Below are 57,671 nucleotides of genomic sequence, written 5' to 3'. Positions count from 1 at the left end.
GCGACCACTGCTGCGAATACATGACCGACGGCATCGTGCTGGTGCTGGGCAAGGTCGGGCTCAACTTCGGTGCCGGCTTCACCGGTGGCCTGGCCTACGTGCTGGATATCGACCGCGATTTCGTGGATCGCTACAACCACGAACTGATCGACATCCACCGCATCTCGGCCGAAGGCTTCGAGAATCATCGTCAGCACCTGCATACACTGATCAGCCGCCACCGCGAACTGACCGGCAGCATCTGGGCGCAGCAGATCCTCGATGAGTTCCGCGATTACGTCGGCAAGTTCTGGCTGGTCAAACCCAAGGCCGCCAGCATCGAATCGCTGACCGACTCACTGCGCCGCGCTGCGTAAGCGCGGAGAAGCGCCGGTATCGACCGGCGCCTCGTGTTCCCACCGCTGTAGTGCCGGCCGCTGGCCGGCAACCTCACCACAGAGCAAGCCATGAGCCGCAAGCAAGCTTTCCAGTTCCTCGATCTGCCCCGGACGATGCCGCAGCGCATCCCGGTCGAACTGCGCACCTCCGGCGACTGGGGCGAGCTGTACGGCAAGTTCGGCAAGGAAGACGCGCAGTTCCAGGCCGGGCGCTGCCTGGATTGCGGCAACCCGTACTGCAGCTGGAAGTGCCCGGTGCACAACGCGATCCCGCAGTGGCTGCAGCTGGTGCAGGAAAACCGCATCCACGAAGCGGCCACGCTGTGCCACTCGACCAACCCGCTGCCGGAAGTGTGCGGCCGGGTGTGCCCGCAGGACCGCCTGTGCGAAGGCAGCTGCACGCTGGAAGAGTTCGGTGCGGTCACCATCGGTGCGGTGGAGAAATACATCGTCGATACCGCGCTGGCCACCGGCTGGCGCCCGGATATGAGTGCGGTGGAAGCCACCGGCAAGCGCGTGGCGGTGATCGGCGCGGGCCCGGCCGGGCTGTCTTGCGCCGACAAGCTGGCGCATGCCGGCATCCAGGCCGTGGTCTATGACCGTTACGAACAGATCGGCGGACTGCTGCAGTTCGGCATCCCCAGCTTCAAACTGGACAAGTCCGTCATCAGCCGCCGCCGCAATGTGCTCGAAGGCATGGGCGTGCAGTTCCGCCTCGGCGTGGAGATCGGCCGCGATGTGAGCATCGATGATCTGCTGGCCGAGTACGACGCGGTGTTCGTCGGCACCGGCGCGTACCGCTATACCGATGGTGGCCTGCTCGGCCAGGACCTCAAGGGCGTGCTGCCGGCGCTGCCGTTCCTGGTACAGAACAGCCGCATCGTCAGTGGCAGCGACGCGCATGGCCGGCCGATCGCGGGCTGGGAAGATCAGATCGCCCTGCCCGATCTGGAAGGCAAGCGCGTGGTGGTGCTCGGCGGTGGCGATACCGGCATGGACTGCGTGCGCAGCGCGATCCGCCTGGGCGCGGCCAAGGTGACCTGCGCCTACCGCCGTGACGAGGCCAACATGCCCGGCTCGGCGCGCGAAGTGGCCAATGCCCGCGAGGAAGGCGTGCGCTTCCTGTTCAACCGCCAGCCGCTGTCGATCGAGGCCGGTGCCGATGACGAAGTGATCGGGGTGATGGTGGTCGAGACGACCCTGTCCGATCCGGACGCCCAGGGCCGCCGCAATGCAGTGCCGATCGAGGGCAGCGAGTCGCTGCTGGAAGCGGACGTGGTGATCATCGCTTTCGGCTTCTCGCCGACGGCGCCGGCCTGGCTGACCGGACAGGGGGTTGAGGCCGGCAACAACGGCCGGATCGTGGCCGGTGGCAGTGGCCGCCTGCCGTTCCAGACCGCCCACCCGCGCCTGTTCGCCGGTGGCGATGCGGTGCGCGGTGCGGACCTGGTGGTGACGGCGGTGGCCGAGGGCCGCGATGCGGCCGGCAGCATCGTGCAACTGCTCTCGGCGTAACGGCGTGCCCTAACGAAGCGCGCCTCTCACGCGGCGCGCGATACCGTCGGTACCGGCGTGTGGCGCACGCCGGCCCGCTCGATCTCCAGCGCCATCAGCAGCTCGATGTTGTCGAGCTGATCGCGGATGCGGCGGTTGCTGACCACATCATCGTGGCCGCGCCCGATATGCGCATCCAGCATGCGCGCCAGCCCGGCCAGCAGGACCTCGGCATCGGCCTGCGGGGCGTCACGGAGCACAGCGGCCAGCGCGCGGATGCGCGTCCCCTGATCCACGGCAGCGGATGGGGAGGATGCGGCAACGGAGGAAAGGGAGAGGGTCATGGCAGGGGTTTCCTGATTGACGGACGACCACCACTGTCGGATATGGCCCCTGCCGACACCATGCAACAAGTACGAAATTGCGTGAAGGCGCGTGAGCCGCATCACGTTTCGCAGCTTGCATCGGTGCAACCTGAACGGCTTACACTGGCGACGACTCCTTCTGGACTGCCCCCATGCGCATCGGCCTGGCCGCGAACCGCCTGCATCACCACGACAAGCACGCCGCGCTGTTCCGCTGGCTGCGCGCCAGCGATACCGGCCTGCGCGAACTGGGCGTCGAGCTGCATGCGGTCGGGCGTACCTTCGATGCGATCCAGCGGCTGGGCTTCCTGCAGGACTTCGCCCCGCTGCGGCGCTACCCGAACGGCCGCGAGGGCGGCCTGATGAAGCTGGTGGCCGAGGTGGTCGGGATGGGCACGCCGGAGCGCACGCTGGATGGCGCGATCTACCTGATGGACCCGGTCGATCCCTCCTCCGTGTTTCCGGAAGCGACCGCGCTCAAGCGCCAGTGTGTGATCCACGGCAAGCCCTTCATCTCCACCGTCGCCACCGCGCGCGACTGGGTCGAGGTGGAGCGCCTGCACGCCGGCCTGGCACCGGACCCGGGTGCCGATGATCTGCATGCCTTCGAGCAGCACACACTGGCGCTGATTGCGCATGACGCGATGAAACCGGCGATGCTGGCCTTCGCCGATGAACACTTCGCGGTGCTGTCGCGCTTCCGCCGCCGGGTTGGCACCGGCACCACTGGCCAGCGCCTCAACGAACTGGCGTGGAGCCGCGGCTGGCCACAGGGCGAGGAATGGGTGACGCGCTACCAGAGCGGCCCGATGGGCGGCGATGCGCAGATTGCCGACCGCGTGCTGGAAGGCCATTGCCAGCGCGCGATCTTCTTCGAGGACCCGCACGTCGCTCGCCAGCACGAGGCTGACATCCAGCTGCTGGAGCGCGCCGTCACCACCGTGACCGATCAGGCCGTGTGCATCACCGCGCCACGGGTGGCCGCGCGCTGGGCGCAGGCGGCGGCGTTGCGCGCGGGGAACTGACGACCACCGCACCTCGCGCGATTGCCGGCCAGCGGCCGGCACTACCGGTGGGTGGCGAGCGTTACGGTGTCGGGGTCAGCAGCTGCCGCAGCGTGGCCTTGAGGCGCCGCCCTTCGAGCTGGAAGTAATCCCGCTCGGCGTGCCACGCCGGAAAGCGTTTCTCCACCTCGGCCCAGAACGCTGGCGAGTGATTGGCCTGGATCAGGTGGCAGAGCTCGTGCACCAGCACGTACTCGAACGCCGAAGGTCGCCCCAGCACCAGGGCCAGATCCAGCGCCATGCTGCCGTCCGGTGCCAGCGAACCCCACTGCGAGGACATCACCTTCAGCCGCAGCCGCGCCGGTGCGCGCGGCAGGCCGGGCAGATAGCGCGGCAGCCACTGGCCGACATCGGCGCGCGTCTGCGCTTCGTAGAACTCGCGCAGGGTGCGGCGCAGCGTGGCATCGGTGCCCCGCGTGGGCCAGTGCAGGCAGGCGCCCTGCTCGTCCACGCGCATGTGCGCGTAGCGGCCGGTTTCCCAGCGCAGCGGCAGCAGCTCACCGCGTAGCGGCAGCACGCCCGCCTCGCCGATCACCAGCGGTGGCGGCAGGTTGGTGGCCTGGTAGCTGCGCAGTTGCTCGGACAACCAACCGCGGTGCTGGTCGAGAAAACGCTCGCCCATCACCAGGCTGGCGCGCGGCGGCAGGGTCAGGCGTACACCGCGCTCATCGACGCTGAGCTTGATCCTTCGCGCGCGCGGATCGCGCACACGCAGGACATCGATCTCGGCATCCTCCAGGCGCAGCCGTACCGTATCGCGCTGCAGCGTGCTGACAGCCGGCGAAATCAGGCGGCGGAGGAATCCGGACATGGGTACAGCATAGCGCCGGCCGTGACCGGCGCATGACTGGGGACTGATCGGAACCGGTCAGTCCGCCTTGCTGAGCTTGAAGGCCTCTTCCAGCAGCAGGAACAGGCGGCGCACTTCGCCGCTCTGCAGGGCGAAGCGGGCGTCCAGTTCGGCACGGCGGCCGTCATCGTCGGCATGCTCGAGCTGGTCCAGCGCGCCATCCAGGAACTTCAGCTTGCGCACGATCAGGTCGTCGCCCAGCACGAAGGACAGGTTGTCCTCGAAGACCAGGGCCAGCTTGGTCACCTGCTTGCCGGCGTCCAGGTGCTTGTCGATCTCGTCGCAGCGCAGTTCCTGGTGCTGGCACTTGACCACTGCACCACCCTCAGCGGGATCCTTCATCTCGCACTCTTCGCCCAGGCTCAGCCCGGTGGGCAGCGGCTCACCGGCGATCCAGCCCGTCAGGATCGAGCGCGGGGCGACTTCGGCGTTCAGCGGCATCGCCGGGAAGCTGCCGAGCAGGCCACGGATGTCGGACATCATGTTCTCGCCCTTCTTGCTGCTCGAACAGTCCACGGCGACGTACCCGTGGGTCAGGTCGATCAGCGCGTCGGTACGCGAGCTCTTCACGAAGGCGCGCGGCATCAGCTCGTGCAGCAGATCGTCCTTCATGCGCTTGCGCTCGCGGCCACCGGGCTTGCGGCCTTCCTTCTCTTCGATTTCCTCGAGCTTGCGCGCGAGCAGATCGTTGACCACCGCGCCCGGCAGGATCTTGTCCTCACCGCCGACGGTCAGCCACAGCGCATCGCCGACGCGGTGCGAGAACACGGCTTTTTCTTCACGGCCGAACGGCGAGATGAAGCCGCGCGAATTCATTTCAAGCGGACCGACCGGCTTGAGCAGCACCTGCGGCAGCAGGGTGTCCACGTCGGAGAAATCGGTGGCGGTCGGGAAGCGGAACAGCGTCAGGTTGCGAAAGAACATGGACGTCCAGAGTAAGAGCGTGAAAGGGAGGGCGGGCGCGCCGGCGTGGCTCAGGCCGGGCCGGGGGCGTCGCCGGGGTCGTGGGCAGTGCCGGCCCAGGCCGGCGGGTCGGGCAGCGGGGCGGCTGCGGCGCGCCCCAGTGCCATGAAATCAAACAGCGCCGGATCGGCCAGCTGCGAGGGATGGATGTTGCCCAGCGCGCGCGCGATCTGGTCGATGCGGCCGGGCTGGTCGCGCTCCCACTGCTGCAGCATCTGCTCCACCTGGCGGCGCTGCAGGGTGTCCTGGCTGCCGCACAGCGTGCAGGGAATGATCGGGAACGCGCGCGCCTGGGCGTAGGCGCTGATGTCCGCTTCGCTCACATACGCCAGCGGGCGGATCACGATGTGCTGGCCGTCGTCGCTGCGCAGCTTGGGCGGCATCGCCGAGAGCTTGGCGTGGTGGAACAGATTGAGGAAGAACGTGGCCACGCTGTCATCGCGGTGGTGGCCCAGCGCGATCCTGGTGAAGCCGTGTTCGGCCGCATGCCGGTAGAGCGCGCCACGGCGCAGGCGCGAGCACAGCGAACACATCGTGCGGCCTTCCGGGATCACCCGGCTGACCACCGAATAGGTGTCCTGCTCGATGATCTGGAACGGCACACCGATCGAGGCCAGGTACGCCGGCAGCACGTGCTCGGGAAAGCCCGGCTGCTTCTGGTCCAGGTTCACCGCGACCAGCTCGAACGGCACCGGCGCTTTTTTCTGCAGCTGCAAGAGGATGTCGAGCAGGGTGTAGCTGTCCTTGCCACCGGACAGGCACACCATCACTTTGTCGCCGGCCTCGATCATGCCGAAGTCGGCGATGGCCTGGCCGACCTGGCGACGCAGCTGCCGCGCCAGCCGGTCCTGCACACCGCCGGGCGCGCGCGGATCGCGGGCGCGCGGGACGGGATCGGGCAGGCGGATGACGGCGGCGCTCATCCCTTCATTCTACCGGCTGGGACGCACCCTCACAGGTGCCGGGAAGTGACTGCGTTCACTCCCGGCGGTCATCCCGGATGTGTATGCTCGGAGCTTGTGGACACCATGACACCCACCGATATCAGCGCCCGCCTTGCCACGCTCCGGCAGGAGCACCGTGCGCTGGATGAGCAGATCCTGCGCATGGCCGCCAACGGCGACGATGAGCTGGAAGCCAAGCGCCTGAAGCGGCGCAAGCTGCAGTTGAAGGACTGCATCGCCAAGCTGGAAGACATGTTGATTCCGGACGAGCCGGCGTAGCGTTGTGCCGCGCTGGCGCGCGGGTACCGACCAACGGTCGGTACCTACGGATTGCTGGCGAACGCACTAAGATCCGGATACGCTCGGATTCGTCCCGATACGTCGGATTGACGACGGGCCGTCGTCAATCCTGGGTGACCGGTTCCTCCGGCTTGGCCGCTTCCGGGCTGACGCGCTCGATGGTATGGCGCAGTTCGCGGCCGAGGATGAATTTCGCATCCTTCGCCCACGCGTCCAGGCGCGCATCGAACAGCAGCTTGCTGTTTTCATCCGGCCACACCAGGCGCAGCTCGCGCAGCTTCTGGATGAAGCCGCGGAACAAGGTGCGGTCGAAGAACTCCGGCGCGGCCGGCGCATAGAGCAGGCTCAGGCGCTGCGCAGCCTGCTGGCACAGGCTTTCCAGCTCGGCCGCACCCAACGTGCCGGGGCCGTTCTTCACCAGCACGGAGATCGCGATGTAATAGCGCTCGAACGCCTGCTGCAGCGAATGACCGATCGCACGCAGGCGGAAGACTTCGTCGGTCTGCCCGGTGTTGCGCGCCAGGATGCCGCCGTCGTCATCGTTGATGTTCTGCAGCAGCCCTTCGCGCACGAACACGTTGATGGTCTGCTCGATGCGCTGGGCGAACTCGTCTTCGGTCCACGGCAGGAACAGCTCGGCCTGCAGGAACGGATACACCGTGCGGCCCAGCTGGACCAGCCCGGTGCGGCTCATGCGGCGGTTGTTCTGGAAGCAGCAGGCCACCCACGACGAGGCGGTGAACAGGTGGATGACGTTGTTGCGGAAGTAGCTCAGCAGCACCGCGGTGTCGCCGCTGACGCTGAGCACGTCGCCCAGCGGGTGCTTGATGCGGGTGAGGACGTTGATCTCCTCGGCGTGGGCGATGATCCGCTCCGGCGAGTGCGGGGTCACCGTCACCCGGTCCGAGTACGGCATCTCCACCAGCAGGGTCTTGCACAGTTCGATCTGCGCGATCAGGTCCGCCTCGCCCATCGCATGCTTGGGCGTGGACAGCAGCGCCAGCGCGAGCAGGTTGATCGGATTGACGTCGGCCGCCCCGTTGATATGCACCTGGATGCGTTCGGCCAGGTGATCCACCGTGCCGGACAGCCACGAGGGCTTCTCGTCTTCGCCGACCGGCTGGCCGTTCCACTCCGGCGCACGCTGGGCGAGCACGTCGTTGAGCGCGATCGGCTCGCCGAAGTTCACCACGACCTGGCCGTAGTTCTGCTTGAGCACCTTGGGGATCGACCACAGCAGCGACCAGATCGATTCCTTTTCTTTCGGCCGGCCGGACAGTTCGTCCAGGTAGCTGCCGCCTTCCATCAGCTTTTCATAGCCGATGTAGACCGGCTGGAACAGCACCGGCTTGCGCGGCTGGCGCAGGAACGCGCGCAGCGTCATCGAGATCATGCCGCCCTTGGGCTGCAGCAGACGCCCGGTGCGCGAGCGGCCGCCTTCGACGAAGTACTCGATCGAGTAACCGCCGGCGACCAGCTGCGCCACGTATTCGCTGAGCACCGCCGAGTACAGCGCGTTGCCGCGGATCGAGCGGCGGATGAAGAACGCACCGCCCTTGCGCAGCAGCGTGCCGACCACCGGCAGGTTCAGATTGATGCCGGCCACGATGTGCGGCGGCACGATGCCGCGGTCGTACAGCAGGTAGGACAGCAGCAGGTAATCCATGTGGCTGCGGTGGCTGGGCACGTAGACCACTTCGTGCCCGGGCGCGGCCGCCTTGAACTTATCCAGGTGGTGGACCAGCACGCCGGCGTAGATGCGGTTCCAGACATGGCTGAGCATGAAGCTGGCCGAGCGCACCACCGGACTGGAGTAATCCGCGGCGATTTCCCACGCGTAGGCGTGGGCTTTCTTCCAGGCATCGGCCGGCTTGGAGTTGTCGCGCTTGGCCTGTGAGGCGATCGCCTCGCGCACCGTGTCCGCGTCGAGCACCTTGTCCACCAGCAGGCGGCGGGTCGACAGATCCGGCCCGATCACCGACTCGCGAATGCGGCGGAAATGGGTGCGCAGCACGCGCTGCAGCTTGCGCACGGTGCGTTCGGGGTCCAGCCCCTCATCGACCGTGGTGCGCAGCGAGATCGGCGGGGCGAAGCGCACGATCGTGCTGCGGCCGTTGAGCAGCACCGCCAGCAGGCGCCGGAAACGGCCCACCAGGGCCCAGTTTTCCGAGAACAGCACCGCGAACCAGCCGCTCTGCTTGTCCGGCGCGCGGCCGACGAAGATCGACACCGGCACCAGGTGCACGTCCAGCTCGCCGCGGGCGCGGTGCGCCTGCAGGACCTTGGCCAGCGAGTCCGAGTGGGTCTTGGCGCCGCGCTGCTCGGGGATCAGCGAGTTGCTGCTGCTCCGGCGCGACAGCGCCAGGTAGGCGCGCCTGCGCCCGGTCGGGTCACCGGCGATCGGCACCAGCGGCGAGGGCAGGCCGGCTTCGCGGCAGGCCTTGTCCAGGATCAGCGCGTTGGACAGACCGTAGTCCTCCAGCACGTAGACCACCGGACGGCCATCGTTGTACTGGCCGGGGTGTTCGGGTTCGATCTTCAGCGACAGCCACGGCTCGACCAGGCGGCCGAGCAGGCGCGCCCACCACGGCGGGCGGCCGGTGGGCGCGCGCGTGCCGGGCACGATCGCCGACGGCACGAAGGCCGCCGGTTCCGCATTGACGGCAACGGCCTCTGCGGTCCCGCCAGCAGCCGGCGGAACCGGGGCGGCAGCACCGTCGGACGGCACGGAATCGGGCGACGAGGACGTAGCGTCCGGCGTCTTGGGCGGCTCTTCGCCGGGGAAAGGCAGGGGATTCTGGTTCGGCATCGGCTTCATTATGGCTTAGCCGGTGCAGAAGCACCGTCCTTGACCGTCGCGGCGGCCTCTGCGTCGGCCGCTTGGCGGGCGTCATGTTCAGCTTGCGCAGCGTCGGCGGCCTGCAGCAGCGCATCGGTGTCTTCCAGCGTGCGGGTCACGTACCAGTGACCGTCGCGCCGTGTCATCCGCACCTGCGCTTCGATCTGCTCGCCGGCCAGCGTGTACTGGATGCGCACGACCGCGTCGTCGCCCAGTTCGGAGGTCAGCTCGCCGCGCAGCTCGGTCAAGGCGCCGTCCAGCGACAGCCCGTAACTGGCCAGGGCCGTCTTGAAGGCTTTGATGAAGGGCCCGAGCCGGCGCAGGCTCGCTTCCATGCCCGCGGCCTGCAGTTCGGCATCCGTGGACAGCCCCGCCGTGCGCGCGGTCGCGGTGAGCAGGGTGATGGTCGTCTTCGCCCGCTGCTTGTCCGTCAGTGGCGCCGCGGCGGCCCAGCGGCTGAGCGCGTTCACCACCTGGGTGTAGTGGGCGCGCTCGCTGTCGCTGTACTCGCTCTGGTTGCGCAGGTACTGCTCGCCGAACAACCCCATCGAGTGGGCCGCCTGACGGACCTGGGTGGCCTGGCCGGCGATCTGGGTATCGAAGGAACGCTGCAGCCGCTGCGGCGCATCCGGCCGCGACAGTGCGGCCAGCATCGGCAACAACTGCCCATCCAGCGGCAGCTCGGTCAGCGGCCAACGGCTGTGGCCCTGGCTCCACGCGCCCTGCAGACGGGCGTACTGGGCCGGCGGCACCGCTGCCTTGGCGTAGCCGACCAGATCATTGTCGGCCACCCGCTGGGCCAGCTGCTGCAGGGCAGCGACCGGCTCGGACGCAGGCGCATCCGGATCGATCTGCTTGCCCTTGCAGGCGCTGAGCAGCACCAACCCGCACAGGGCCAGTGCCAACGCATGCCCCCGGTACCGCCACGGCTTCAACGACATGGACATGAATTCGGACTCCCCGGACCGGTCCGCATCTTGCGGCCTGTTCAGTGACAGCGGCAAGCCGGCAACCCTGCCGACGCTGCGCCATATGCGCAAGCCCTTGAATGTACAGAAAAACCTGTTGCGCCGAAAACGTCGGGGAGACGGGCGCCCCGTCACCGCCTCAACGCGCGGCGAGCGCCTGGGCGATCTCGGCCTGGATGGCGCGCGCAGCGGCCTGCGGATCGCTGGCCAGGCGGATCGGACGGCCGACCACGATCGCATCGGCGCCATCGGCAAAGGCCTGGGCCACGCCTACGGTGCGCTTCTGGTCATCGCCGACCGGGCCGCCGGGGCGGATGCCCGGGCAGACGATCGAGAAGCCAGCGCCGGTGGCGGCGCGGATCGGCCCGGCCTCCTGACCGGAGGCGATCACGCCGTCGATGCCGGCGGCCTGGGCGGCCAGCGCGCGTTCGACCACCACCTCGACCGGCTCGCGGTCGATGCCCATCTGGGCCAGGTCGCTGCGGCCCATCGAGGTCAGCACCGTCACCGCCAGCAGGCGCATGTCGCTGCCGTTGGCGGCCGCGCAGGCCTCCATCATCGCCGGGTGCCAGCCGTGGATGGTGGCGTAGCTCACCGGCCACTGCGACAGCCGCTTGATCACCGCCGCAGCGGTGGCCGGGATGTCGAAGAACTTCAGGTCCACGAACACGCGCTTGTCGCGCGCGGCGAGTGCGTCGAGCACCTCGAAGTACTCGCCGGAGGCCAGCAATTCCATGCCGATCTTGTAGAACGACACGGCATCGCCGAGGCGATCGACCCAGGCCAGCGCGTCAGCGCGGCCCGGCACGTCGAGCGCGAAGATCAGGCGCTCCTCGTCACGCAGCGGCAGCGGGGCGCGGCTCACGGTGCGTAGTCCAGCGCGGCACGCTTGGCATCGTGGCGGGCCTGGCGCGACTGGCTGTAGTCGTTGTTGAACTGCGCCGGCTCGAAGCCGCCGTAGGTCGGGTTGGGCAGCATCCACCAGCGTTCGCCGAACCAGTCGTGGTACTGCTGCAGCAGCGCGTCACGGCCCTCATTGGTGTTGGCGGTGACTTCCACGAAATCGCCCAGCTGGTCACCGAACTGCATCAGCACGCGGTACTGCTGGCCGGCCAGGCGGCGGCGGCAGTTCTTCTCGCTGCCAGCCTGCTCGCAGCCCTCCACCACGGTACCCAGGCCGAGGAACACGCTGTCATCGGCCACCGGCAGGCCCTGCTCGCGCAGGTTGGCCAGGGTGGCGTCCTTGAGGTGCACGGCGCGGTTGGAGATGTACAGCAGGGTCACGCCCTTGGCGTTGGCGGCCTTGGCGAAATCGACCACACCCGGAATCGCCTTGGCCTTCTTTTCGGCCACCCACTGGTCCCAGCTCAGCTCGTCATATTCGGTGCCATCGCGCACCAGGCGCGCCTGGTAGGGCGAGTTGTCCAGCACGGTTTCATCCACGTCCAGCACCACGGCCGGCTTCAGGCCCTTGGCGGCATTGCCGCGTTCTTCGGGCACCAGCGCGTCCCAGTTGGCTTCCTTCAGCGCTTTGTCCAGGTGATCGGCGGCCGCGCGGTAGGTCTGCTCGGTGATCGCCCGGTATTCCTGCGAGCGCTGGATCCACAGCACGGCATTGAGGTTGTCGTTGGCGGCCACGGCGGCATCGCCGGTGGCGGCCGGCGCGCTCGCGGCGGCAGCGGCGGCCGGCGGGACGGCATCGGCCGGGGTTTCAGTGCGCTTGCAGGCACTCAGCGCCATCACGGCGCAGGCAAGCACGGACAGGGAAACAGCACTACGACGCATGGCATTCACCGGCAACAGATTCGCGCCAGTTTACCGGCTTGTCCCGCGGCATTCATGCCGCAGGCGGGGCTCGGCTATGCTGCACGCCCCTGAAACACCCCGGAGCGCCCCATGACCGACGACACCCAGACCCCTGCCCTGCCCGTGCTCAGCGCGGCCCAGGCCCGCGCGTTGGGCTGCCTGATCGAGAAGGAGGCGACCACTCCGGACGCCTACCCGCTGACAGTCAACGCCGCCCAGGTGGCCGCCAACCAGAAAACCGCCCGCGAGCCGGTGATGGCCCTGTCGGCCGGCGATGTGCACCACGCGCTGCGCCAGCTGGAGACCCTGGGCCTGGCGCGCCAGCAGTACTCCTCGCGCGCCGAGCGCTACGAGCACCGCGCCGGTGCCGCGCTGGACCTGACCCGCCAGCAGCTGGCGATCCTGGGCCTGTTGCTGCTGCGCGGCCCGCAGACCCTCAACGAGCTGCTGACCCGCAGCGAGCGCCTGGTCCGCTTCCAGGACGTGGACGAACTGCGCCATCACCTGGAGCGCATGATCCAGCGCGGCATGGCGGTCCAGCTGCCGCGCGCCAGCGGCCAGCGCGAAGACCGCTACATGCACCTGCTGGGTGGCCCGGTGGATGTGCAGGCCTTGGCCGAGCAGTACAGGTCGGCGCCGTCCGGCGCTGGAGCTGGCGGTGCCGCCCATCCGGCGCTGGAGTCGCGTGTGCAGCAGCTGGAAGCCACGGTGGCCGAGCTGCAGGAGCAGCTGGCGGCGTTGCGCGCGCAGTTGGGGGGGTGAGAGCAGCCGACCAACGGTCGGCTCTACCGGCCGGGGATCGAGCGCAGGGCCGCGCTCTACCGGATCAGATGGCCGGCGCACCCGGCGTGGCAAACAGCAGCACCACTGCTTCGTGTGGCGGCGGCAGCAGCAGATCGCCGCGATCCTCCATGCCCAGCTTGCGCAGCAGCGCGGCCGAGCGCACGTTGTCCGGCGAGACGATGCCGTACAGATCGGCATGGCCGAGTACATCGCGTGCGTAGTGCATCACCCCGCGCGCGGCCTCCAAAGCGTAGCCGTGGCCTTCGTACTGCGACAGCAGCGCATAGCCGATATCCGGTGCCGGCAACCCGGCACGACGCACCAGGCCGGCATTGCCCAGCCATGCACCATCGTCGCGACGGATGACGGCGTACATGCCGAAGCCGTTGAGCGTGTAGCTGCCCAGCACGCGCTCGGCGGTGTAGTCACGCGCCTGCGCCAGGGTGCGTACGCCGCGGTCGGCGATGTTGCGGATGAAGCCCGGTTCGTTGAGCAGGGCCAGCATGTCGGCGGCGTCATGGTCGGGGTCGATCAGGCGCAGATGCAGGCGGTCGGTCTGGATCACGGCGGACATGCGGATACCGGTGAAGGGTGATAGGCCGATTGTGCCGTACAGCCACCCATGGGGTGGCGCTACCCGGCGTACGGCAGCCGACCAACGGTCGGCTCTACCAGGGCGTTGGGTCAGTCGAACAACGCCTGGATCGCCGCCAAGCCGGCACTCGCACGCTCTTTCTTGCGCGCCGCATCGGCGACGGGATCGGCACCGTCGCGCTGCATTTCCTCAGCGGGAATCTCGTCGAAGAAACGGCTCGGCTTCAGCCGTACATGCTCGCCGAACTTGCGGGTGAGCTTGCTGTAGCTCATCCACAGCTGCACCTTGGCGCGGGTGATGCCCACATACAGCAGGCGCCGCTCTTCCTGCAGGTTGCCTTCGTCCAGACTGACCTGGTGCGGCAGTACGCCGTCCTCGCAGCCGATGATGAACACGTACGGGAATTCCAGGCCCTTGGAGGCGTGCATGGTCATCATCCGCACCTGGTTGCCGCCATCGTCCTTATCGTTGCGCGACAGCAACGCCAGCTGCGCGGCCAGATCCGCCGTCGATGCACCCCGCGGGCCGCCTTCAAACCATTGCGCCAGTTCCTCCAGATTGCCGAGACGACGCTGGTACACGGACTCTTCCTTGCACGAACTGCGCAGGTCCGAGACCAGCCCGGAGTCCTTCACCAGCTTGCGCACCAGATCGCCGGAGCTGAGCTTGGGCATCTCCGCGCGCAGGTCGCGCAGGATGTCGGTGAAGCGGCTCAGGCCGTTGGCCGCGCGCGGCGGCAACTGCGAGAGCGCGCCGATCGCTTCGGCCGCATGCGCCATCGGCAGATCTTTTTCCGACGCCAGCTCGGCCAGCTTGGCCAGCGTACCGGCGCCCACTTCGCGTTTGGGCGACTGCACCGCGCGCATGAAGGCGGTATCGTCGTCCGGGTTCACCAGCAGGCGCAGCCAGGACAGCGTGTCCTTGACCTCCTGGCGCTCCAGGAACGCGGTACCACCGGTGATGTGATACGGCGCGCGCACCAGCTGCAGCGCTTTTTCCAGCGGCCGCGACTGGAAATTGCCGCGGAACAGGATGCAGAAATCGCTCCACGGAATCTTCTTGGAGGTCGCCAGGAAGGAGATTTCCGCCGCGACCTTTTCCGCTTCGTGCTCGCTGTTGCGGCATTCCCACACCCGGATGCGCTCGCCGTCGGCCTGGTCGCTCCACAGCTTCTTCAGGTGCTCGTGCGGGTTGTTGGCGATCAGCGCGTTGGCCGCGCGCAGCACGCGGTTGGAGCAGCGGTAGTTCTGCTCCAGCTTGATGATTTCCAGCGCGGGATAGTCGCGCGCCATCTGCTGCAGGTTTTCAGGGTTCGCACCGCGCCAGGCGTAAATCGACTGATCGTCATCGCCCACGCAGGTGAAGTTACCTTTGCTGCCGGCCAGCTGCTTGAGCAGCCGGTACTGCGCATCGTTGGTGTCCTGGCATTCGTCGACCAGCAGGTAGCCGATCCGTTCACGCCACGCCAGGGCGATCTCCGGATTTTCTTCCAGCACCTGCACCGGCAGGCGGATCAGATCATCGAAATCCACTGCATTGAAGGCCGTCAGGCGCAGCTGGTAGCGCTCATAGACGCTGGCCGCTTCCTTCTCGCGGGTACTGCGCGCCGCGGCCATCGCCTGCTCGGGCGAGAGCCCGGCATTCTTGGCACGCGAGATCAGGTTCTTCACGTCCTCGATGTCGTCCGGCTTGGCCCCGTACATCAGGTCCTTGACCTGCGCGGTCGAATCGTCGGCATCGAAGATCGAAAAGCCGCGCTTGAGCCCGACGGCCGCATGCTCAATCTGCAGGAACTTCAGCCCCAGGGCGTGGAACGTGCAGATCGTCACTTCATCGGCATCGTCGCCGCGCAGGCGCTTGGCCACGCGCTCGCGCATTTCCTTGGCCGACTTGTTGGTGAAGGTGATCGCCGCGATCCGCCGCGCCGGGTAGCGCTTGCTGGCGATCAGCTGACCGATCTTCTCCACGATCACGCGCGTCTTGCCGCTGCCCGCGCCCGCAAGCACCAGCAGAGGACCTTCGCAGTGCATCACTGCCGCGTGTTGGGGAGGATTGAGACCGTGCATGCCATCTCCAGGGGAGGGGCATTGTAGCGGGCCGTCCAGCCGGGGCGTGCAAATCTCCCTCACCGGACAAAAGCGTCCGGCCTCCGCATCTAACGGCCCCGGGACGGGCCTGGGCGTCTAGAATTGGCCGATGGCCAAGCTCTATTTCTACTATTCGGCGATGAACGCCGGCAAGACCACGACGCTGCTGCAGTCGGCACACAACTACCGCGAGCGGGGCATGCGCGTGGCCATCCTGACACCACGGCTGGACGATCGCGCCGGGCGCGGCGTGGTGGCCTCACGGATCGGCCTGAAGGCTGATGGGATCGCGTTCCAGCAGGACACCGACCTGCAGCAGCTGATCGCCGATGACATCGACACGCACGGTCCATTGGGCTGCGTGCTGGTCGATGAAGCGCAGTTCCTGACCCGCAGCCAGGTCTGGCAGCTCAGCGAGGTGGTCGATCAGATGCGCATCCCGGTGCTCTGCTACGGCCTGCGCACGGATTTCCGCGGCGAGCTGTTCGAAGGCAGCCAGTACCTGCTGGCCTGGGCCGACGAGATGCAGGAGATCAAGACGATCTGCCACAGCGGCAAGAAGGCCACGATGACCGTGCGCGTGGACGAACACGGTCACGCGGTGCAGGACGGCCCGCAGGTGGAGATCGGAGGCAACGAGCGCTACGTGTCGGTGAGCCGCGCGGAGTTCAAGAAGATCACGCGCGGTGAGGGCCGCATCGACCCGATGCAGGCGCGTCTGCCGCTATAAACCCATGGCTTTCGACAGATGTACAGTCGGCGCTATGCAGCCTACGCTGCATCAACCAACGGATGAAGATGGATTTTCCATGAAGCGCGCTGCGGCCCCGCTCACCCTGCTGTTGCTGTTTTGTCCGCTCCCTCTGTTTGCGCAGAGTGGCTCCTCTTCGCTCGATATGGGCTCCACCGTGGTCGGCGCAGGCTTCATGGACAGCCATCCGGACATGATGTATCGCCAATGGGGTGTTGCCTCGCTGCATCGGGGAGATCCCAAGGGAGCGATGGAGAACTTTCGGCTCTCGGCGCGTTATGCCGACAAGCCTTCTCAAGGATACCTGGGTGAAATGTACTGGTTCGGCGTCGAAATGCCCTCCGATCCTGTGATGGCTTTCGCTTGGATGGACGTCGCAGCAGAGCGTGGATACCCGCTGTTTGTCGACCTTCGTAACCAGTACTGGGCGTCCCTACCGCTGGAGCAGCACGCCGTGGCGCGCGCTAAGGCCAGCGAGTTGCGTGCTGAGTACGGCGATGAGGTTGCCAAGCCTCGCATCGCGGCAGTGCTCAATCGCGGGCGGCGGGCCATGACCGGCAGCCGTACTGGCTCGATGTCCAACAACGTGGATATCGTCTACAGCGAGGGAGGCGTCACCAAAACCATCAAGGCCGATCGGCTGTACGACCCCAAGTACTGGGACCCGGATAAATACCAGCGCTGGCAAGACGAAACGTGGTCGAAGATCCGGCGCGGGACCGTGGAAGTCGGCTCTCCCCTGCAGCAGGCCACTGAACGTCCCCCGGGAGCTGACGACCGCTAAGCGGTCGCCGCCCACGGGGGCGATCAATACAGGGTGCGTTCCGGCGCGCCCTTCGGCGGCGGGCTGTACTGGTACAGCCAGGTTTCGGTCAGCGTCTTGCCGCCGCTGCGCAGGTACAGGCGGATGTCGATCTGCTCGGTCGAGTCATCCGGCGGCACCAGATCGAACATGGCCCGGTAGCCCTTGATCTCGCGCAGCGGACGCGCCGACACGATCTCGGTACGGCCACGGCTGACCTGGACCACCGCTTCCACCTCGCCCTTGTCGATCAGCGCGGCCAGTTCGCCGCCTTCGAAATCGACCGCGAAGCGCCACGAGAAGTACTCGCGCTTCTTGCCGATCACCCCGCCCAGGCCGGTACGGCTGGCCACGCAGTGCGCCAGCGGCGTACGCGCCGGCGGCTCGGCGCCCCAGTACAGACGATAGCCGAGCAACAGCTCCTGGCCCGGCTGCGGCTTGGCCTCGGGGTTCCAGAACGCCACGATGTTGTCGAAGGTTTCATCGACGGTCGGGATTTCGACCAGCTGTACCGAACCCTTGCCCCACTGCCCCTTCGGTTCCACCCACAGGCACGGGCGCTTCTCGTAGAAGACGCCGTCGTCCTGGTAGTGATCGAAATTGCGGTCGCGCTGGAGCAGGCCGAAGCCACGCGGGTTGTTGTCCACGAACATGTTGAAGCGCAGATTGTGCGGGTTGCACAGCGGGCGCCAGATCCATTCACCGGCACCGGTCCACATCGACAGGCCATCGGTGTCGTGGATTTCCGGGCGCCAGTCCCAGGCCATGCGGCGGTCGTTCTCGCCCACCTGGTACATGCTGGTGCACGGGGCGATGCCGAGGCGCTCGATGGCCTTGCGCGGGTACAGCGCGCAGTCGATGTCCATCAGCAACACATCGCCGTTGGTGATCGCGAAGCGATAGGCGCCGGTGGTGCTGGGCGAATCCAGCAGGGCGTACACCACCAGCGTGTTGGAGTCGGCCGCCGGCTGCTCCAGGTAATAGGCGATGAAATCCGGGAATTCTTCGGGCTTGCCCATGCCGGTATCGATCGCCAGGCCGCGCGCGGATTGGCCGTACTGGCCTTCCTTGCCGACCGCACGGAAATAGCTGGCCCCCAGGAAGGCGGCGAAGTCGCGGTCGGTGTCCTTGCGGGTGTTGAGCCGGAAGCCGGCGAAGCCCAGGTCGGCCGGCAGATGACTGCCCTTCAGGCCGCTCTTGCCGTAGTCGAACGCCGCGCCGTCGTAGGCCAGTTCCTGCGCCTTGCCATCGGTCACGTCGAACATCCGCACCGGTGAGTGGAAGTACAGGCCGAGGTGGAAGAACTTGGCCTGGTAGCGGCCGGGCTGGTCCGCCCACAGCGCGTGATCCTGGCGGTACTGGATGGACTGGTACTGGTCCCAGCTCAGCGCTTCGACCGGACCCGGCAGGGTGCGCCTGTGGCTCTGGTAGGCGGCCTGGGACAGCGCGCGGGCCTGCCCCTTCAGCGAGGCGAAATCGAACGGCTGCGGCTGGCCCAGCCGGCGCAGGCCGACCTGGCTGCCCTGCGCGGCACAGGCCGGCAGTGCAGGCAGGCCGAAGGCGGCCAGGGCGACGGAGGCATTACGGAGGAAGTCGCGTCGTTGCATGCAGGCAGCGATGGCAAGGGAGGGCCGGCCATCATAGGCACGCTGACGTTAATTCGCCGAGGTGAATGCGGGGCGGCGTTCAGCCAGCGGGGGTGACGGGGTGGCCGCAACCGTGGCCGGCGCACAGCGCTCCCGGATCTGCCCGAGCTCCTGCCGCAGCTGTCCGCCCTGCGGCCACTGCGCCTGCAGCTCCTGCTGAAGCTGCTCCAGCACTGCGCGCGCACGGGCGGGTGCGGTGCCACAGTCCAGTTCAGCCATCGCCGCACGGGCGCGCCAGCGCAGCGCGCGGCTGTCCAGGTCGGCGGCGTCGCCCACCAGCAGGGGCGCCAGCGCACGTCGCGCTTCCACGGTCTGGCCCATGCGGCCCAGGTTGCGGGCCCAGGCCAGCTGCAGCGCGCGCTGCAGACCCGCACTGGCAGGCCCGGCCCGATCCACTCGCCGCATCAGCGCCGCCAGTTGCTCCCCGGCCTGCCGCGGGTTGCCGTGGGCGCTGATCAGCTCCGCCATGCGCCGGTCGGCCTGCTGCACCGAGGCATCGTCATCGCCGCGCTGCGCCGCCTGCCATTGTCGCCCCTCATGCAGGGCGGCCAGCGCGGCCTGCCAGCGACCGGCCTGGGCCAGGGCCTCACCCTGGTCGTACAGGCCCTGCGGCAGCAGCCCCACGCAATCGGGCTGGCGCCAGATCGCCACGGCGCGGGTGAAGTCATCGATCGCCGTCGCGCTGTCGCCCTGCTCCAACGCCAGCCGGCCCAGCGCATGCCAGGTCAGCCCGGTATCACGGTGCTGCTCGCCCAAGGCCTGCCGGGTCAAGGCATGCACCTGCTGGAGTTGCGCCTGCGCCTGCGCCAGATCACCCCGCTGCATCGCCAGCAGCGCGCGCAGGCGGCGGATCGACAGGGTTTCCGGGTGATCGGGTCCATACAGCCCGACGGCGTCGGAGGCGGCAAGCTGCAGGGCCTGCTCGGCCGCGTCCAGATCGCCCTGCGCGGCCAGGGTCTCGCCCATGTGCCGGCGCAGCGCGATCAACTGGGGGTAGCGCACCGTGTCACCAGCCTGCAGCAGCTGCAGCGCTTGCCGGTAGCCGGCCAGGGCAGCAGGCGCGCGGCCATCGTCACCGTCCAGTGCGGCAAGGTCGGCGAGGCTCTCCGAGGTACCGGGGGTGTCGCGCAGCACCTCACGGCGCAGCACCAGGGCCTGCTCGAACGCCCCGCGCGCCTCGTCGCGGTAGCCCAACAGCTGTTGGCACCGCCCCAATTGGGCGTGGTACTCGGCCACCGCGGCCGGCAGCCGCAGGCGGTACTCGGCGGCCAGCGACTGCATCGGTGTCAGGTGGGTCACGCACTCTCGGGAGCGGCCGAGCATGCGCAGCGCACGGCCGCGCTGGGTCACCGCCTCCAGCTGCAGCGTGGGCGGTACCTCGCCAGCCTCCTCCAGCAGCGCGCGCTGTCGGTCCAGCGTCTGCAGCGCCAGCTGGTAATCGCCCATGCCGATCCGCAGCCGACCGATCACGCCTTCCAGTTCGGCCAGCGACAGCGGTTGATCGCGCAGTTCGGCCTCACCGCGTTGCTGACCGGTGGCCAGCAGCTGGCGCAGATCGAAGCTGCCATGGCGCACGCCGGCGGCGCGGTCGAACAGGCCCACGGTGAAATCCTGCATGGCCTGCGCACGCGCGATCTCGCGCCGCGCCTGCTGCATCTGCCACAGCGCGGTCAGTGCCAATGCGAGCAGCGCCAGCACTGCCATGGTGCCCAGCGCGACACCCCAACGATGCCGGCCCACGTATTTACGCAGCCGGTAGCCCACGTGCTGCGGGCGCGCGTGGATCGGGCGGCCTTCCAGGAAGCGGCGCAGATCCTGGGCGAGTGCTTCTACCGAGGCGTAGCGTTGCGCAGGCTCCTTCTGCAGGGCCTTGAGCAGGATCGTATCCAGATCGCCGCGCAGGCGACGCGCCAAGCGCCTGGCCGCCCCTGCCTGCTCCCCACCGGCAGCGGCCACGCGGGCCATCACCGCCGAGGCGCGCGGTGCCTGCACGTCCAGAATGGAGCGCTCCCACTCGGCATCGCTGTGCCGACGCAGGCGATAGGGCTTCTGGCCGGTGATCAGTTCGAACAGCACCACGCCGAGCGAGTACACATCGGTCAGCGTGGAGACCGGATCGCCGCGGACCTGCTCCGGCGCGGCGTAGTGCAGCGTGAAGGCGCGCGCTTCGGTGGGCGGATGCGCGGGCGGCTTGCCGTCATCGTCGTCCAGCAGCTTGGCGATGCCGAAATCCAGCAGTTTCACCTCGCCCTCGGGCGTGACCAGAATGTTGGAGGGCTTCAGATCGCGGTGCACGATCAGGTTGCCGTGCGCGTGGCTGACCACCGCGCAGATCTGCAGCATCAGTTGCAGCCGCCGCTCCAACGGCAGCGACAGGCGTTGGCAGTGCTCGGTGATCGGTTCGCCTTCCACGTAGGCCAGCGCCAGATACGGCTGCCCCTGCAGATCCACGCCGGCATCGAACAGCTGCGCCAGATTGGGATGCTGCAGCCGCGCCAGGATCTCGCGTTCGCGGCTGAAGCGCTGGCGCAGGCCGGGATCGGCGTAGCCGCTGCGCAGCAGCTTCAGGGCGACCTGGCGCTCGTACAGGCCGTCGGCCCGTTCGGCCAGCCACACCTCGCCCATGCCGCCTTCGCCGAGCGGCCGCAGCAGCCGGTAGGGACCGACCCGCGTGCCCGCCCGGCTGTCTTCGGGCGGCGCCGTCCAGAGTGGTTGTGCAAGGAACTCGTGGCTGTCGCGCTCATGCGCCAGCAGACGTTCCACATCGTCGGCCAGCCCCGGATCCTCCGCGCGCAGGCGCAGCAGCCGCTGCTCACGCGCCGGTTCGGGCAGTTCCAGCAATTGATCCAGCAGGCAGGACAACTGCCGCCAGCGTGACGCCTCCATCGGTCCTCTCCCCGGACGATGCGTGGCTGTTCAGGGCTCCCCGACCGAGGCCAGCAGGAACATGCGCGCCTTCTGCCAATCACGGCGGATGCTGCGCTCCGAGCGTTGGCACAGATCGGCAATCTCCTGCTCGGACAGGCCGGCGAAGTAACGCAGTTCCACCACCTTGGCCAGGTGCGCATCCACCGCATGCAGCTGGGCCAGCGCAACATCCAGCGCCAGCAGGTCTTCATCCAGGCGCACGCCGCTGCTGCTGTTTTCGGGCAGCTCCACCCGCTTGAGGTCACCGCCGCGTTTGCGCGTCAGCCGGTTGCGTGCGTAGTCGACCACCACGCTGCGCATCGCCGAGGCGGCGTAGGCGAAGAAATGCGCGCGGTCCTCGAAGCGGGCCGCGCCCCGGGAGCCGAGCAGCTTCAGGTAGGACTCGTGCACCAGCGAGGTGGCATCCAGGGTGCGCCCCTGCTGCCCGGCCAGCTGCCGCCGGGCCATGCTGTGCAGCTCGTGATAGAGCAGGGTCAGGACCCGGTCGAGCGCGGCGCGGTCGCCCGCGCGGGCCGAATCCAGCCACACGGTGATATCCGGTCCTTCGTCCATCGCACACCCCCGCCGGTGACGTTGGCCGGACTATACCGCCCGGGAGGCGACGGGCGCGCGACGGCTCAGCGCTGGCAGTGCCCGCACCAGACGCTGGCGCGCTGGCCGATGGTGGCGTGGCGGAGCAACCGGCCACACTGGCGGCAGGGCTCGCCTTCACGCCCGTAGACCAGCAGCTCCTGCTCGAAATAGCCCGGCGCCCCGTCCGGATTGATGAAATCGCGCAGGGTGGTGCCGCCGCGGGTGATGGCATAGGCCAGGATCTGTTTCACCGCATCGGCCAGGCGCTGGTAGCGCGCGCGGGAGATTTTCCCCGCTTCGCGCAGCGGGTTGATTCCGGCCATGAACAGGCTTTCGGCCGCATAGATATTGCCCACCCCGACCACGATGCCCTGGTCCATCAGGAAGGTCTTCACCGAGGCGCTGCGGCCACGGCTGCGGGCGAACAGGTAGTCGCCATCGAAGGCGGCATCCAGCGGCTCGGGCCCCAGCGCTGCCAGCAGCTCATGGGTTTGCCCGGCCGGCTGCCAGAGCAGGCTGCCGAAGCGGCGCGGGTCGTTGAAGCGCAGCAGGCGGCCGTTGTCCAGGCTGATGTCGACGTGGTCATGTGCGCGCACCGGGGTGTCGCCCGGTAGTACACGCAGGCTGCCGGACATGCCCAGGTGCAGCAGCGCGCTGCCGATGGCGGTATCGAGCAGCAGGTACTTGGCGCGGCGGCGCACACCCTGGATGGCCTGCCCGGGGAGCAGCGTGCTGATCTCCGGCGGGATCGGCCAGCGCAGGTCGGGGCGGCGCAGAATCACGCCGTGGACGTTGCGGCCTTCCAGATGGGGGGCGAGGCCGCGGCGGGTGGTTTCTACTTCGGGGAGCTCGGGCATGAGGGGATTCTAAGGGGTCCCCCGCTCTACGGTTTCCAGCAGCGCAATGCTGATCAGGGAAGGCACGCGCGCGATTTGGGGTACTGCTTGCAGTAGGCACCGTTCAACCGCCTTTGGGGATCGGGTATCGGAATATCTTTCCCCAACAGGCACGCGTCTGTCGACTTCCAGCCGCTGATGCGACAGATCGGGGTGTCACGTCCTCGAGGAGAGTGGGTATAGCCGAGCCGTTCCATGCAGATCATGGAGCCCGCACCCTGGCTGAGCGTTCTTGGCACGCGCTCCTTCACCCGCAGGCCGCCGAAGGGGCTGTCATAGCCGCAGTTCAGCAGGTCCTTCCACAGCACCACCTCCTCGGTCCCTGGCTTCCTCCACATTTCCCAGTTGTCCGGCGGCGGCGCGAATGCATTCCGGGGAAGGCATCCGGCCATCGTAATGACCGCAAAAATCACCATGATTTGCCTGATCACTTGAACGCTCCCCGACGCTTCTCGAACTCGTACCAGAACTTGTTCGCGTCTGTCATGTCAATCTGGTTGATCGGGATCGGAGCGGACTGAAGGCCAGGCGACCCTTCCCACAACCTTTCGCAACCCTTAGGTGCGGCACCATAGCAGTTGTGCGGGGTATTGGTGCCGCCCAGAACGCGGAGCTTTTCCCAAAGCGACGACGAGTCGTCGGGCGTGCCGCCCCCTGTAATCGGGTTCTTTCCGATAAAGCGACCGACAAGATCGTTTGCATGGTTCTGCAGGGTCAGTACGCCTTCCTGCGGAACCTCCCAGGAATTTCGGTCCTGCAGCTTGGACAACAGGTTGTCAGCGGCGGCGGCGTTGTATGCCGGGCCCAGGAAGCTGATGGTGGTGCCACTGAGCTTTCCGACGTGGTTTTCCATGTTCAACAGGGATTCCATCGCGTTTCCGATGGTCAACGATCCGCGGCTGTGGCCATCAAGATGGAGTCCGCTCTGACCGTAGTCGAGCATGTACTGCTTGGTCAGCTCGGTTGCATTGGCCAGCCCAAGCAGGTCACTTTCCATGTACTTCTGATAGCCGGCGATTAGCAGTTCGGACAGGCCGTTGGTTGCCTTGGGAAAATGAATGAAGTACTGCGGACCGTCCGCCGTGGAGTGCTGGTCTGCGTACTTTTCGGCACCTTCAAGTACGTTATTGATGCCGTTGTCCGCGATGTGGATCTTTCCGTCCTTGCCCGGTTTCAGGCTCTTCTTCTCGTCACCCGTCAACTCACGGAAAATGGCCTTGCCTTCTGCATCCCTCCTGACATTGTCTTCTTCGTCGCGGTCGACCACGTAAACCTTCGCCTCCTCCAGGAACATGGTCCTGTAGGCCTCGTCGGTGAACTTCTGCGCCTGCTCATACACCAGCGCTTTGCCGATCTGCTCGGCGGCCGCATTGTTCTGCAGCTTCTGCAGATCAATCTGCTGCAGCGCTTCGGCCGGCGTGGTTGCGGTGCGCTCCATGCCATCCAACGCGGTGGTATCGCCGTTGCCGATGACCACGGTGCCAGCCGCGATGTCGCTGCGGGTGATGCTTGAACGGCCCTCGCTGTCGCTACCCTCGCCCATCGCGTTCTTGATGACGCCCATCGCCGCACCGTACTTGCTGCCGCTCAGCACGTCGTTGCTGACCGAATAGCTGGCGCTGCTGGCTTTGCCGCTGGCTTCGTTGGCCAGGTCCGACGCGGTGAGGCTGCCGGTGATCAGGGAGTTCCTGCTCGGGTCGGCGGTGCTGGCAATCACGGCCCCCTTCAGGTCGGTGTTGCCACCGACGCGGATGTCGAAGCCACCGTCACCAGCGAACAGGCCGGACTGACCGTTTACCCCCGTGTAATCGCTGCTGGCCTTGGACGAGCTGGCGCTGCCGCCGGCGCTCCAGGCCGTACCGAAGGAAATCTGCACACGACCGCCTACCTCGCTGCTCTTGGACTCCTGGGTGATACGGTCCTGCAGCGACTCGATGTTGAGATCGCCGCCGATGTCCGCTGAAATCGTGTTGGCCTGCGCGGAGGCACCGCGCAGCGTGGTGTCGCCCCGCGACGTCAGCTGAAGATTGTCAGCGATCAGCTGGGTGTTCTGATAGGTGGACGACTGTCCGTCGCTGCGGCTGCTGCCTACGCTGGCCTGTGCATAGACGTACACGCCGGTCTGTGCGCCGACCGATGCGCCGACGCCTACTTCCGCACCTGAATAGCTGCTGCGCGCCTTCTCGGCTGCTTCATTGCGCGCCGCTTCCAGCAGGATGTTGTTGGCCGAATCCAGGCTCAGCGTGCTGCCTGCCTTCAGATTGCCCTGCACCACATGGATGTCTCCAGCGGTGCTGGTCATGCTGACATTGCCACCACCGCTGATCGTCGAGCCTTGCGAGGTCTGGTAGTTGGCGTCGTACTGGCTCTTGCTGGTGGCAAAGCCGACACCGGCTTCGGCACTGGCCAGGGTCCCGCCGGTGACCGCTTTGTACGTGTTCCACCCCGTGGCGACGGCGGCGAGCGCCTGCATGTTCTGCAGGCGCCCATCGGCTTGGCGCGCGGCGTCTACGTTGTTCACCAGATCAATGAGTGGCGAACTGACGCGGGCAAAGACACCCACCTTCAGGCTGTCGTCGCGACTCATCTGGCTACCGCTGTTCTCGGCAGTCAGTAGCTGGATGTCACGTGCGACCACGTCCACGCTGTTGGCCGCCAGTACATTGGAGGCCTGTTGCGTGTAGGTGCCTCCTGCCGACAGCGAAACATTGCCGCCCAAGCTGGCCACGTTGCTCGCCACCTGGGTGACCTGGTCGTTGGCGTCGCGGTGCCGTTCGGTGTGGTAACCCGAGAAGCGCTCGGTGTCGGAAACCACCACGGTGCCGATCGCCTTGTTGTCGGACTGATTGGCATTGGTGCGCGTGTCCTGCCCGCTGCGGATGGTGAGGTCACCGGCAGCGTGGACGTTCACGTTGCCCTCGGCGGCAATGTTGCTGCCGGTCAGGTTGATATCGCCCAGGGAGGTGGTCAAGGTGGCATTCCCGCCCACGGACAACTGCGTCCCGGTAATGGTGTCGCTGACGCCGGCACCGTTGCCCTTGTTGTTGTGCATGCCCACCGGAAGGTGGGCGGTATTGTTGGCAATGCCCCAGCCCTTGCCATCGCTGCTGTTGCCGCTGGCGGCAGTGTTGTGGGCCACGTCGAAGACGATGTCCTTGCTGGCCGCCAGCACCGCATTGCCCTCCGCGGACATCTGCGCGCCTTGGCTGGTGATCGAGCCGTCGGTGGCGATCAGGGTGAGGTTGCCACCGGCGGTCAGCTGGCTGACGCGCGCGTCGCTGGTGCTTCCGTTCTCGGCGCTGTTTGAACGGTGGCTGCCTGCCTGCACCACCATGGCCGTCGTAGCCGCCCGGTAACCGGCGATCATGCCGTCTGCGGTACGGGTGGTTTCACCGATGAACGACCCGCTGTCCTCGCGGTTGGCCGTTTCCGCGTCGCGGCCGGCGCGGTAGGCCGCACCGGGATCCAGCGTGATACCCACGGAGAATCCGCTGGATTTGCTGGATTGGCTGGACTGCGAATCCACCGTGTCCTGTCGTGCCAGCAGCTGGATGTCCTTCGCGGCCAGCGCCATGTCCTTGCCTGCCGCGACGTCGGATGCAGCGATGGTCAGCTGATTGCCGGCACTGATCGCCACATTGCCGTCGATGGATCCAATGGCCGAGCCTACCTGCGTCGCCGTATCGGTCGAGCTCTGGCTGTTGTTGCGCGACTTGTTGTAGCCCACGCTGGCCACGCCACCGGAGAAGCCGGCAGAGAAGCCGGACTTCTTCTGGCTGTAGCTGTGGTCTTCACTGAAGGTGTCCTGTACCGATTCAATGGTGACGTTGTTGCCGGCGGCAATACGGATGTCGTTGTCGGCCGCGACTACGGACCCTGCGATGCCCACGTTGTTGCCCGCCACGATGTTGACCGACTCCCCGCTCAGCACCGTGCCGACATTGCGGGTGCTGCTGGCTTCATCGTGACGGGTCGTGGTTTTGCTGGAGAAGGTGCCTTTCTTCTTGCTCCACTCATCCTGCTCGTAGTGGCTGGTTTCTTCGGCGGTGGTCAGGGTGACGTCGCGACCTGCCGAAATGCCGATGGCACCCGTCTCGGAGTACACCGTTGCGGCAGTCAGCGTTGCATCCCGCCCGGCCACCAACGCGATACCTTCCCCCGCCTGCAGCACGGTACCGTGCGAGGTGTCGTTGTGGGCTTCGGTCTGCTTGGAGTAGCGCTTGCGACGAATGTCTTCTTCGCTGCTGTCGGTGGTGGTGATCTGGTCCAGGTTGAGGTCACGCCCGGCAATGGCCGCAATGCTCTTGCCGGCCTGGAGATCCGCCGCCTGCAGATTGATGTCCTGACCCGCCTCGAGCGCCAAGTTGCCGCCCGCGTTCAGGCCACTGGTTTCCAACGTCTCCCGAGTTGAACTGCCGTACTTGGTCGCGGTGGTCTGCGTGGTGATCAACGCGTTGAGGTTGATGTCGTTGCCGGCCACCACACTGAGGTTGTTGCCCGCCTTGACCTGCACGGCAGTGAGGGTGAGATCGTTGCCAGCCTGCAGGCCCAGGCTACCACCAACATCGAGCGTGGTCCGGTTGAAGTTCTCCCCGGACGCACCGCTCTGCTGGGTCTTCAGATTGAGGTCACGCCCGGCAACCAGCGCAGCGTTGCCCTTGGCACTGGTCTGCGCACCGACCAGCGACAGGTCGCGGCCGGCGACCATGGCCATGTCGCCCGTCGATTCAATCCGGGCCACACCGAGGCTGGCCACACTCTGCAGGTCGCGGCCGGCGACCAGGCTGACGCTGCCGCCCTGGATCAGGCCGTCCTTGTTGATGATGTCTTCAACCGCAGACACCCGCAGGCTGCCGCCGGAGGTGACCGCACCGCGGTCGTTGAGCAGGCTGCCGGCGTCGATCGACAGGCGGCTGTCGGCCTTGATCATGCCCTGGTTGTTCACGTTGTTCGCGCGGATGTCCACGCTCTCGCCGGCTATCGCCGCGCCACCCAGCTGCAGGCGGTCGGCGGTGGCCTGGCTCAGGTACACCACCGGCACCAGCACCTGCTCGCCACCGACGTTCTGGGCCACCATCCAGACGATGTCTTCGTCCAGCGCGGCCATCTGCTCGGCTGACAATGCGATGCCGACGGTGAGCTGCAGGCGGCCGGCTTCGGACACGCCGCCGTCCATCATGGCGCGGTACTGGTCCATGCCATTGTCGAGGTCGGCATCGAGGTACTTGCGGCCGGTCAGGCCGGTGATCTGCTCCAGCACCAGGCGCTGTTCGTAGAAGTCATCTCCCAGGCGCTTCAGGCGCTGGTCGGGGTTGAGGTTGAGCTTGTCGAACATGTAGTCCGAGCCCAGCCACTGGCCGTAGTTGGCGAAGCGCGGGTCGGTCTCCACCAGCCAGCGCTGGTTGCCCGGGTTCACGGTGTACAGGCCGCTGTCCGGCGCCAGCAGGCCCGGCAGCGGATTCTGCGCGGTGCCTACTACCTGCGGTGGCTTGACCACGCCGCTGGTGCCCGGTGCCGGTGCGCCGACGTTCGGGCCCTGGCCGTTGCCGCCGACCGTGCCGATGGCCGGGCCGGTGGCAATGCCGGTCACCGGGTCCGGTGCGCCGGCGTTGCCGGTGGCCGCGCCGGCCTGGCTGCCGTTGCCGAGGGTGGGCACATACGCGCCCACGCCGTTCCAGCCGCCGATGTCGGCCGCTACGCCGCCGTTACCGGCGTTGACCACGGTGTTGTTGACGTCGCGCGCGTCGATGGTGACGTTGCGGCCGGCGGTGATGCTGGCGTTGCCGCCGGGCACGGCCACTTCCTTGGTGACGGTAGTGGTGCTCAACACACCGTTGGCCCACCGTGGCTCTTCGTGGCAGGTCAGGCCGGCACGGCAGGTCTGGTACTCCACTTCATATTCGGAGACGCGCTGGATGGTCTTGGTGGCGGTGAGGGCGACGTTGTTGACCACGCCCGCCCAATCGGCCGGATTGTCGCTGTTGGACGAACCGCGACCATTGATGGTCAGGTTGGTGCCGGCGGCAATGGACGAGTAGATGTTGTCCACGCTGCCGCCGCTGATCAGCATGTCGCGGCCGGACAGGAACTGGCCGGCCGCAGTGAAGGCAGTGATGCGCGTGCCCTGCAGTACGGTATCTGTGTTGGTGACGCCGTGGTCACGCCAGATGAAACAGGGCGATTGTGAATTGCCACAGTACCGCTGGTAGATTTCATACGGCGTGCCACCACCGTCGAACCGGCCGGCATCCGGATCCCCTGCCTGATCCTCCGCGGTGTACGTCTTCTGTTCGTACTGCAGCACACGCCGCTCGTTTCGCACGCCTAGCGCCAGCAGCACCAGATCGCGTTCGGCCTGGATGCGCCCGGAGCGGTTCACGATCTGCTGCGCGTTGCCACCCCAGCGGCCGCCGATGCGGATGTCACCGATGCTGTACAGCTCGCCATCAAGGTTGTTGAACACGTCGGCGTTGATGGCCAGCGTGCCGGTGGTGGCAAGCAGGCCCTCGTTGTAGTCGCGCACGGGCACGGTACTGCCCAGTTCGCGACCGTTGGTGACAGTGCCGGCGCTCAGCGTGACCTGGTCGCCCATCACCGTACCGGTGTTGGTGAACCAGTTGCTGCTGGTCTGCACACGGTCACCATCGATGCGGCCGAGGTTGTTGATGCCCTGGCTGGCGGTGAGCGTCGCGCTGGCCGTACCGGCGCCGTTGCCGGCGCTGATGGTCCCCGCCGCAGTGTTGTCGATCTGCGCGGCATTGAGCTCCAGGGTGCCGCTGGTCTCGATGCGGCCCTGGTTGGTCAGCGTGCCCGCAACGTTCAGCGCCAGGCGGCCGTTGCTCTGCAGCTGCTGTGCGTTCTGGTGCAGGTAGTCCCCGGCCAGGTGCAGTTCCAGGTCGGCGCCGCCGAACAGGCGGCCATTGTTGCCCTGGAAGGTCTGCAGCTGTGCCCACAACTGCTGGTAGGCACTGATTTCGCCATTGCCGTTGTTCAGCGCCCCAAGGTACAGCGTGCTGCTGCGGGTAATCAGGCGGCCTCCGGTGTTGTCCAGACTGGCAGCGCGCAGGGTGAACAGATTGCCTGCGGAAAGCTCGCCTGCGCCATTGAGAACGGTGGCCGATGCGTTGTCCAAGGTCAGGTCGGCGCCGGCGTGGACGCGCCCGCTGCGGTTGTCCAGCTGGGTGGTCTGCAGGGTGGCATTCTGGCCTGCAACCAGCTTGCCGTGCTGGTTGTTGACGGTGGCGGCGCTGAGCGCGATGTTGCCTTGGGTGCTGCCGAGCACACCATCGCTGTTGTCGAGCGCACCGCCGGTGGTGACGGTCAGCGTGTTGCTGCCATCCACCACCAGGCGACCGCTGCGGTTGTCCACCGCACCCGCCGTGATGCCGGCCGCTGCGTAGGCTTCGATGCTGCCGCTCTGGTTGTCGAGCACGCCCTCGGCGTCCAGCTGCAGTTGACCGCCGGCATACAGCAGACCGCCGCCATTGCGCAGGTCGCCGTTGATGTCCAGCGTCAGGTTCTGCTTGGCATACAGGTTGCCGCCCTGGTTGCCCAGGCTGGCCGTGATGACGCTTGCATTGCCCTCGGCACCGATCAGGCCGGTGCGGTTGTCCACGCTGGCCGCCTGGATCTGCAGGGTGCCTGCCTGACGCTGGGCCAGCGTGCCGGCCACGTTCTGGAGGGCTTCGGTGGCGCGCACCTGCAGGTTGCCGACGGCATCGATGCGGCCACCGCTGTTGTCGATCTGGCGCGCGCGGATGTCCGCGCCGCGGCCGGCACTGATCTGGCTGCCGGTGGTATTGGTCAGGTCGCCGGAGACATCGACCAACACGGCGCCGTTGCCGACAATCAGGCCGCCGTTGGTGTTGCCCAGCGCGCCAGCCCGCACGGTCGCGGTGCCGGTGCCGGCGTGCTCGATGCGCCCGCCGTTGTTGAGGAGGGTCGCCACCTCCAAGGTCAGGTCAGTTGCGTTGGCAGCAATGCGGCCACCGTCATTGCGCAGCGCACCGCTGAAGGCGAGCGTCAATGCGTCGTTGCCGGTCTGGATCAGCTCGCCGGCGCGGTTGTCCAGCGCTGCGGCCAGGATGCCAAGGCGCGCTGCCTGCAACGAGCCGCCCTGGTTGATCAGTTCGCCGGTGGTTTCCAACTGCAGCGTGCCTGTAGCGACCAGGGTGCCGTTGCTGTTGTCCAGTGTGCCGCCGGTTGCGCGTGCCACCAGCTCGCCGCCCGACCACACCAAGCCGTTGCGCAGGTCCAGTCCACTGGCTTGCAGCGCCACGCGCTGGCCGGCGTGCACCTTGCCCGATTGCAGCAGCAGGGTGTTCGCGGTCAGGGTGACCTGGCCGGTGCTGCCCAAGACGCCATTCGCCGCAAGGCCGCCCACGATCTGGCCGCTGTTGTCGACGGTGTCGCCACTGACGGCGACGTTGCCGCTGGCAAGCAGTCGGCCACGGTTCTCAACCGCCGCGGACTCCAGGGTGACAGCGGAGGCCTGCATGCTGCCGGTGTTGCGCAGCACGGTGCCCGCATCCGCGCTGATCCCACCGGTAGCGTATACGTCGCCGTCGCTGGTAAGTGCTTGGCCGGCATGCAGGGTGATGTCCGCGCTGCTGTCCAGGTTGCCCGCCAACTGCAGGTCACGCTGGGCGCGCAGGGTCACGCCGGTGGCAGCGTAGGCTTTGCCACTCTGGCGCAACGTGCCGCCCGCCTCGGCCTTGAGCTGTCCGGCGGCGATGGTCTTTCCGGTCAGCCCCAGATCACCGGTGGTGGTCAGGCGCACGTCGGACTGCTCGCTGCCGAGGTCGCCGCTGCTGTCCAGCGAGGCAGCCTGCACATCCAGCGCCTGCACGGACACCAGACTGCCCTGGTTGGTCAGCACGTCGTTGGCCACCAGGTCGGCACGTCCTGCACTGTAGACGGCGCCGCTGTTGTCGATGCGCGCGGCACGCAGTTCCAGTGCGCGTCGTGCGTAAAGGTTGCCAGCGTTGCTGGCCGCCTGCAGCACGTCGATGTCGAGCAGGTCCGCGCTGGAAATGTCGCCGTTGGCGAGATTTTCCAGCGCCTGCGCACGCAGCGTGACCGCCGCGTCGCTGGCAATGATGCCGGCATTGCGCAGCGTGCCGCTGCTGTCCAGGCGCAGGTCACGGGTGCTGTAGACGGTACCGGTGTTGTCCAGAGCGCCCGCGTTGAGCGTCATGCGCTCGGTAGCGTGCAGACGCCCGGCGTTATCGAGCTGGCCGGTGGTGGTGGCCGTCAGCTGGCGACCCAGCGCCAGGCCATCCCGGGTCTGGCTGAGGGTGCGCGCATCGAGCTGGAGCTGCTGCGCTGCTTCCAGCCGCTGCCGGTTGGCGATGGTGTCCGCACGGATGCGCAGGTCGCCGTCGCTGATGATCTCGCCAGCGTTGTCCAGCTGCGCGGCACGCAGATTGATCGTCTGGCCGGCGCGCAGGCGCGCGGCGGCCGCGTTGTCGATGCGACGGGATGCATCGACGTCCAACGTGCCTGAGCCCAGCACGAGGCCGCGGTTGTCGAGTGCACCCACGGTCAGGCGGGTGTCGCTGGCGGCCGTGGTGCCGGTGTTGGTCAGGCGGTCTGCCCGTGCGGTCAACGTGCGCTCGGCGATGAGCTGGCCGGCGTTGGCCAGCTCACCGGTAACATCCAGGGTGACGTCGGTGCCGGCGGAAAGCTCGGCCGATGCGGCCTGCTGCAGCTCGCCGGCGGTGACGGTCAAGGTCTGCGCGGCGCCGATCAGCCCGCTGTTGTCGATCCGACCACTGATCGCCAGCGTGGCGTCCCGTTGGCCGTAGAGCTGTCCCCGGTTGGCCAAGCTGCCGGCCTCAATGCGGGTGCCGGTGCTGCCGATCACCACGCCGGCGTTGTCGATGTGGCCGTTCGCCTGCAACTGCAGCGCGCCCTGCGCCGCCAGTCGCGCGCCCTGCTGCTGCACGATGCTGGCGGCACGCGCCTGCAACTGGTTTGCGGCAATCACCTGCCCGGTATTTTCCAGCTGCTGACCCGCGCGCAGGTCGATGTCGCCGCGACTTTCGGCCTGCCCGGCCAGTCGCAGGTTGCCATCGGCAGCCAGTTGCAGGCGCCCGGCAAGGAGGTTGCCCGAGGCGTCCAGGGTCTGCGATGCGCGGGCATCGAGCACGCCTGCCGCGTATGCGGTCCCCGCAAGCTGTACGTCGCGACCGCTCAGCCGCATGTCCGCACCGGCCTGCGTCGCGCCCGTGGCGGCGAGGGTGCCAGCGCTGTCGACGATGATGTTGCCTGCCGCCGCCGTGCGGCCGGTCAGCTGCACGTCACCCGCGCTGGTGAGGACGAAGTCGCCGCCCGTGGCGACCAGTGCGCCCGCACTGCGCACGCCGACGCCGGCCTCGGTTCCCACCAGGCGGATCTTGCCGGCATACATGCCGCCCAGCGCGGCGACGTCCAGGCCGAAGCCCTGTGCCGCACCGTCGCCCTGGATCGCGCGCGTGGCAAGGCTGTCGTAGTCGATGTGGTTGGCACCCACCACCACGTTGACGTCCTTGGCCCACAGGCCGGCGTTGATTTCCACGGCGCGCGCAAGCAGGTCGATACGCTGCAGGTTGTCTGCATCCAGCCCCGCGCCTTCGATGCGGATGCTGCCGCGGCCAACCTGGAACGCCGACAGGCTCCCGTCGCCGCCGAACAGCGGCGTGCCGGTGGTAAGCACGCCACGGGTGGTGTTGATGAAGCCGCAGCCGTCGCAGGTGATGCCGTTCGGATTGGCGATGATCACCTGCGCGGCCGCACCGGCCACTTCCACGTGGCCCTGCAGCAACGAACGATTGCTGGAAGTGACTTCGTTGAGGATCAGCCGCGCCGCTTGCCCAGGCTGCAGGTTGGCGTTGCCCTGGATATAGCCGGCCAGCTGGGTCTGTGTGGTGGTCGCGCTGTTGTTGAGTACCTGTCCCTGCCGCCCCACGTTGTACTGCTCGTACTGGTTGTGCGAGACACCGGCGGCGTTCGGCGCGGCGATCTGGACCACCGGGACGCCGTTGGCCGCCTGCTCCTGCCGTGCCTGGCTGCCGGCCTGCGGCTGCACCTGTGCGAACGAGCTGAAGGGCCCGCCGAAAACAACGGTCACTACGGCGGCCAGCAGGCCGATCCGCCAGCGGGAGCTGGAGATGGGACGGGCAACAGTGCGACGGACGTCAACGAGGCGGGTCTTCATGACAGGTCATCCATGTGTAAGGCGAGGTACTTCGTTTTCAGAACTGTGTTGCGAGCCGGAACCCGACTACCCGCGCATCGCTCTGCGCGCGGATCGCACGGGGCGCTTCCAGCGGAAAACCGACAAAGACATCCCAATCCAGGCTGAGCGCCTGGCCTCGGGCGCCTACGTGGGCACCGACCATGTCGCCACCGGCGATTCCCTGCACCGCATTGCTGGCGATATGGCCCACATCCACGCCGACGTAAGGCGAGAAGCGGCGGTGCAGGCTGAAGTTGAGACTGTTGCGCCAGTAGCCACCGGTCGCCCCACCCATCATCACTTCGCCGTCGAAGCCGTTGACGGTGTAGCGGCCACCAATGCTGATGAATTCGGTGCCGTACAGCGGGTCGGAGGTCCACTGATAGCGCAGCGCGCTGTTCCAATAGATTGGGCGGGGGCCCTGCAGCACCGGAGCGCCGACACCGATGTCCAGCGTGGTGATGCGGTACCGGAAGGTGGGGGCTTCGTCATCGCGTCCTGGGCCATCGTCATCGCCGCCCAGCCACGGCAGGCCACGTCGGTGGGCCAGGCGCAGATCTGCCTGCAGGCTGCCCACGTACTGACGATGCAGCAGGGCCAGTTCCGCCGAGGTAGTCCTGCGGCGCTGGCCTCGCAGTTCAACGCCTTCGACGAAGCTGCGCGAGTGGCGCTGGGCAAGGCGCAGCTCCATGGCGGTGCGATAACTCTGGCCGCGCGTGAGCAGGCGTTCCACCGTCAGATCCAGGCTGCGCGAACGGCCGGTGCTACTGAAGTCGTCGTTGTTGCCGCGAATGATCTGCGCATAACGCGAGCCGTACGTGCTGGTCGAGAAACGCCAGTTGCCCAGCGGCGCGCTCCAGGATGCGTTGTAACCATGCGTGCCCTTGCCGTGCTCGGCGCTGCCATCGCTGTTGATGCCCATGCTCAACAGGTCGTTGATGCCCAGCAGGTTGTCGGCCCATACGGTGGTGCCGGCCTGTTGCTTGCCGGTACCTTCACTACCACCATCGTCCAGCGACAATGCACTGCGCCAGCGCCGCGCGGCCTTCAGAGTAATCACCACATCCGACTCGCCAGGCTGCGCGCCGGGCACCAGTTCCATCTCCACATCCTGCGATGGCACCCGCTTGAGCTGCTCAAGGCCCTGCTCCAGCGCGCGGAGGTTGAGCACATCGCCAGCGCGCGCCGGGAAGGCACTTTTCCACATGGCATCGCGAGGAGGGCCATCGGCGAAACGGATCTGACGGATGGTGCCCGCTACCAGTTGCAGGCGCAGGGTGCCTGCGCCCAGATTCTGCTCCGGCAAGCCGATGCGGGTGGTGACATAGCCCTTGGCCAGGACCAGGTCCGATGCTCTGCGCACCATGAGCGCAATACCTTCCTGCCCGATGCAGCGTCCCTGGTACTTGTCCAGATAGCGTTGGGCAAAGGCGAATCGGTCGCGGTGCGCTCCATCGAGCACGATGGCATCGATGCGGAAGCAGGGCAATTCGTCGGGCAGATCCGTGGACCGGTAGTCGGCCGCGGCCGGCGCGGCAGGGCCCGCAACTTCAGGAATCGCTTGCCGTTCGGCGCGCTCACGCGCTTCGCGCTCGGCACGATCGCGCAGTTCCTGCTGATCGGCCAGCGTTGGCTGACCCGCCTGCGCCAACGTCGCAACGGGAGCCGTCAGACCCAGGATCAAAACGAAAAACAACGCACTCAGGCGCCGTGGCGATGACACTGCAATTGCATCCATTCAATCAGACCATCCAACCGAAGCCCCGTTCATGGGCACCTTCGCGGGTGTGCTGCACGACATCCGTGTCCTTTCCGCCGCCTTTTTCGCGGCCTACAGGTCAAGCGTGCAACGCACCTCGCTCAACTGCCATGTCAACGGGACTGTGATGTTTCAGCAGTCTGCCCACGCGGTGCCATCGATGGCCCGCCGTTTCAGTGCTGCCCCCTGTACCAAGCTGTCGTCGCCATTCAAGCCACCGGACGTCGGCAAGCATGAGGGGGTACCCCATGCCTGAGCGTTGCCTGTCGATGTGCGAGAACTGCGAAGTCAAACTGCAACCCGCTCTTGCCTTGCCTGTGTTGCCTTCCATTGCCTGCGTGCAGCTCCATGTACCTCGGCATCGCCTCCGGAACACATATCCGCTCCCAACACCGTGCTGAAGTACCAGGTTGGAGGCGACGGGGAACGCTTCGCGTTCGTCTGCCAATGGCGCAACTTACCAAAAGTTAATGAAATGTAAAGCGCAGGTTCGTTCAGCGGAGCGGCGCACGCACAAAATGAGATCTACGTCACATTCCGGACCGTATTTACAACGTCACGGCTGCAATTAAGCTCAGTTCACCGCGGCGGCGCAGCCAACTCGCGCGCACTCAAATACCCGTCGCCATTGGCATCCTGCTTGTGGAACCGCTGGATCAGCGTCTGCCGCTGCTGCTCCCGCGTGATCGGCGGGCCTTTGCCACCGGGCAGCTCATCGGCGCTGAGCACGCCATCACCGTTGCGGTCCATGTGATCGAAGGCGTAGAGCAGCCACTGCACGTATTCCTCTACGCTGACCCGGCCGTCGCCGTCGGTGTCCATGCGCTGCAGGTAGCTGCCCGTATCCGTGACCTGCGCCTGTGCCTTCGCGCCGAGCACGCCAACGGCCAGCGCCAGACACGCAAAACGCCGCACAAGGCGGCGTTTCGCGGAGACGTTCCCGGTCGGGAAGCGCATTGATCAGTGCGCCGTCAGTGCGTAGCCCTTCAGGCGCGCGGCGTAGTTCTGCAGCGCGGCGATGCCACTGGCTTCCGCTTCATGGCACCACGCCTGCAGCAGCTTCAACCGTTCGGCGGCGTCATTGCCACGCGCTTCCAGCAGGGCCGCCAGACGGGCGCGGTGTTCCACCAGCACGCGGATGCGCGGGCGCTGTTCGACCCACGTGCTGAGCTGGGCGCGGCAATCCGGCTTGAGCCAGCGGCCGTCGTTGACCAGGCCGCGGCGCATGCGGCGCGGCAACAGCTTGCGCAGCTTGGCGCCCGCCATCGCGGCCTCTTCGCGCAGGGCCGGCACGAATACGTTGCGCTGGTAGTCGGTCATCGCCTGGAAGCGGTGCGACAGCAGGGCCTTGAGGGTTTCCGCATCCGGCACGGCAATGTTCGGGCGCACGTCCATGCTCGGCGCGACACGCAACACCTTGGCCAGACGCACTGCCTGCAGGCCGCGGATCACCGCCCAGCCGATATCGAACTCCCAGCGGCGCATGGAGAAGCGCGCCGAGCTCGGGAAGGCATGGTGGTTGTTGTGCAGCTCTTCACCGCCCACCCAGAACGCCCACGGCGTCAGATTGGTGGAGGTATCGGCCGATTCGAAGTTGCGGTAGCCCCACCAGTGGCCCAGGCCATTGATGACGCCGGCGGCCCAGAACGGGATCCAGGCCATCTGGATGGCCCACAGCGCCACGCCGGGCAGGCCGAGCAGCACGCTGTTGATGACCAGCAGTGCGACCGGGCCAAGATTGGCGTGCGGGGTGTACAGGTGGCGCTCGATCCAGTCATCCGGAGCGCCGCGGCCGTACTGCTCGATATCCGCGCGCATCTCGCGGGCCTCGCGGTACAGCTCCACGCCCCGCCAGAACACCATGCCGATGCCCTTGGTCACCGGGCTGTGCGGGTCTTCATCGGTTTCCACCTTGGCGTGGTGCTTGCGATGGATCGCCACCCACTCCTTGGTGATCATGGAGGTGGTGAGCCAGGTCCAGAACCGGAAGAAGTGCGCGATCACCGGGTGGAAATCCACCCCGCGGTGCGCCTGGCTGCGGTGCAGATACAGGGTCACGGCGAAGATGGTCAGCTGGGTGAACACCAGCAGCACCAGGCCCATGCCCCACCAGCCGAGGCCGACGACACCGCCGGTCAGGAAGTTGAGGAGCGTATCGAACATCGCAGGACTCCGGGCCGCAGTCGGCCGTCAAGGAAACAGGGATACCTCCAGACATGATGGGGCCAGACGTTGCAAACTTCATCCCTTCGATGCCATTTTTGCGCAGTCATTCAGTTCTCCCCTTACCTTCGTGAGCATGCCCCCGCATTCATGACAGTCGCAGCCTCGCCGGCGGTGCCGGCCTCCCCCGTCCCCCTGATCGAGCTCGACCGCGCCTGCGTCATCCGCGGCCAGGTCCGGGTCCTGCACGATCTCAGCCTGCGCATCGAACAGGGCCAGCACACCGCCCTGCTCGGCCCCAATGGCTGCGGCAAGTCGTCCTTCATCAAGCTGATCACCCGCGAGCTGTACCCGCTGGCGCACGGTGATGGTACGGTGGCGGTGCGCGTGCTCGGCCAGAACCGCTGGCAGGTGGACCGGCTGCGTTCGCAGCTGGGCATCGTCACCGGGGACCTGAGCAGCAACCTCTCCGACATGCCCGGGCTGACCGTGGAAGAGGCCGTGCTGACCGGCTTCTTCGCCAGCTTCGTGGTGCCGGCCTTCCGCGAGGTGAGCCCGGAGATGCGCGAGCGCGCGCGCGAAACCCTGGCGATGACCGGTGCCCTGCCCCTGCTGCAGCGCGGCTATGCCGAACTCTCGGCCGGGGAAACGCGTCGCGTGCTGATCGCCCGGGCGCTGGTGAACCGGCCGCAGGCCCTGCTGCTGGATGAACCCTCCACCGGGCTGGACCTGATCGCCCGCGAGCAGCTGATCGCCACCATGCGCGAGCTCGCCCGCCAGGGCATCACCCTGGTGCTGGTGACCCACCACATCGAGGAGATCATTCCCGAGATCGAGCGGGTGGTGATGCTGCGCGGCGGCAAGATCCTCGCCGATGGCCCGCGTGCGGAGCTGCTGCGCGATGCACCGTTGTCCGAGCTGTTCGGCGGCCCGATCCACGTGGTGGATCAGGCCGGCCGGTTGAGTGCGTTCGCAGGTTAGGTCACGCAGCCTAGAACCGCACCGCCACCGCACGTGATTCGATCGGTGCCATCCGGCTCTGGTCCTGCAACTGCAGGTCACGCACTTCGAACGGAGCGGCATAGCCACGCGGCAGCGCCACGCTGGCGAACGGCAGGCGCAGCTCACCCGCCCCTGCCGTCGCGAACCACGCCGCACTGTGTGCCTGCGCTACTGGCCGCAGCGTCCCGTCGGGGCCGGTGGCATACAGCGTGCCGCGCGCCTCGTAGCGGCCGGGCGCACCGATCTGCAGCGGCAGGCGCAGCTCGCGGCGGCTGGCATCCGCCTCGACCTGGCCCTGGAAGCGCGCCGTCGGCTGCGCCACCGCGAACGCCACCTTGGCATCGCGCTGCACCCCGTCGGCACTGACGAAGGCCTGCAGTTCCCACAGCCCCTGCGCGGTGCCGATGTCCTGCGGCACCGTCACCTGTGCACGCAGACCGTCGTTGCCGGCCACCAGCGGCACCGGCCAGCTGCGGCCATCGGGCGCGACCAGCAGGGCCTCGCCCACGGCCGGCAGCGGCCGCGCACTGACACGGCCAAGCTGCGCCGCTGCAGCGCCGCCGTCGTTGACCAGGCGCGCGCTCAACGTGAGCGTGCCACCGGCGAGCACCCGTTCGCTGCTCGCCTGCAGCTGCAGCGCGATCGGGCTGTTGGGTTCGAGCACCTGCACCACATAGCGGCCTTGGGCCTGCGTGCTCTGCAGACGGTAATTGCCCGCCGCCGCCGTGGTGCCCGTGCGAACCATGGCCGTGCCCGGGCCAACCGCCATGCCGGCCGCGCGCAGTTGCTGGTCATCGACCCCCTTGGCCACCGCCAGCGCGCCGGCCGGGTCACGCACCTGCCATTGGGTGGTATCCAGCGCACGCGCGCCCTGCACCGGACTGAGCTGGATCACCGCGTCGGGTGCGGTCAGCGGCAACACCAGACCCTGCTGCAGCGCCGACGCGCCCACCATCTCCCAGTAACTGCGGCTGCTGGCCATGAAGGCCGGCGTAAGGGTCAGCGCCTGGGTCGGATCCAGCGCCCAGGCAAAGCTCAACGGTGTCTGCTCCACCGGTCCGGCCGGCAAGGGCGCACGCTCCACCGCGCGTGGCACCTGGTCGCTGGCGCGGGCGGCCAGCAGCGGTTGTGCTGCCTGCAATGGCAGGGCTGCCAGGGCGGCGAGCAGGGCCACCGCGATCGTCGTCTGTCGCATCATCGGGGGGCTCCTCACAGGGTCAGGTCGTTGCGCAGGATCGTGCCCAGGCCGAAGCACTCGCGCCGGCTCTGGTTGTGGCTGAGTGGCTCGGCGCCGTTGGTGCGCTGTTTGTCGGTGAACCAGGTGGTGCCGGCCGCCTTCTGGCTGCTGCACTCCAGGAAGCCGTCCGAGCAGCTGTTCAACCAGTTCTGGGTGAACTCCAGGCCCACGTTCTGCGCATAGCCACCGCAGTAGCTGTTGCTGTCCCACACCGCCGATTCCACATCCGAGCCGACCACCGCGCGGAACGGCTTGGGCAACGCAGGGCGGCCGGCCGTGCCGTACAGGTTCTGGGCGTTGTAGGTGGCCATGTGGCCCACCTGCTGCTGGCGCACGGCATCGCTCTTGTAGCCCAGCAGCCAGCCCACCGAGCTTTCGAACACGTTGCCGTTGAGCACCGCATCGGCCAGCGGCGTGCCGGCCGAGGACGGCGCCAGTGCGGTGACCTTGCTGACCGTCTGGATGATCTTCGGATAACGGCTGTCATAGGTGGGGTTGGAGAGGATCCAGCGCACCACGTTGCCGCCGTTGGAATGGGTGATCACCACCAGCTTGGTGATGCCGCGGCTGTTGATGAAGCTGGTCAGCTGCCCGGCCAGGCAGCCGGCCGCGTCAGGCTTCCACATGTACTGCTCGAAATCGCAGTTGATGACGGTGTAGTTGCTGTTGTTGGGCAAGCCCTGGCGCACCGTATCGATGATGCCCGGCTGCCAGTAGTCCGCGCGCGCATCGGTCTGTTTGCCGGTGCCATGCACGAACGCCACCCCCACTACATCGGCCGCGTGCACACTCGCGCACGCCAGCATCAGACCCAGGGCGAGACCACCACCCCACCTTCCCGCGTTGCTTCGCATCCGCTGTCTCCTTGCAGGTGATCCCCCTGATGACCGGCGCTGCCGCGTTGCCATGGGGTAAATCTATCCATGGAGATATGACGAACGATGGCGCCTACGATGACGCTATGTCGTGCGACCCACGAAATCCGTGAACCAGTCGCGGGTTTCCGCCATCCGGGGCACGGCCATGCCGGATCTGGCCGGATGACGAGCGGCCGCTGTCGTTGCCGGACGAAGCTGCGATCATGCGGCTCTCCCTCTTCGAGACCTGCCGATGTCGTCGTTCCTGCGCTCCGCTGCCGTTCGCCCGATGCTGGTGACCGCCCTGCTCGCCGCCCTCGCCGGCTGTTCGTCAACGACCGCACCGCGCACCACGGCGGTGGAAGCCTCGGTCACGACCAAGGCGGTGGGCTACCTGCAGGGCAGCGCCGTGCCGGACAGCCTGGCACTGGTACCGGCACCGCCGGCGGCCGGTTCGGCCGGCGTCGCACTGGACGAACAGGTCAGCCGTGAAGCCCGTGCCCTGCGCGGCAGCCCCCGCTTCGAGCAGGCACACCGCGACGCCGAACTCGCCTTCCCGGCCGGCGCCAATCAGTTCTCGTGCGCGATCGATGTCGAGGTGGATGCGGTGAAGACGCCGGCCCTGTACCGCCTGCTCGAGCGCAGCCGGATCGATGCCAGCGCGGCCACCCGCACGGCGAAGAAGCACTACCAGCGCGCGCGGCCGTTCATGGTCAATGGTGAGCCCACCTGCTCGCCGGAAGACGAACAGGACCTGCGCGGCAACGGCTCATATCCGTCCGGCCACACCTCGATCGGTTGGGCCTGGGCCCTGATCCTCTCGGAAATCGCCCCGGACCGCGCCGATGCGATCCAGGCGCGCGGCCGCAACTACGGCGAGAGCCGCCTGGTCTGCAACGTGCATTGGCAGAGCGACATCCTGGAAGGCCGCTTCATGGGCGCTGCCGCCGTGGCACGCCTGCATGACAACGCCGCGTTCAACAGCGACCTGCTGGCGGCGCGCAAGGAGATCGTGGCGGCGCGCAGGGCGGGCCTGCATTCGGCACGGGATTGTGCGGCTGAAGAAGCGGTGTTGAAAGTGCGGCCGGTGAGCGCGTTGTAAGGCGGCACTACCTGCAGCGGCAACGTTGGATGACTTGAACGGCAAACGGCGCGGATTTCTCCGCGCCGTTTTCGTTTTTCAACGTGCCCACCCACGGTGGGCACCTACCGCATGACGTGGATCAGAACTTCGCGGTGAACTCCAGACCGAACGTGCGTGGCTCGTTGAGGAAGCCGGTCAGGTTGTTGAAGTCGATCGCGCCGACCACGCGGACCTGGTCGGTCAGGTTGCGGCCGTACACGGCGACATCGTACTGGCCGTAGTCCCAGTTGTAGCCCAGGCGCAGGCCCCCTTCCAGCGAGGAGCGGCTGCGGAACTCCGGCGACTCGTACAGGAAGAAGTTCACTTCGCTGCGGTAGGCCCAGTCGGTGTACACGTAGAACTCGCTGGCATCGTTGAGCGGGAAGCCGGCGCGCAACGTCAGGTTGTGGATCCACTTCGGCGCCTGCGGCAGCGGGTTGCCGTTGACCAGCGCGTAGGTGCCGCCATCGATGACCGTGGTCGGGTCGGTGATGGTGCAGCCGCCGCCACAGATCGCCACCGCCAGATCCTTGTCCTTGATCTCGGTGTCGTTGTAGCTGCTGCCCAAGGTCAGCAGAACGTGGTCGGTCAGGTAGGCTTCGAAGTCGAGCTCGGCACCCTGACCCAAGGTCTTGTCGGCATTGAGCAGGGTCGCGGTGTTGTTGCTGCCGCCCACGGCGATCAGCTGCTGGCCGTCGACGTTGTAACGGAACACGTTGAAGCCCAGGCGTGCGCGGCGGTCAAACAGGTCGGCCTTGATGCCGGCCTCGTAGGAGATCACCTTCTCCGAATCGGCCTGCGAGACGCCACCGAAGGCCAAGCGGCCCTGGATCGACGGCGCGCGGAAGCCCTTGGCCACGCGGGCATACGCGTTGAGGTTGTCGGTGATCTGGTAGACGCCGCTCAGGTCCCAGCTGACGTCGTTGACGTCGGTCCTGGCGATGTACGGGCCGCTGACCGGGGTGCCGAACGGCACGGCCTGCAGCACGCTGGCGCTGAAGTCCTTCTTGTCCTGCGTGTAGCGCACGCCACCGCGCAGCTTGAAGCGCTCGGTCACGTCGAAATCGCCGGAGGCGAACGCGGCCCACGCCTTGTTGCGCTGCTGCTGCACGGCGTGACCGGTCTGCGGATTGCCCGGGGTCAGCGAGTCGTAGTTGAAGCTGTCGATGGTGACGTCTTCATCGAAGTAGAACACGCCGGCCTGCCAGTCGAAGCGGCCCCACTCATTGGATTCCACGCGGAATTCCTGGGTCCACTGGCGGTGGTGCGGCAGGCCGTCAGCCGATTCGGACGCGAACGGGATGTTGCCCGGGCCGTAGTTGCCGGCACCCAGGAAGCTGGCACCGTAGCCACCGTCGATGTCGCCGTGGTTCAGCGACTCGGCGGTCTCGTAGCCGGTGATCGAGTGCAGGGTCACGCGGCCCAGATCCCACTTCAGGCGCGCGCTGCCGCCCCAGGTTTCCAGGTCGGAGAAGTTCTGGCCATCGGTGGAGACTTCATCGCGGTCGAAGTTCTCGACCAGCTGGTTGGTGCCCGGCTTGATGATGTTGGCGCGGAACAGGCGCGCGGTGCCGTTGAGCTTGCGCTTGTGCAGGTTGAACAGCGCTTCGACGTCATCGCCTTCGTACAGGAACTGTACGCGGGCGGCGGCTTCGTCATACCCCTCGAAGCCCTGCGCCGGGGCGCCCTGGCGGGTGTTGGTGACCCAGTCGTCGCGGCGCTGGTACAGCGCTGACACGCGCGCCGACCAGCGGTCGGTCAGCGGGCCGCCGTAGGCGCCCTGCGTGTTCCAGGTGTTGTAGCTGCCGTAGGCGACCTTGATGTAACCGTCGGCATCCTGCGAGGGACGCGCCGAATCGAACTTCACCACGCCCGCCGGGGTGTTGCGGCCGAACAGCGTGCCCTGCGGGCCACGCAGCACTTCCACACCGGCCAGGTCGAACAGCGGGAAGCCCTTCAGCAGCGGGCTTTCCTGCACCACATCGTCATACACCAGCGAGACCGGCTGCGAGGCATTGAGGTCGAAATCGGTGTTGCCCAGCCCGCGGATGTAGAAACGCGGGAAAGCACGACCGTAGGACGATTCAATGTTCAGGCTCGGCACACGCGCCGACAGGAAGCGGATGTCATCACCAGCCGAACCGAGCACGTCGAGCTTTTCACCCTGGATGGCCGAGATCGAGACCGGCACGTCCTTGGCGTTTTCGACGCGGCGTTGCGCCGTCACCTGCAGCGTATCGAGGGCCACCGGATCCTTGGTGACAGGGGCGTCCTGGGCTGCGGCCGTCAATGGCAGCAGGGCGGCAAGGGCGACAACGAGCGGGTGCACGGACGGGAAACGGCCGTGGGCAGTGCGGTTCGGGAACATGGCGTTTAGGCTGTGTTGGGAGGGGTGGTGGACCGGCGCTACCAGACAATTGTTGCAGTACAGCAACAGAGCCGCAAACAACCGCTATTCATTACGCCTGCCGGCCTGCCCACGCTTCGGTATGCTGGCGGCCCTCGATGCCCATTCACGTTGCCACGCCGATGACCTTACTGCGCCGTACCCGCCTGACGCTGTCCGTTGCCCTGCTCGGCCTGCTGGCCGGCTGCGGCGGTGATCCCGTGCGCCCGACTCCCCCGCCCGCAGCCATTCCGGTGACCCCGGCCAAGCCGGTCAAGATCGGCATCGCGCTCGGCGGCGGCGCAGCCAAGGGCTTCGCCCATATCGGTGTGATCAAGATGCTGGAGGCCAACGGCTTCGAGCCGGTGGTGGTGTCCGGCACCAGCGCCGGCAGTGTGGTCGGCGCGCTGTATGCCAGCGGCATGGACGCGTTCCAGATGCAGTCCAAGGCGGTAGCCCTGGATGAAGCCAGCATCCGCGACGTGCGTCTGTTCTCCGGTGGCCTGGTGCAGGGCCAGAAGCTGCAGGATTACGTCAACGCACAGGTCGACAACTGCCCCGCCGAAAAGCTGAGCAAGCCCTTCGCTGCGGTCGCTACCCAATTGGAAACCGGCGAGCGCACCGTGTTCGTGCGCGGCAACGTCGGCCAGGCGGTGCGCGCCTCCAGCAGCATCCCCGGTGTGTTCGAGCCGGTGAAGATCGGCAAGTACAACTACATCGACGGCGGCGTGGTCAGCCCGGTGCCGGTCGATGCGGCGCGCCAGCTCGGCGCGGACATCGTGATCGCCGTGGACATCTCCAGCAAGGCCAGCGGCAAGGCACCGACCGGCATGCTCGGCATCGTCAACCAGTCGATCTCGATCATGGGCCAGCGCTTGGGCGAGCAGGAACTGGCGCGCGCGGACGTGATCATCCGGCCGAAGGTGCTGGACATCGGCGCCGCCGATTTCGGCCAGCGCAACAACGCGATCCTGGAAGGCGAGAAGGCGGCGATGGCGGCGATGCCGCAGATCCGCGCCAAGGTCCAGCAGCTGCAGAAGGCACGTGCCGCCGCGCTTGCCCCGCCGCCGCCCACGCCCAAGTGCGATGAGCCTTCGCGCGTGGGCAGGCTGATGGGACGCAAGGAAAAGTGCGTGTAATCCGGTAGCGCCGGGCGCTGCCCGGCGGCGTTACTCCAGCTGCGACAACGGCAGCGCGCGGAAATCCTTCACCGTGCGCAGCACGAAGCTGGAATTGACGTCGGCCACGCCGGCGGCATTGAGCAGCTTGTCGAGCAGGAAGCTGGAGAAGTGCTCCAGGTCGCGCACGTAGATGTGCAGCAGGTAATCCATGTCGCCGGTGAGCGCATGGCAGGCCACCACCTCATCCCAGATCAGCACGCTGTCGGCGAACACGCCGATGGCATGCTGGTCGTGCTTCTCCAGCTGCACCCGGACGAAGGCCTGCAGCCCCAGGCCGATCTGGCGAGGCTCCAGCCGGGCACCATACCCGGCGATCACGCCCTCGCTCTCCAGCCGCTGCACGCGCCGCAGGCAGGCCGACGGGGACAGATTCACCCGTGCGGCCAATTCGGCGTTGGTCGCGCGGCCGTGTTGCTGGATTTCGGCCAGCAAGCGCAGATCCGTGCGGTCGAAATGGGCAATTCCGGTCATTGCTGCCCCGCAACATGAGGTGGACGCAATGATCTTGCGCCAGAAGCCTATATCCGCGCAACTTTGCAAACCTCTTGCGCGCCCCCTGCCCTAGCATCGACAGATGACTTCCCAGGAGACCACCACGATGGAAACCGCCACCGCCCCCCGCCGCGTCGAACACCAGCAGACCGACAAGGGATACGTGCCGGTCTATACCACCGCCATCGTGGAGCAGCCCTGGGACACCTACACCGCCGACGACCACGCCACCTGGAGCACGCTGTACCAGCGCCAGCGGGCGCTTCTGGAAGGCCGCGCCAGCAGGGAGTTCCTGCACGCGCAGGACGAGATGGGCATGAGCGCGCACATGATTCCGCGCTTCGACCAGCTCAACGAAGTGCTGGGCGCCGCCACCGGCTGGACTCTGGTCGGGGTAGAAGGTCTGCTGCCGGAGCTGGATTTCTTCGATCACCTGGCCAACCGCCGCTTCCCGGTGACGTGGTGGATCCGCCGCCCCGACCAGATCGACTACATCGCCGAGCCGGACATGTTCCATGACCTGTTCGGGCACGTGCCATTGCTCATGAACCCGGTGTTCGCCGACTACATGGCCGCCTACGGCCGTGGCGGCGTCAAGGCGCATGCGATCGGCCCGGAAGCACTGCAGCACCTGACCCGCCTGTACTGGTACACGGTGGAGTTCGGCCTGATCAACACCGAGGAAGGCCTGCGCATCTACGGTGCCGGCATCGTGTCGTCCAAGGGCGAGTCGCTGTACTCGCTGGAGTCGGCGGCGCCGAACCGGATCGGCTTCGATCTGGAGCGGATCATGCGCACCCGCTACCGCATCGACACCTTCCAGAAAACCTACTTCGTCATCGACAGCTTCGAGCAGTTGATGGAGGCGACCGCGCCGGACTTCACTCCGATCTATGCCGCGCTGGAGGCAAAGGACCATCTGCCGGCGGGTGACGTGCAGGACGGTGACCGCGTGTTCCAGAAGGGCACCGGCGAAGGCTGGGAAGACGGCGGCGATGTCTGATCGGGAGAGCCGACCGGTGGTCGGCTGCTTTTCAGCGTGGACGTTGGTGGGGCGGTAACGGGAGCTGATTGAGCCGGTCGAGAACCGCCCGCGCGTAGTAGGTTCGCCCCCACTTCCGTTCGTTGCCCGTGGCCAGAATCCCTTCTTTCTCCAGCGCATAGATGCCGGTGAGTGCCGAGCGGTTCGATACCCCCAGCAGCGATGCAACCTGCGCGGCGGTGACCACCGGGTGGCCGACGAGCAGCGCAGGCAGTCGGCGCGCGACGGCGTCTGCACGATAGCCGCTCACCTGTTCGGACCACTCGGCCACGAGCTGCTGCATGTGCTCGGCAATGGCGATGGCGTCGTTGGCCGACTCCACCACGGCCTTGGACACCATGTCCATCCACGGCGCCCAGTTGCCCTTGAGCTGCACCTGGTTGAGTGCGTCGTAGTAAGCATCCTTGCTGCGCAGCAACGCGCCGGACAGGTACAACAGTGGGTATCCCTCGGCCGCCAGAATGAGCGGCATCAGCAGCCGCCCCGTGCGCCCGTTTCCATCCTTGTAGGGGTGGATCGTTTCGAACTGGGCATGCGCGATGGCGAGCTGCGCAAGGATATTCAGTTCGAACTGCTCATCCTCCGCCGGCTGGTACTGCAGCATCTGCCGTTCCAGTTCCTGCATGGCGTCGCCAATCCGATCCGGTGGCGAAGGAACAAAGCGGGCATCTTCCGGGCGTCCTCCCAAGGGGCCGATCACCGCTTGTTCCTGGCGATACCTGCCTTTTGGGAAGTCATCCGGCATGTCCTGCATCAGCACGGCATGCAGATGGTTCACCAGCCCAAGATCGATGGCGGACCTGCCCCGTTCCCGAACCGCCTCCAGGCCGTCCTGAAGCGCCTGCACATAGCGCTCGGTGACGACGACATCGGGCGGCAGGCCGTCCAGACCGAGGGTCGCCTCATACACCAGCAGTTCGTCCAGATCGGTGCGGGTGCCTTCAATCTGCGAGCTCTGCACGGCTTCACGTCGCGCGAGCGTGCGTGTGACCAGATCGGGGGCGGACCACTGCCGCATGGCCTGGCCCAGGCGCGCCAGCGCCGCGTTGGCGCTGATCAGCCGTTCACGGCTCCCCGACTGCCCTGGCGGCAGCCTGCGCGGCGTAGGCGGGGCGGTCATGGCCAGCAGATGCGGGCGGCCTTCGACCGGCACCACGTACTGCCGGAAGTGGACCGCGATGTCTTCCCGACGCATGGGCCGCCTCCCGGGCGCCTAACCTTCAAAAGCACTTTACGCTTTTGAAGGTTAGATATCTATCCTTCAAATTCCAGGAGAGCTTTTGAAGGTTAACGTCCCAGGGACTGAGTCCAGTCGCCCGCCTCCTAACGCGGATACGCCAGCAGCACCACCAGATCCATCTCCCCCACCTGCTGCAGCGCATGCGAGCTCCCCGTCCGCGTCAGCAACGCATCCCCCGCCGCCACGTCGTACTGCTTCCCATCCAGTACGTAGCTGCCCTGCCCGCTGACGATGTAGTAGATCTCGTCCTTGTGCTGCGGGTGCAGGCCGATCCCCGCGCCCTTGTGCAGCACACGCTTGCGAAGAACGAACGGGAGGTCCGTGTCCCCGGCGAAAAACGGATACGCCGTGGTCGGCCCCGCTCCACCATGCGGGCCGGGCTGGGTCACCGCGATGTCACGCTCGTGCACCACGCGCGAGGGTTTGGTGGCCTCACCACCCTGCCCTGCACTGCGCACCTCGCAGTCGATGTCGCGCTTCAGTGCAGGCCTCATCGTCGGCTGCAATGCCACCCAGTCACGCATCACCAGGCACGCCACCGCCGTCGCACCGGCCGCGCTGAAGTGCGTGCCATCGGCCTTGTTCTGCTCGGGCACGAACAGGAAATACGGCTTGGCGCCCTGCTCGCCCAGCCCGCGGATCCAGCGCGTGGAACTGTCGTTGAGATCGATCAGCGCGACCTGCTCGCGCGTGGCCAGCGCTTTCACCGCCTGGGTGTACACGCCATGCGTATCCAGCAGCGAACCGAAGTCGTACAGCAGCCGCGCCACCGGGGTGATCAACACCGGCGTGGCGCCCTTGTCGCGGGCCAGCTGCACGTAGCGCATCAGGAACTGCGGGTACGCCGTAGCGGGATCGGTATAGCGGGTGGGATCTTCGAACTTGGCGTCGTTGTGGCCGAACTGGATCAGCAGCACGTCCCCGCGCTGGAGCTCGGCGGCGATCGCATCCAGGCGCTTCTCATCGATGAAGCTGCGCGTGCTGCGGCCGCCCTTGGCATGGTTGCGGACCTCCCAGACGGCAGGATCGAGATAGCTCTGCAACGCTTGGCCCCAGCCGGCCTGTGGCGCGCGCTCCGGGCCGTACTCGGCGGCGGTGGAATCCCCGGCAATGAAGATGCGGTGCGGGGCGCACAGCGCGCTGGGAGCCGCGAGCAGCAGCGACAGGGACAGGGACAGCAGCAAACGCAGCATGGTCATGCTCCTGGGTGGAGAGCTGCCGGCCAGCGGCCGGCACTACCGGGCAGATGGGTGTCTGAACGACAGATGGGCACCCAAGGGCGCCCATCGTCTGCCCGCGTGGGCGCATCGTCCGGTGGTGTCGCTTACCGGGCGAGCCAGCCACCGTCGACCGGCAGGACCGCGCCGTTGACGTAGTCCGAGGCGCTGGAGGCCAGGAACACGGCGGTGCCGCCGAGATCTTCCGGGGTGCCCCAGCGTGCGGCCGGGATGCGGTCGAGGATGGACTTGTTGCGGTCCTCATCGGCGCGCAGCGCGGCGGTGTTGTCCGTCGCCATGTAGCCCGGGGCGATCGCGTTGACGTTGATGCCCTTGCTGGCCCATTCGTTGGCGAGCAGACGGGTGATGCCGGCGATGCCGCTCTTGCTGGCGGTGTAGGACGGCACGCGGATACCGCCCTGGAAGGACAGCATCGAGGCGATGTTGATGATCTTGCCGCGGCCCTGGGCGATGAAATGCTTGCCGGCGGCCTGCGAGATGAAGAACGCGGACTTGATGTTGACGTTCATCACGTCATCCCAGTCCTGCTCGCTGAACTCGATTGCATCGGCGCGGCGGATCAGGCCGGCGTTGTTGACCAGGATGTCCAGGCCGCCCAGGCCTTCGATGGTTTCGCGGATGACGCGCTCGACCGGCTCGATGCTGATCAGGTTCGCTTCGATCGCCAGGCAGCGGCGGCCCAGCGCGGTGATCTTTTCGATGGTCTCGGTGGGCGGCGCGATGCCGGCCACAGCGACGTCGGCACCGGCCTGCGCTAATGCGACCGCGATGCCCTGGCCCAGGCCGGTGTTGCCACCGGTGACGAGGGCGACCTTGCCTTCCAGACTGAACGGATTAGCCATTGCGTATGTAGTCCTTGTCCAATGCGTAACAGACGCCGCCGGCGCGATGCCGGCGGCGCGTCGGGGTCACTTGAGCTGGCAGATGTCCAGCACGTGCATGTCGGTGTAATCCAGGTTCTCGCCACCCATCGCCCAGATGAAGGCGTAGTTGCTGGTGCCCGCGCCCATGTGGATGGACCACGGCGGCGACACGACGGCTTCGTTGTTCTGGATGACGATGTGGCGCTGCGCCTCGGGCTCACCCATGAAGTGGTACACGCGGTCGTTCTGGCCCAGATCGAAGTAGAAATAGACTTCGCTGCGGCGGTCATGCAGGTGCGGCGGCATGGTGTTCCAGACGCTGCCCGGCTTGAGCACGGTCAGGCCCAGCAGCAGCTGCGAGGACTGGCAGGTGGCCGGCACGATGTACTGGTAGATGGTGCGCTCGTTGCTGGTTTCCAGCGCGCCACGGTCCAGGGCCACGGCATCCTTGATCGACAGCGCCTTGGTCTCGAAGCGCGCGTGCGCCGGGGTCGAGGCCAGGTAGAACTGGGCCGGGGTGGCGGCGTCGTCGGACGCGAACACCACGTCTTCGCTGCCCATAGCCACATACAGGCCATCCTTCGGCCCGAGCTTGAACACGGTGCCATCGACCGTGACGGTGCCGCTGCCGGCGCCGACGTTGATCACGCCCAGTTCGCGGCGCTCCAGGAAGGCATGGCCGGCGGCCGAGGCCGGTTCGGTCTGCTTGGGCAGCGAGACCGGGCCGTTGACCGGGGCCGCACCGCCGAGCACGAAGCGCTCGTAGTGGGTGTACTTCAGGGTCACCGCATCGGCATTGAACAGACCGTCGAGCAGGTACAGATCGCGCAGGTCGTCATTGCTGGCGCCCTTGATGGCGTCGGGATGGGTGGCGTAATGGGTCTTGCAGTACATGGCATCTCCAGAGCAGGGGTGGGGCGATGCGTCGGCCCCGGCACGATTTCAGGTGATTGTAGCCAGTTGGTAAACCGGTGTCATTTTGCAGCGCACGATAGGTCGGGTGGCCCGGCGTGGTGTCCATGTCAGAAAAGCCGTGCGATCGGCAACCGATTGCACGGGCGCGTGGCGACGCGTTCATCATGAACGCGCGTCGTTGCCATCGCGGCGCGCGTCAATCCTCGGGCGGCTGGCAGGAGTCGCGCACGATCAGGTGCGGGCGCACGCTGGCGTGCTGCATCACGGCCTGGCCATCGGGCTGGATGAGCATCGCGGCCGCCGTGCGGCCGGTGTCGCGGGTGTGGCGGCGCACCGAGGTCAGCGACGGCCACAGGCGCGAGGCCAGCGGACTGTCGTCGTAGCCGATGATAGAGAGCTGGCGCGGAATGTTGATGCCCGCGCGCAGGGCGACCTTGTAGATACCGGCGGCCATTTCATCGTTGCCGGTGAAGATGGCGGTGGGGCGCTGCTTGCCCAGCAGCAGCTTCTCGGCCGCGGCCACACCGGATTCAAAGGTGTAACCGGCCTCCACGATGCGTGCCGGGGGCAGCTCGATGCCGCGCTTGGCCAGGGCATCGATGAAGCCGGCGGTGCGTTCGTGCGCCGAGCGGTAGGCGCTTGGGCCGGTCACCAGGGCGATGTCGCGGTGGCCCAGCGAGAGCAGGTAATCGGCCGCTTCGGCGGCGCCGTCGCGATCGTGGGTGACCACCATCTGCGAGGTGTCGTCCAGCGGCAGCGAGGCGATCCGGGTGAAGCGGCAGCCGATTTCGTCGAGCATGTCCACCAGCGCCTGGTCTTCGGACGCGCGCGGGACGAGGATCACGCCGTGCAGCTTCTGCTGCTGCACGAAACGTCGCACGCCGTCGATATACCCGGGGCTGCGCGAATCGCAGGGGTGCACGACCAGCTCGAAACTGGAGCCGCGCAGCGCATCCAGTGCACCGTACTGCATGTCCACGATGTACTGGGCGGTCGGGTTGTCGTAGACCATGCCGATCAGGAACGAGCGGCGGAACGCCAGCCCGCGGGCCAGCGGGTCCGGCGCGTAACCGACCTCGCGCATCAACGCCTCGACCTTTTCGCGCGTGTCCTTCCGCACCAGCGGGGAGTTGTTGATGATGCGCGAGACGGTCTTCTTCGATACCCCGGACAGACGCGCGATGTCGTTGATCGTGGCGGCCTTGCCTTTGGTCAATCCGTGCGGGGACGGATCGGTTTTGCTGCGCAATGACATGTCGTTCAAACCGGGGATGAGTCAGGGGATTCTAGCGGGGAGCTCAATCGAGGGCGCGGTAGCGGAAGTTCCGGAACTGGACCTTGCCGTCGCCGGCAGCATAGATCGCCGGCTTCAGGGCCAGGAACTTGCCCGCCACATTGTGATGGTAGCCGGAGACTTCCATCTGAACCGGGTACTTCTGCCAGTTTTTGCCGTCGGTGCTGGAGTGGATGGTGACGATATGGCGGTTGTTGGTCACCCGCAGCCACAGCTTGCCACCGGTGGCACTGGGGGCCAGCCGGGTGGGGCGCTCCTCGCCGTAGCGGTGCATGATGAACTTCTCGCCGTTGCTGCCCACGCCCACGTACAGGCGGTCGCTGTAGAAGAGCAGGGCACCGCCGACCGCGCCGGGCGCGATCTCCATCTCGACCTCGAACTGGTAGGCCTTGTCGCCGGCGATGGCGGTCAGCGGCGAGCTGTCGCGCGGGGTTTCGCCCTTGCCCTGCAGCACCAGGCCCTTGCCGGTGAACTGCGGGCGCTTGTACTCGTCCTGGGCCGGGTTGAAGAACGCCCACTGCGCACCCAGCGTCTTGCCGCGGAAATCATCCGACAGCGCCATGCCGTGCGGGCCGACCGAGCTGCCCGACGGCTTGGCCAGCGGCTGGCCGAGATCGCCGCCCTTGGCCACGAACCAGCCATCGGCGGTCCATTCGATCGGCTCCAGCAGCGCCTGGCGGCCCAGCGTCCAGTACCCGTTCTCGTAGCCGTGATACATCATCCACCAGCGCCCGTCGGTGCCTTCGATCACCGTGGCGTGGCCGCGCGACCACCACGGCTCGGCGGCCGACTGGGTGCGCATGATCGGGTTGTTCGGCGCGTTCACCCACGGGCCGTGGATCGAGCGCGAGCGCGCGGTGATCACCATGTGCCCGGTGGGCGGGCCTGCGGTGCCGCCCACGGCGGTGGTCATGTAGTACCAGCCATCGCGGAAATTGATCTTCGGGCCTTCCTGGGCATAGGCCTCCACGTCCCAGCTTTCCGGGTACTTCCAGCCGTCGTAGACGTGCTTGGGCGTACCGACCACGCTCAGGCCGTCATCGGCCAACTGCACATAGTCGCCACCGCTGAGGAACAGGTAGCGCTTGCCGTCTTCGCCCACAGCATGGCCCGGGTCGATGTAGCCGCCCAGGCCGATGTCGATCGGCTCGCTCCACGGGCCCTTGATGCTGTCGGCCCAGACCACGAAGTTGCTGCGGGTCTCGCCGGTGCGGGCGGGGAAGTAGATGTAGTAGCGGCTGCCGTGCTTGACGATGTCCGGGGCCCAGATCGCACCGACGTTCTTGGTGATGGCGTGGCCCAGCGGCTGCCAGTTGACCAGATCGCGCGAATGCCAGATCGGCAGGCCGGGGTAGGCATCGAACGAGGACAGGGTGAGGTAGTAGTCCTCGCCATCCTTGAGCACCGAGGGATCCGGGCGATCACCGGCGAACACCGGGTTGAGGAAGGTACCGTTGCCCAGATCGGCCTGGCGCTGGTTCTCGATGCCGCGCTTCCAGGTGGCGGCGGGCTCTGCAGCGTGGCCGGCACCGGCCAGCAGCAGGCAGGCGGTGGCGAAGCTCGCCAGGGTCTTCCTCAGGTGCATCGTCTGTCTCCCTTGAACGTATCGTGGGCCGGCCGCGCTCAGCGCGCCCCGGTCCTTGCAAGACGCTGTTGCCAGCGTGGGTACTCGGTGGTGATCAAAGCCTGCGGCCAGGTGCCGTACCAGTGATAGCCGGTACGGCGCTCGCGCGGGATGTCATCGAACGTGGCCACGCGCTCGCCCTCGCGGTTGGCCAACAGCACCGAACTGTCGTGCAGCTCGTGAAAGCGCCCCCATAGCAGCGGCGCGCCTGCATCAGCGACCAGGCGGCGGTCGACCGTGGTGCGGTGGAACGCGAACTGTTCCGGCGTCGTCTCGAAGGTCTCCAGCCGCCAGCCGGTCAACGCGTGCGCCTGGAACCACGCCATCGCAGCGTTGACCGAGGTGACCACCTCCGGCGAGGGATCCGGGATCGACATCAGGTAGCGGACCACGCCGACACTCTCGTCGGTGACCAGCGCCGGCAGTTCGAACTTCCGGCCCTGCGCGGGCTGCAGCGTGGTGCGGTCGTACTGACCGGCCCAGATCGTCGGCACGCCGTCCTGGCGCACCTGCAGGCGCAGCAGGCAGGCATCGCCGGCGGTCACGGCCGCGTCCACGCGGGCACGCTGATCGGCCGTGATGAACCCGAACACCGCCTCGCGCTGGATGCGCCGCAGCGTGGTCAACACACCGCTGGTGACATCGTCGGCGAAGGTGATGTGGCCGTGGTACGAGGTGCGCGACGGCACCGAGTGCGGCCAGCCGCCACACGTTGGAATCTGCTCAGCAAGGATGAAGTCCAGCCCGCGCACCGCCGCGTCGCGATAGCGGGCATCGCCGCTGCGCGCGAAGGCGTCGGCCAGGTAGCCGACCTGGGTGTAGATGTTGCGGTTGTCGAAGCTGCCGCCGGGGGTGGCCTGGTCGGCCATCACCTGTGCCTTGGCGGCATCGTCGAGGATCCGCTGCGGATCCTGGTTGACCGCCCAGCCGCCGCCATGGCGTTGCAGTGCGACCAGGTTGTCGGCGATCTGCCGGTACTGATGGGGGGAATAGCGCGGGTAGTCCGTGCCGTGCCCACTCTGCCAGTGGTTGATGCCGTCCTGGAAGTCGCGCAGCGGGATGCCTTGGCCCTGCGCCATGACGGCGCAGGGCAGGGCGATCCACAGCAGGGCTGCCAACCGTCGCACGCTTACGCGCGCAGCAGGGCGGGCAGCCACAGCGACATTTCCGGGAAGAAGGTCACGATCAACAGCACGCCCAGCGCGGCGAACCAGAACGGCCAGATCGAGCGCATGCTCTCACCGACACTGATCTTGCCGATTGCCGTACCGATGAACAGTACCGAGCCCACCGGCGGCGTCACCAGGCCCAGGCCACCGGTCAGCACCAGCACCAGGCCGAAGTGGATCGGATCGATGCCGTAGGCCTTGGCCACCGGCAGGAAGATCGGCGTGCAGATCAGGATCATCGGCGCCAGGTCCATGAAGGTGCCCAGCAGCAACAGCATGACCACGATCATCAGCAGCACCATGAACTGGCTGTGCGCGAACGACTGCAGGAAGTTGACCGCGGCCGACGGCACTTCCAGATACGCCAGCAGCCAGCCGAACACGGCGGCCGTGGCGATCACGAACAGGATCACACCGGTGCTGCGTGCGGCATGGGTGACCGTGCCGAGGAACTCGCGCCAGTCGAGCTGGCGGTACAGCACGGTGGTCACCAGCAGCGCGTAGACCACGGCGATCGCCGCGCTCTCCACCGCGGTGAAGATGCCGGCACGGATACCGATGAAGATCAAAGCGACCAGGCCCAGGCCAGGCAGCGCCGAGACCAGGCGCAGCAGCACCGCGCGCCAGCCCGGGAAGATTTCCACCCCGTAGCCGCGGCGTCGCGCCACGACGTAGCCGGTGATCATCAGGGCGACGGTCATCAGCAGGGCCGGCACGATGCCCGCCGCGAACAGATCGGCGATCGACAGGCCGCCACCGGCCGCGGCCGAGAACAGGATCAGGTTGTGCGACGGCGGCACCAGCAGCGCGACCAGCGCCGCGGTGATGCTGACATTGACCGCGAAATCACGGTCGTAACCGCGCTTGACCATCTGCGGAATCATCGTGCCGCCGACCGCCGAGACATCGGCGATGGCCGAACCGGACACACCGCCAAAGAACAGCGAGGACAGGATCGAGACCTGGCCCAGGCCACCGCGCATGCGACCGACCAGCGAGGAGGCCAGCGAGATCAGACGCTCAGAGATGCCGCCGCGCATCATGATTTCACCGGCGAAGATGAACAATGGAATGGCGATCAGCGAAGCCGAGCCGGTACCGGCCGAGATCTGCTGGACCAGCACCAGCGTCGGCAGATCGAGGTACCACAGGGTGGCCAGGGCGGCAGCGGCCAGCGCGAACGCAACCGGCACACCGAGCAGCAACAGCACCGCGAACACGGTGAAAAGAATGGTAATACCCATGACTCAGCGATCTCCCTCGGCAACGGCATCGGCCGGCCGTACAGCCAGCGCCATCTGGTTCACGGCGAAGATCGCCATCAAGGCGCCACCGATCGACAGGGGCAGGTAGTTGATGCTCTGCGGCAGGTTGGCGCCGGCGGCCTTGATATCCAGGCCGTCCATCAGCAGCACGGCCGCCCACCAGGCGATGACCACGCCCAGCACGGCCACCACCAGCGCGGCGAATACATCCACCGCGCGGCGCAGGCCCGGGCCCATGTGCGTGGCCAGCAGGAAGAAACCGAAGTGGCGGCGGGTATGCACACCGGTGGCCGCACCCAGGCTCATCGCGGTGGCCAGCAGCAGCAGCGTGACCGGCTCGGTCCAGCTGGGCGAATCATTGATCACATAGCGGGCGAACACCTGCCAGCCCTGCACCACCACCAGGCCCAGCAGGGCGATGACGGCAATGTAGATCGCCACATCGGCGATGATGTTGAGCAGGCGCTGCGGCGCGGTGGGGGTGATGACGGTTTCGGAAGTCGAGTCGGACATCGCGTCGGGGCCTCAGGCGAAGTCGCGGATGCGACGGGTGAGGGCGGCCAGCTCCGGCT

The 57,671-nt window shown here is 67.0% G+C and carries 45 protein-coding genes (2 of these 45 running past the window's edge); 12 read left to right on the top strand and 33 right to left on the bottom strand.

Annotated features, from left to right (window positions below; all coding sequences use genetic code 11):
* Both gltB and AC13F7_RS13815 read left to right on the top strand, forming a co-directional pair.
* Positions 1-356 carry the 3' portion of a glutamate synthase large subunit gene (gene gltB, locus AC13F7_RS13820; protein WP_481467747.1) on the top strand. The gene continues 4,099 nt to the left of window position 1, outside the view, so only the last 356 of its 4,455 coding nucleotides appear in the window; the start codon falls outside the window, past its left edge; its stop codon occupies positions 354-356.
* A 90-nt stretch (positions 357-446) separates the two neighbouring features.
* Positions 447-1,892, top strand: coding sequence for an FAD-dependent oxidoreductase (locus tag AC13F7_RS13815; RefSeq protein ID WP_346471628.1), 1,446 nt, complete (start codon positions 447-449; stop codon positions 1,890-1,892).
* Between the two features lie 26 nt (positions 1,893-1,918).
* Here AC13F7_RS13815 and AC13F7_RS13810 read toward each other — a convergent pair whose 3' ends face one another.
* Complete coding sequence (locus tag AC13F7_RS13810) at positions 1,919-2,215, bottom strand: hypothetical protein (protein ID WP_483001379.1); 297 nt, start codon at positions 2,213-2,215, stop codon at positions 1,919-1,921.
* Positions 2,216-2,388: 173 nt separating this feature from the next.
* On the opposite strand from AC13F7_RS13810, the gene AC13F7_RS13805 reads away from it, so the two are divergent.
* Entirely contained in the window at positions 2,389-3,261 is an 873-nt protein-coding gene (locus AC13F7_RS13805; RefSeq protein WP_481467743.1) for a methylglyoxal synthase, read from the top strand.
* Between the two features lie 61 nt (positions 3,262-3,322).
* Here AC13F7_RS13805 and AC13F7_RS13800 read toward each other — a convergent pair whose 3' ends face one another.
* From AC13F7_RS13800 to ttcA, 3 genes are read right to left on the bottom strand one after another with little or no spacing between them, the layout of a single operon-like run.
* A complete protein-coding gene (locus tag AC13F7_RS13800) occupies positions 3,323-4,111 on the bottom strand; it encodes a M48 family metallopeptidase (protein WP_483001374.1) in 789 nt (262 codons plus the stop codon).
* Between the two features lie 57 nt (positions 4,112-4,168).
* Positions 4,169-5,074: a recombination-associated protein RdgC gene (locus AC13F7_RS13795; protein ID WP_019184123.1), complete on the bottom strand. Its 906-nt coding sequence runs from the start codon at positions 5,072-5,074 to the stop codon at positions 4,169-4,171.
* 50 nt (positions 5,075-5,124) lie between these two features.
* Positions 5,125-6,036 (bottom strand): tRNA 2-thiocytidine(32) synthetase TtcA, encoded by a 912-nt coding sequence (gene ttcA / locus AC13F7_RS13790; protein ID WP_483001372.1) that lies wholly within the window; start codon positions 6,034-6,036, stop codon positions 5,125-5,127.
* A gap of 105 nt (positions 6,037-6,141) precedes the next feature.
* Here ttcA and AC13F7_RS13785 point away from each other — a divergent pair, with 105 nt between their 5' ends.
* Positions 6,142-6,336 carry a YdcH family protein gene (locus AC13F7_RS13785; RefSeq protein ID WP_481467737.1) on the top strand — a complete coding sequence of 65 codons (195 nt, stop codon included), beginning with the start codon at positions 6,142-6,144 and terminating at the stop codon, positions 6,334-6,336.
* Between the two features lie 124 nt (positions 6,337-6,460).
* Here AC13F7_RS13785 and plsB read toward each other — a convergent pair whose 3' ends face one another.
* The 4 genes from plsB to AC13F7_RS13765 form a co-directional block, all read right to left on the bottom strand.
* Positions 6,461-9,175: a glycerol-3-phosphate 1-O-acyltransferase PlsB gene (plsB, locus tag AC13F7_RS13780; protein ID WP_481467735.1), complete on the bottom strand. Its 2,715-nt coding sequence runs from the start codon at positions 9,173-9,175 to the stop codon at positions 6,461-6,463.
* Complete coding sequence (locus AC13F7_RS13775) at positions 9,175-10,143, bottom strand: hypothetical protein (protein WP_481467733.1); 969 nt, start codon at positions 10,141-10,143, stop codon at positions 9,175-9,177. Before AC13F7_RS13775 ends, plsB begins: the two co-directional genes overlap by 1 nt.
* 160 nt (positions 10,144-10,303) lie before the next feature.
* The gene (gene pyrF, locus AC13F7_RS13770) at positions 10,304-11,029 is read right to left on the bottom strand and encodes an orotidine-5'-phosphate decarboxylase (protein WP_346471635.1); all 726 of its coding nucleotides are present in this window, start codon (positions 11,027-11,029) and stop codon (positions 10,304-10,306) included.
* Positions 11,026-11,949 (bottom strand): 5'-nucleotidase, lipoprotein e(P4) family, encoded by a 924-nt coding sequence (locus AC13F7_RS13765; RefSeq protein ID WP_481467731.1) that lies wholly within the window; start codon positions 11,947-11,949, stop codon positions 11,026-11,028. Before AC13F7_RS13765 ends, pyrF begins: the two co-directional genes overlap by 4 nt.
* Positions 11,950-12,060: 111 nt before the next feature.
* Between AC13F7_RS13765 and AC13F7_RS13760 the strand changes: the two genes are divergently transcribed.
* On the top strand, positions 12,061-12,732 hold the full coding sequence (locus tag AC13F7_RS13760; protein ID WP_483001369.1) for a YceH family protein: 672 nt from the start codon (positions 12,061-12,063) through the stop codon (positions 12,730-12,732).
* A gap of 64 nt (positions 12,733-12,796) precedes the next feature.
* Here AC13F7_RS13760 and AC13F7_RS13755 read toward each other — a convergent pair whose 3' ends face one another.
* Together AC13F7_RS13755 and AC13F7_RS13750 are read right to left on the bottom strand one after the other, a co-directional pair.
* A complete protein-coding gene (locus AC13F7_RS13755; protein WP_483001367.1) occupies positions 12,797-13,327 on the bottom strand; it encodes a GNAT family N-acetyltransferase in 531 nt (176 codons plus the stop codon).
* A gap of 110 nt (positions 13,328-13,437) precedes the next feature.
* Positions 13,438-15,414, bottom strand: coding sequence for a UvrD-helicase domain-containing protein (locus AC13F7_RS13750; RefSeq protein ID WP_088435328.1), 1,977 nt, complete (start codon positions 15,412-15,414; stop codon positions 13,438-13,440).
* Positions 15,415-15,544: 130 nt separating this feature from the next.
* Here AC13F7_RS13750 and AC13F7_RS13745 point away from each other — a divergent pair, with 130 nt between their 5' ends.
* Positions 15,545-16,165 carry a thymidine kinase gene (locus tag AC13F7_RS13745; protein ID WP_346468097.1) on the top strand — a complete coding sequence of 207 codons (621 nt, stop codon included), beginning with the start codon at positions 15,545-15,547 and terminating at the stop codon, positions 16,163-16,165.
* Positions 16,166-16,244: 79 nt separating this feature from the next.
* Positions 16,245-16,970: a sel1 repeat family protein gene (locus tag AC13F7_RS13740; protein ID WP_483001364.1), complete on the top strand. Its 726-nt coding sequence runs from the start codon at positions 16,245-16,247 to the stop codon at positions 16,968-16,970.
* Between the two features lie 23 nt (positions 16,971-16,993).
* Here the strand turns inward: AC13F7_RS13740 and AC13F7_RS13735 are convergent, their stop codons facing one another.
* From AC13F7_RS13735 to AC13F7_RS13705, 7 genes are all read right to left on the bottom strand, one after another.
* Positions 16,994-18,595 (bottom strand): OpgD/OpgG family glucan biosynthesis protein, encoded by a 1,602-nt coding sequence (locus tag AC13F7_RS13735; protein WP_481467725.1) that lies wholly within the window; start codon positions 18,593-18,595, stop codon positions 16,994-16,996.
* Positions 18,596-18,643: 48 nt separating this feature from the next.
* Entirely contained in the window at positions 18,644-21,520 is a 2,877-nt protein-coding gene (locus AC13F7_RS13730) for a protein kinase domain-containing protein (RefSeq protein ID WP_483001362.1), read from the bottom strand.
* A gap of 30 nt (positions 21,521-21,550) precedes the next feature.
* A complete protein-coding gene (locus AC13F7_RS13725) occupies positions 21,551-22,114 on the bottom strand; it encodes an ECF-type sigma factor (RefSeq protein WP_483001360.1) in 564 nt (187 codons plus the stop codon).
* Positions 22,115-22,179: 65 nt separating this feature from the next.
* The gene (mutM, locus tag AC13F7_RS13720; RefSeq protein ID WP_483001358.1) at positions 22,180-22,992 is read right to left on the bottom strand and encodes a bifunctional DNA-formamidopyrimidine glycosylase/DNA-(apurinic or apyrimidinic site) lyase; all 813 of its coding nucleotides are present in this window, start codon (positions 22,990-22,992) and stop codon (positions 22,180-22,182) included.
* A 53-nt stretch (positions 22,993-23,045) separates the two neighbouring features.
* Positions 23,046-23,462 (bottom strand): hypothetical protein, encoded by a 417-nt coding sequence (locus tag AC13F7_RS13715; protein WP_483001356.1) that lies wholly within the window; start codon positions 23,460-23,462, stop codon positions 23,046-23,048.
* Positions 23,459-34,228, bottom strand: a complete 10,770-nt coding sequence (locus AC13F7_RS13710) for a hemagglutinin repeat-containing protein (RefSeq protein WP_483001353.1) — start codon at positions 34,226-34,228, stop codon at positions 23,459-23,461. Before AC13F7_RS13710 ends, AC13F7_RS13715 begins: the two co-directional genes overlap by 4 nt.
* Positions 34,229-34,265: 37 nt before the next feature.
* On the bottom strand, positions 34,266-35,987 hold the full coding sequence (locus AC13F7_RS13705; RefSeq protein WP_483001349.1) for a ShlB/FhaC/HecB family hemolysin secretion/activation protein: 1,722 nt from the start codon (positions 35,985-35,987) through the stop codon (positions 34,266-34,268).
* 31 nt (positions 35,988-36,018) lie between these two features.
* Between AC13F7_RS13705 and AC13F7_RS13700 the strand changes: the two genes are divergently transcribed.
* On the top strand, positions 36,019-36,264 hold the full coding sequence (locus tag AC13F7_RS13700) for a hypothetical protein (protein WP_462090961.1): 246 nt from the start codon (positions 36,019-36,021) through the stop codon (positions 36,262-36,264).
* A gap of 323 nt (positions 36,265-36,587) precedes the next feature.
* Here AC13F7_RS13700 and AC13F7_RS13695 read toward each other — a convergent pair whose 3' ends face one another.
* Positions 36,588-36,965: an EF-hand domain-containing protein gene (locus tag AC13F7_RS13695; protein ID WP_483001346.1), complete on the bottom strand. Its 378-nt coding sequence runs from the start codon at positions 36,963-36,965 to the stop codon at positions 36,588-36,590.
* Between the two features lie 3 nt (positions 36,966-36,968).
* Positions 36,969-38,171, bottom strand: coding sequence for a DesA family fatty acid desaturase (locus AC13F7_RS13690; RefSeq protein WP_483001344.1), 1,203 nt, complete (start codon positions 38,169-38,171; stop codon positions 36,969-36,971).
* 150 nt (positions 38,172-38,321) lie between these two features.
* Here AC13F7_RS13690 and AC13F7_RS13685 point away from each other — a divergent pair, with 150 nt between their 5' ends.
* Positions 38,322-39,152, top strand: coding sequence for an ABC transporter ATP-binding protein (locus AC13F7_RS13685; protein WP_123730985.1), 831 nt, complete (start codon positions 38,322-38,324; stop codon positions 39,150-39,152).
* A gap of 10 nt (positions 39,153-39,162) precedes the next feature.
* Here AC13F7_RS13685 and AC13F7_RS13680 read toward each other — a convergent pair whose 3' ends face one another.
* A complete protein-coding gene (locus AC13F7_RS13680; protein WP_483001340.1) occupies positions 39,163-40,371 on the bottom strand; it encodes a DUF4785 domain-containing protein in 1,209 nt (402 codons plus the stop codon).
* 11 nt (positions 40,372-40,382) lie between these two features.
* The gene (locus tag AC13F7_RS13675) at positions 40,383-41,264 is read right to left on the bottom strand and encodes a lipase family protein (RefSeq protein WP_483001337.1); all 882 of its coding nucleotides are present in this window, start codon (positions 41,262-41,264) and stop codon (positions 40,383-40,385) included.
* 256 nt (positions 41,265-41,520) lie between these two features.
* Here AC13F7_RS13675 and AC13F7_RS13670 point away from each other — a divergent pair, with 256 nt between their 5' ends.
* Positions 41,521-42,369: an acid phosphatase gene (locus AC13F7_RS13670; RefSeq protein WP_483001334.1), complete on the top strand. Its 849-nt coding sequence runs from the start codon at positions 41,521-41,523 to the stop codon at positions 42,367-42,369.
* 121 nt (positions 42,370-42,490) lie between these two features.
* Here AC13F7_RS13670 and AC13F7_RS13665 read toward each other — a convergent pair whose 3' ends face one another.
* Positions 42,491-44,758, bottom strand: coding sequence for a TonB-dependent receptor (locus AC13F7_RS13665; RefSeq protein WP_483001330.1), 2,268 nt, complete (start codon positions 44,756-44,758; stop codon positions 42,491-42,493).
* 161 nt (positions 44,759-44,919) lie between these two features.
* Between AC13F7_RS13665 and AC13F7_RS13660 the strand changes: the two genes are divergently transcribed.
* Entirely contained in the window at positions 44,920-45,915 is a 996-nt protein-coding gene (locus AC13F7_RS13660) for a patatin-like phospholipase family protein (RefSeq protein ID WP_483001781.1), read from the top strand.
* Between the two features lie 30 nt (positions 45,916-45,945).
* Here the strand turns inward: AC13F7_RS13660 and AC13F7_RS13655 are convergent, their stop codons facing one another.
* The gene (locus AC13F7_RS13655) at positions 45,946-46,428 is read right to left on the bottom strand and encodes an Lrp/AsnC family transcriptional regulator (RefSeq protein ID WP_483001327.1); all 483 of its coding nucleotides are present in this window, start codon (positions 46,426-46,428) and stop codon (positions 45,946-45,948) included.
* Between the two features lie 127 nt (positions 46,429-46,555).
* On the opposite strand from AC13F7_RS13655, the gene phhA reads away from it, so the two are divergent.
* Positions 46,556-47,452, top strand: a complete 897-nt coding sequence (phhA, locus tag AC13F7_RS13650) for a phenylalanine 4-monooxygenase (protein ID WP_483001779.1) — start codon at positions 46,556-46,558, stop codon at positions 47,450-47,452.
* Positions 47,453-47,483: 31 nt separating this feature from the next.
* On the opposite strand, the gene AC13F7_RS13645 is transcribed toward phhA, so the two are convergent.
* The 10 genes from AC13F7_RS13645 to AC13F7_RS13600 all read right to left on the bottom strand — a co-directional run.
* Positions 47,484-48,686 carry a Fic family protein gene (locus AC13F7_RS13645; RefSeq protein ID WP_483001324.1) on the bottom strand — a complete coding sequence of 401 codons (1,203 nt, stop codon included), beginning with the start codon at positions 48,684-48,686 and terminating at the stop codon, positions 47,484-47,486.
* 128 nt (positions 48,687-48,814) lie between these two features.
* Complete coding sequence (locus AC13F7_RS13640; protein ID WP_483001320.1) at positions 48,815-49,924, bottom strand: GDSL-type esterase/lipase family protein; 1,110 nt, start codon at positions 49,922-49,924, stop codon at positions 48,815-48,817.
* Between the two features lie 131 nt (positions 49,925-50,055).
* Positions 50,056-50,811, bottom strand: coding sequence for a 2-dehydro-3-deoxy-D-gluconate 5-dehydrogenase KduD (gene kduD / locus AC13F7_RS13635; RefSeq protein WP_483001317.1), 756 nt, complete (start codon positions 50,809-50,811; stop codon positions 50,056-50,058).
* A 66-nt stretch (positions 50,812-50,877) separates the two neighbouring features.
* Positions 50,878-51,726 carry a 5-dehydro-4-deoxy-D-glucuronate isomerase gene (gene kduI / locus AC13F7_RS13630; protein WP_259260695.1) on the bottom strand — a complete coding sequence of 283 codons (849 nt, stop codon included), beginning with the start codon at positions 51,724-51,726 and terminating at the stop codon, positions 50,878-50,880.
* A gap of 217 nt (positions 51,727-51,943) precedes the next feature.
* Positions 51,944-53,002: a LacI family DNA-binding transcriptional regulator gene (locus AC13F7_RS13625; protein WP_346471652.1), complete on the bottom strand. Its 1,059-nt coding sequence runs from the start codon at positions 53,000-53,002 to the stop codon at positions 51,944-51,946.
* Between the two features lie 43 nt (positions 53,003-53,045).
* Positions 53,046-54,626 carry a family 43 glycosylhydrolase gene (locus AC13F7_RS13620; protein WP_483001310.1) on the bottom strand — a complete coding sequence of 527 codons (1,581 nt, stop codon included), beginning with the start codon at positions 54,624-54,626 and terminating at the stop codon, positions 53,046-53,048.
* 38 nt (positions 54,627-54,664) lie between these two features.
* On the bottom strand, positions 54,665-55,822 hold the full coding sequence (pelA, locus tag AC13F7_RS13615; protein ID WP_483001307.1) for a pectate lyase: 1,158 nt from the start codon (positions 55,820-55,822) through the stop codon (positions 54,665-54,667).
* Positions 55,795-57,078 carry a TRAP transporter large permease gene (locus tag AC13F7_RS13610; RefSeq protein ID WP_369348973.1) on the bottom strand — a complete coding sequence of 428 codons (1,284 nt, stop codon included), beginning with the start codon at positions 57,076-57,078 and terminating at the stop codon, positions 55,795-55,797. The genes pelA and AC13F7_RS13610 overlap by 28 nt, the downstream gene beginning before the upstream one ends.
* Before the next feature lie 3 nt (positions 57,079-57,081).
* The gene (locus AC13F7_RS13605; RefSeq protein ID WP_483001303.1) at positions 57,082-57,612 is read right to left on the bottom strand and encodes a TRAP transporter small permease; all 531 of its coding nucleotides are present in this window, start codon (positions 57,610-57,612) and stop codon (positions 57,082-57,084) included.
* Between the two features lie 12 nt (positions 57,613-57,624).
* Positions 57,625-57,671: the final stretch of a TRAP transporter substrate-binding protein gene (locus AC13F7_RS13600; protein WP_483001301.1), read on the bottom strand. The gene runs 958 nt beyond the window's last position; only the last 47 of its 1,005 coding nucleotides appear in the window; the start codon falls outside the window, past its right edge — the gene reads right to left on this strand; the stop codon is at positions 57,625-57,627.

The organism is Stenotrophomonas sp. K-6 (genome assembly GCF_056861555.1).
Note: the sequence above shows the minus strand (reverse complement) of the source record. Positions and strands in the feature narration are given on the sequence as shown.

Coding starts and splice junctions, on each gene's coding strand:
- AC13F7_RS13800 (WP_483001374.1), bottom strand. CDS start 4,111: ATGTCCGGATTCCTCCGCCGCCTGATTTCGCCGGCTGTCAGCACGCTG.
- AC13F7_RS13625 (WP_346471652.1), bottom strand. CDS start 53,002: ATGTCATTGCGCAGCAAAACCGATCCGTCCCCGCACGGATTGACCAAA.
- AC13F7_RS13730 (WP_483001362.1), bottom strand. CDS start 21,520: ATGGAGGCGTCACGCTGGCGGCAGTTGTCCTGCCTGCTGGATCAATTG.
- AC13F7_RS13795 (WP_019184123.1), bottom strand. CDS start 5,074: ATGTTCTTTCGCAACCTGACGCTGTTCCGCTTCCCGACCGCCACCGAT.
- AC13F7_RS13680 (WP_483001340.1), bottom strand. CDS start 40,371: ATGATGCGACAGACGACGATCGCGGTGGCCCTGCTCGCCGCCCTGGCA.
- AC13F7_RS13610 (WP_369348973.1), bottom strand. CDS start 57,078: ATGGGTATTACCATTCTTTTCACCGTGTTCGCGGTGCTGTTGCTGCTC.
- AC13F7_RS13710 (WP_483001353.1), bottom strand. CDS start 34,228: ATGAAGACCCGCCTCGTTGACGTCCGTCGCACTGTTGCCCGTCCCATC.
- AC13F7_RS13620 (WP_483001310.1), bottom strand. CDS start 54,626: ATGCACCTGAGGAAGACCCTGGCGAGCTTCGCCACCGCCTGCCTGCTG.
- ttcA (WP_483001372.1), bottom strand. CDS start 6,036: ATGAGCGCCGCCGTCATCCGCCTGCCCGATCCCGTCCCGCGCGCCCGC.
- AC13F7_RS13775 (WP_481467733.1), bottom strand. CDS start 10,143: ATGTCCATGTCGTTGAAGCCGTGGCGGTACCGGGGGCATGCGTTGGCA.
- AC13F7_RS13725 (WP_483001360.1), bottom strand. CDS start 22,114: ATGGACGAAGGACCGGATATCACCGTGTGGCTGGATTCGGCCCGCGCG.
- kduI (WP_259260695.1), bottom strand. CDS start 51,726: ATGTACTGCAAGACCCATTACGCCACCCATCCCGACGCCATCAAGGGC.
- AC13F7_RS13670 (WP_483001334.1), top strand. CDS start 41,521: ATGTCGTCGTTCCTGCGCTCCGCTGCCGTTCGCCCGATGCTGGTGACC.
- AC13F7_RS13735 (WP_481467725.1), bottom strand. CDS start 18,595: ATGCAACGACGCGACTTCCTCCGTAATGCCTCCGTCGCCCTGGCCGCC.
- mutM (WP_483001358.1), bottom strand. CDS start 22,992: ATGCCCGAGCTCCCCGAAGTAGAAACCACCCGCCGCGGCCTCGCCCCC.
- AC13F7_RS13685 (WP_123730985.1), top strand. CDS start 38,322: ATGACAGTCGCAGCCTCGCCGGCGGTGCCGGCCTCCCCCGTCCCCCTG.
- AC13F7_RS13785 (WP_481467737.1), top strand. CDS start 6,142: ATGACACCCACCGATATCAGCGCCCGCCTTGCCACGCTCCGGCAGGAG.
- AC13F7_RS13750 (WP_088435328.1), bottom strand. CDS start 15,414: ATGCACGGTCTCAATCCTCCCCAACACGCGGCAGTGATGCACTGCGAA.
- kduD (WP_483001317.1), bottom strand. CDS start 50,811: ATGGCTAATCCGTTCAGTCTGGAAGGCAAGGTCGCCCTCGTCACCGGT.
- AC13F7_RS13660 (WP_483001781.1), top strand. CDS start 44,920: ATGACCTTACTGCGCCGTACCCGCCTGACGCTGTCCGTTGCCCTGCTC.
- AC13F7_RS13805 (WP_481467743.1), top strand. CDS start 2,389: ATGCGCATCGGCCTGGCCGCGAACCGCCTGCATCACCACGACAAGCAC.
- AC13F7_RS13605 (WP_483001303.1), bottom strand. CDS start 57,612: ATGTCCGACTCGACTTCCGAAACCGTCATCACCCCCACCGCGCCGCAG.
- AC13F7_RS13640 (WP_483001320.1), bottom strand. CDS start 49,924: ATGCTGCGTTTGCTGCTGTCCCTGTCCCTGTCGCTGCTGCTCGCGGCT.
- AC13F7_RS13665 (WP_483001330.1), bottom strand. CDS start 44,758: ATGTTCCCGAACCGCACTGCCCACGGCCGTTTCCCGTCCGTGCACCCG.
- AC13F7_RS13760 (WP_483001369.1), top strand. CDS start 12,061: ATGACCGACGACACCCAGACCCCTGCCCTGCCCGTGCTCAGCGCGGCC.
- AC13F7_RS13675 (WP_483001337.1), bottom strand. CDS start 41,264: ATGCGAAGCAACGCGGGAAGGTGGGGTGGTGGTCTCGCCCTGGGTCTG.
- plsB (WP_481467735.1), bottom strand. CDS start 9,175: ATGAAGCCGATGCCGAACCAGAATCCCCTGCCTTTCCCCGGCGAAGAG.
- AC13F7_RS13695 (WP_483001346.1), bottom strand. CDS start 36,965: ATGCGCTTCCCGACCGGGAACGTCTCCGCGAAACGCCGCCTTGTGCGG.
- AC13F7_RS13705 (WP_483001349.1), bottom strand. CDS start 35,987: ATGGATGCAATTGCAGTGTCATCGCCACGGCGCCTGAGTGCGTTGTTT.
- AC13F7_RS13655 (WP_483001327.1), bottom strand. CDS start 46,428: ATGACCGGAATTGCCCATTTCGACCGCACGGATCTGCGCTTGCTGGCC.
- phhA (WP_483001779.1), top strand. CDS start 46,556: ATGGAAACCGCCACCGCCCCCCGCCGCGTCGAACACCAGCAGACCGAC.
- AC13F7_RS13740 (WP_483001364.1), top strand. CDS start 16,245: ATGAAGCGCGCTGCGGCCCCGCTCACCCTGCTGTTGCTGTTTTGTCCG.
- AC13F7_RS13645 (WP_483001324.1), bottom strand. CDS start 48,686: ATGCGTCGGGAAGACATCGCGGTCCACTTCCGGCAGTACGTGGTGCCG.
- AC13F7_RS13815 (WP_346471628.1), top strand. CDS start 447: ATGAGCCGCAAGCAAGCTTTCCAGTTCCTCGATCTGCCCCGGACGATG.
- AC13F7_RS13700 (WP_462090961.1), top strand. CDS start 36,019: ATGGGCACCTTCGCGGGTGTGCTGCACGACATCCGTGTCCTTTCCGCC.
- AC13F7_RS13810 (WP_483001379.1), bottom strand. CDS start 2,215: ATGACCCTCTCCCTTTCCTCCGTTGCCGCATCCTCCCCATCCGCTGCC.
- AC13F7_RS13765 (WP_481467731.1), bottom strand. CDS start 11,949: ATGCGTCGTAGTGCTGTTTCCCTGTCCGTGCTTGCCTGCGCCGTGATG.
- AC13F7_RS13745 (WP_346468097.1), top strand. CDS start 15,545: ATGGCCAAGCTCTATTTCTACTATTCGGCGATGAACGCCGGCAAGACC.
- AC13F7_RS13690 (WP_483001344.1), bottom strand. CDS start 38,171: ATGTTCGATACGCTCCTCAACTTCCTGACCGGCGGTGTCGTCGGCCTC.
- AC13F7_RS13755 (WP_483001367.1), bottom strand. CDS start 13,327: ATGTCCGCCGTGATCCAGACCGACCGCCTGCATCTGCGCCTGATCGAC.